A 54514-nucleotide genomic window follows, 5' to 3' on the forward strand; every position below is an offset into this window, starting at 1 on the left:
GCCACGGGGCGAGCAGGTCCGCGAGGCGCGGGTCCGGGGTGTCGTCGCCCAGCAGGTGGGCGGTGACCCGGTCGGGGACCCGCAGCGCCCGGCTGAGGAACGGCCGGTCCAGGTCCTCGACGAGCAGCAGGCGGCCCTCGCGGAGCGGTCCGCGGGCCGCGAGCCGGCCGCGCGCCTCCTGGTCGGCGGGGGACAGCCCGCACAGGCCGAGGGCGAGGCCGATGGAGGGGCGGCGGCGGGTGACGTCGTCGTTGAGGTAGCCGTAGAACGCCTCGAAGCGGTCGTCGAGATCCGGTACGAGCGTGATGAGCAGGATCTCGACGTCGAGATCGGTCAGGCCGAACTCGGCGGCCAGCGAGGTCAGCCTGGACTCCGGCCCCGTCCCCGGCCCGGACCCGTCGCCCGGCCCCACCCCCACCCCGTCGCCCGCTTCGTGCACGGGCACCGGGTCCGGGAATGCGCGGGCTCCGGACTCGTCCAGCAGCCGGGCGATGCTCTCGTCCGTGAGGTAGAGGCCGCGGAAGGCGTCGTCCGGCTCCGGATCGGTGAGCTGCCGGGCCTCGACCGCCCGCCGGATGCGCTGTTCCACGGCCACCGCGCGGGCGAGGAGATGGCGCAGGTTCGGATCACCCACGGTGGTCATTCAGCACTGTCCTCCGTAGTCCCCGTTCCCGCGGCCTCCGCCCCGGCCCCCGCGCGTCCGTTGCCCGCCCTCCGGGTCTCCGTGATGCGGAGGGACAGCCCGCGCCGTCGCTCCCCGTCGGGGACCCGCCCGGCGGGCGTTCCGGACGGCCGCCCCGGGCGCCCTCCGTACACCGGGAGCCTGCCGCGCCCCGGCATCGGTTCCGAGACGGGTTCGGCGCGCTCGGGCATGTCCCCGAACCGGGCCTCCAGCCCCTCGTCGCCCACCGGCGGCCCGACCGCGTAGCTCGGCGACGCGGTCACGGGCACGCTGACGACCAGGTCGAGCGAGGGTTTCAGCTCCCCGCCCAGCGCACTCCACACGTCCGCGAACGAGCGGTCCTCGGGCGGCGGCAGCGCGATCGACATCGGCACCGGTGCCCCGATCTCCGCCAGGGTGCCCGCCATCCGGTCCGGCGGCAGCGCCTCGTACCGCAGCAGGCAGCCCAGCAGGGACGAGAGCAGCCGGTGTTCGTCCTCCGGGCGCTTGGTCCACGCCGTGATCAGGTACGACAGCTTGAAGAACCGGGGCGGGCGGCGCCGCGCGACGATCGTGCCCCGTTCGTCGTAGTCGTTGTGCAGACCACGCTCGCGTCTGCGCATGTCCTCACGGATGTCGTACAGGTACAGATTGACCATCGGCGCGTTGACCTTCGCCGCCCACTCCCGGGTCGGGGCGTCGAAGACGACCGCGATCTGGCCGCCGCCAAGCACTTCCGCCCTGATCAGGGCGCGCAGCACGTCATCGACTTCGTGGATCACCCGGTCACCCCCGTGCGGTCGGCGGCGCTCATGCGCGGCCCGCGAAGTCCGGCGGCTGGAGGTTCCGCTGCACCACCAGGACCGGTTTCTGGAGCCGGGCCAGGTCGCGCGAGTCCACTCGCAGGACGCGCGGCCCCAGCTTGTCCTTGCGCAGGACCAGGACCTGCACCTCGAAGGTGCCGTCACGGCCCACCACGGCCGTGGTTCCACCGGGTGTGATGCCGATGTTCCACGTGAAACGTACCGTCGCCCCCGGCGGATAGTCCTTGCCCCGGGCCAGCACCGGCTGCCCCGGTTTGGCGACCTGCGGGGTGACGGTCAGCGAGGGCTTCAGGACGCGGAGCCGGTCGGTGTCCTGGTTGTTGGTCGTACGGCGGTCCGGCAGCGTGCCGCGCACAGTGGCCCGTACGTCCCCGGTGACCGCCGCGCGGTACGTGGCGTTCTGGGTCACCTCGATACGGCCGCCGGACGGCACCGTGCAGGGCTTCGCCGCCGTGCAGCGGGTCAGCGCGGGCAGAGTACGGTCCTCCGCCTTGGCGGTCTTCGGCCAGGTGGTGCCGAGGACCACGCCCGTCGCCGGGTCCGGACCCGCGTTGGTGATGGTGAAGCGGGCATGGGCCTGGCGCCCGGTGTACGTCCGGTCGGGGCTGACGTCGGCCTTCACCGCCAGGTCCGCCGAGGGCGGGACGGGGGGTTCCAGGACCTCGATCCGGGCACTGTCCGTGCCCGTGTTGCCCGCCGAGTCGGTCGCCGTGCAGGTCACCGTCGTGACGCCGACCGGGAAGAGCGAACCGGAGGCGGGCTCGCAGGTCACCGGGAGCGCGCCGTCGGTGGCGTCCTCGGCGGTCGCGGTGTACGTGACGTGGGCGCCGCCCTTGTCCTCGGCGCGGACGGTCAGGTCGTCGACGGTGACGACGGGGGCGGCGATGTCGTTCACGTCGATGTTGATCTGCTCCTGGAAGTCCGGGTCGGCGGCCGCGGCCGGCCCGATCGCCTCCGCTCCCGGGGCCTGCGTCCCCATCAGGAACTGCACGGTGCAGCTCAGTCTGGTGCCCTGGGGCGCGTCGGCGGAGACGTCGATGTTCTCCGCGAAGTGCGCGGTCTCGCCGCTGGTGAGCTGCCGGGTCGGCGGATCGAGGCTGACGGAGAGGTGCGGGTCGCAGTTGTCGAGGCGGTAGCCGACGCTGGTGGGGAGGTTGCGGAAACCCTCGATGATGGCGTCGACGGTGTCGTCGCCCTCGATGCCATCCACCATTCGCCCGTTGGTGGCGGCCGCCATCCGCCGTGCCTGGTCCGGCTCGTGCTTCTTGTCTTTCTCATAACCGGGTATCTGGCCATTGCCGTTGAGGCCGTCGCCGAGAACGCTGTTCAGCCCCACCGCGATCAACCGCGCCCCGGCGTCCTGAAGGGCGAACTGCGCGTCGCTGAAGCTCACCTTGTAGTTGCTGGGGTCATGGCTGGAGGCATCACCGACCAGCACGACGACCGGGCTGGAGTCGGGGCGGAACACGGTCTTCCCATCGCCTCCGTTGGCCAGCTTCCACAGGGCGTACAGCCAGTCCTCGGGCGGGCCCAAGCTGTAGCCACCCATGTCCGACGTGAGCTGGTTGACGCCGGTCTGCACCTCTCCCAGGTCGTACGTCAGCCCTTGGAGCACCTTGAAGCCCGCGTCGGGGTCGACCTGCTGGTCACCGAAGGTGGCCACGGCGAAGCGGGACTCGGGCTGTTCGTCACGGATCGCCTTGGTGATCTCGGGGATACGCTCCTTCACCCGCTGGATCGGCGTATCCATGCTGCCGGTGCCGTCCACCAACAGCACCACGTCCGGCCTCGGCGGGATCACCGGCGTACGCACCTGCTTGTCCACACCGGTGGAGCCGCCCGGGTCGACCGCGTCGGTGAACTCGGCCGGTGTGACCCAGGGTTCGGGCACGTCGACCGACGGCGCCCCGGCGGTGACGGCCGAACCGGGCGCGATGCCGGTGGCCACGAGCAGCAGCGCGAGCGCCGGGACCCGGAGCGCGGCGAGTGTCCGGCGCCGCCCGGACGCCCGCCCGCCCGGCCACCGCCTACCCGCCCGTGACCGCGACGTCCGCCGAAGCGGCTGTAACCAGCGCACGGAAGCCTCCCCGTCCTCGCCCGACCCGACGCACCGGACGCCGGTCGGCACACCGGGCGTCAGGGTCCCGCGCGGACGGGCGAGGCGCAGCGGTCCGGAAGTCACACCCCCGGGAAGCCCCCACTGCCCGAAAGGGCACAGAGCCCCGGAGGAACACCGCCGGGCCGGGTCGAGCCAGGCCGAGCCAGGCCGGGCCAGGCCGAATCAGGCCGAATCAGGCCTAAGGGCTGTCCAAGTCAGTCCGGGCCGGGTCGGCTCAGATCAGCCCCTGCCGCATCGCGTACGCCACCGCGTGCGAGCGGTTCCGCAGTTGCAGCCGGGTCATCACCGAGTGCAGCACGTTCTTGATGGTGCGTTCGGAGTACGAGAGCTTCGTGGCGATGTCCGCGGTGTCGTACCCCTCCGCGACCAGCCTCAGCACATCCACCTCGCGGGCCGCGAGCCCCGTGAAGTGCAGCCCGCGCGGGCCGAGCACCTGTCCCTGGAGGCGTCCGACCTCCTCCAGCAGCCGCCCCAGCAGGTCGGACGGGAGATGCCCCTCGCCCCGCGCCACCGTGCCGATCACCTGCACCAGATGCTCCGGCGTCGATTCGGAACGCCTGACCACTCCGGCGACACCGCACTCCGCGGCGCTCACCAGCTTCTGTTCGTCGATGTCCGTGGTCACCAGAACGGTGCGCGAGGTGCTGGTGCGCTGAATATGCCGCAGCATCGTCAGCACCGCTTCGTCGACCGCGTCCACGACGACGATCACAATCTGCGGAGAGGACTCCCCTTCCCCCCACTCCACCACGCTGACCTCGGGACGCGTACGTAATTGACTGGCCACGCCCGCCTGCGAGATCGGGTCCTGGGCTCTTAACGCGACAGTGGTGCGATCCATGGCAATGCTCCCCCTGGGCAACAGCCGATGGCATCACGTCGAACACAACCAACACGGCTGTTTCGTCTGCCTCATTCGCCTGAGGCGGTCAAAAGATGCCCGCCTTTCCTTAGAGGGAAACAAGAAAGCCGATCCGGGCACGGAATCTGCCCGAATGTGTTCCTTCACAGCCGATGCCGACGACCGGAACCGAACCTACGGTGCGCCCTATGAGTCTCACGGCAAGCCTCGACGAGGCATCCGTCACGGCCGCACCGGGCGAGGAGACCACTCTCCCCCTGCGGATCCTCAACTCCGGCAGCACCGTGGAGGAGTACCGCTTCGAGGTGCTCGGTGCCTGTGCCGCCTGGTCGACGGTGGAGCCGGCCACGCTCTCGCTGTACCCGGGCGACTCCCGGACCGTCTCCCTCAAGCTGCGACCGCCCAGGGACTCGACCGTGCCCGCGGGGGAGACGACCTTCGGCATCCGGGTGGTCCCCACCAGCGAACAGGGCGACGCGGTGGTGCCCGAGGGGCGGGTCACCGTGCTCCCCTTCGTCGAGACGACCGCCGAACTCGTACCGCGCAGCTCGCACGGCGCCTGGGGCGGACGGCATCAGCTCGCCGTCGACAACCGGGGCAACGCCCCGCTCACCGTCCGGCTGGGAGCCCAGTCCGGCACCGAGCGGGCCCGGGTCTCGTTCACGGCGGAGTCCCTGCTGATCGAGCCCGGCCGGGCGGACTTCGGCAGGGTACGGATACGCCCCGCCAAGCGCGTATGGCGCGGCATCCCGGTCACGCACCCCTTCCAGCTGGTCGCCACCCCGGAGGTCGGCGAGGACCAGGCCCCGGTCGCACCGGTCGTCGTGGACGGCGTCTACCAGCAGGAACCCATCCTGCCGCGCTGGCTGCCCCGGGCCCTGATCCTGGCCGCCGTGCTGCTGATCGCGCTGGCGGGACTCTGGTACGCGCTGCTGCGCCCGGCCGTGAAGTCGGCGGCCCGGGAGGCGGTCACCCCGGAGGCGGTACGGTCCGCCGCCGCGGCCGACAAGAGCAAGGCCCCCGAGAAGGGCGGATCGGCGGGTGCCTCGGGCGGCGGCGACTCCTCCGGGGCGAACGGCGGCTCGCCGAAGCCGAGCCCCTCACCGAGCTCCGGCGCCTCGTCCGGCGCCGGAGCCACCACCCCGACCAGCGCCCAGGTGCAGGTCAGGGACTCGGTGGGCGGCGGCCCGAACACCGGGACCGCGCTCCAGGTGCCCAGCGGGCACACCTTCGAGCTGACCGACATCGTGGTCCAGAACCCGCAGGGCGACGCGGGGACGCTGGAGATCTCGGCGGGCCGGGGCGCGCCCCTGTTCCGGCTGGCGATGGAGAACTTCCGGGACTCCGACTACCACTTCGTCACGCCGATCATGGTGCCCGCCGGCGGCAAGGTCACCATGACCGTCGACTGCCACAAGATCGGAAAGCCGGTGAACGCGCCCACGCCCTCGCGGTGTTCGGAGTCGCTCCTCCTCGGCGGGACGATGAAGACGAACGCGGCGGACTGAGACCGGCCGGCCCCACCAGCTCCTCCGAGCGACCGGCGACAAGGAGCAAGGGGCCAGAGGCCAGGGGCACGGAAGCAAGCGGCAAGGAACCAAGGGACAAGAGGCTCCGGCTCACTCGGCCGGGGCCTCTTCCTCCTCCTCGCCGCCCTCCTTCGCCCGCTGCACGAAGGAGCCCTGCACGTCGGCAGGCTGCTCGTCCTCGTCCTCCGTCGCGGCCCGCTGCACGGCCGCCGGACCCGCGGCGGAAGCCGGTGCGGGCGCGGGGGTCTCCGTGGCGGGCGCCGGGGCCGGGTCCGCCAGCACCCGGTCCGCGTTGGCGACGGCCTCCCGCTCGAACCGGTCGGACGGGTCGCTGACCCGGATGCCGCCCGCCGTCTCCGTACCGTCCACCGGGCCGTTGCGCTGCTGGATCACATGGGTCAGCTCATGGGCCAGGGTGGTGCGCCCCTGCGGCGAGGCGGGGTCGTAGGCGTCCCGCTGGAAGACCACGTTGTTGCCGACCGTGTACGCGTGTGCCCCGACGCCCTTCGCGGAGTCGTGGGCGGCGGAGTCGGTGTGGACGCGTACGTCGGAGAAGTCCGCGCCCATCCTGGCCTCCATGTCGGCCCTGGTGTCGGTGTCCAGCGGCGCCCCGCCGCCCGAGGAGACCACGTCGTGCACGGGGGAGCGCTCCTCCGCCCCGGGCTCCTCCCCGGCCGCCTTCTTGCGCTGGAGCATCGCCCCCACGGCGCTGTTGCCGACCGACCGCTGGAGCACACCCATGCCGCCGGCACCGACCACGTCGGCCCGTCCGGCCGCCGCCGCGCGGTAGAGCCGCCCGGTGTCCGCGGCCTCCCGCACCTCGGGGGTCCGCGCGGCAGGCACGGACTCGTCGTGCCCGTGGTCGTGCCCCGCGTGGTCGTGGTCGTGCTCCTGGTCCCATTCCTGTGCGTGCATCGTCATCTCCCCTGCCCGCGCCCCGGCCGGGAGCGCGTCATGATGGCCTCACCGCTCCACCATCACGACGCCGCCCGTGCCCCGTCCAGCCCGGACCCCGCCGGCCGGGGGCAGCCGGTCCTGCCCGTTCGGGCACCCGTCCGGGCCGTGCCCGGCCCGCCCGTACGGCGAACGGGCGCACCGGCCACCGGTGAAGTGGCCGGGCCGCACCGTCGTCGCGATGATCGGAGCATGACCCGGAGCGACAAGGACCGGCCGCCGCACGCCACCCTGCGGATCGCCCAGGAGCCGGAGGCCGACGCACTCCTCTCCCGCAGCCCGCTCGCCGCACTGGTGGGCATGTTGCTGGACCAGCAGGTGCCGATGGAGTGGGCATTCAGCGGCCCGTACTCCCTGGCCCAACGGATGGGCCGGGACGATCTGGACGCCCATGAGATCGCCGCCCGGGACCCCGAGGCGTTCGCCGAACTCTTCACCACCAAGCCCGCCCTGCACCGCTACCCCGGCTCCATGGCCAAGCGGGTCCAGCAGCTGTGCCAGTACCTGGTCGCGGAGTACGACGGCGACGCGAGCGCGGTGTGAACGGGCGCGTCCGACGGGGCCGACCTGCTCGAGCGGCTGAACGCGCTGCCCGGCTTCGGCACCCAGAAGGCGCAGATCTTCCTGGCCCTCCTCGGCAAGCAGTTCGGCGTACGGCCCAAGGGCTGGCGCGAGGCGGCGGGCCCGTACGGGGAGGCCGGCTCGCACCGCTCGGTCGCCGACATCACCGGCCCGGAGTCGCTCGCCGAGGTGCGCGCCTACAAGCAGCACCTCAAGCAGGCGGCCAAGACCGCCAAACGCGCCGCCGGGAAGTGAGGGCCGCCGCTACCGCCTGCGCCGGGCCGTACCGAAGAGCGACCGCGAGATCTCCCGCCCGAGCTGCGTCCCCACGGAGCGGGCCAGCGACCGGAACATCCCGCTCGACACCACCTGCTCGACCAGCGAGGTGTCCTCCTCTGCGGCCCTCCCCCGCGCCGCCGTCCCGGCCTCCCGCCGCTCGGCCTCCCTGCCCTCCCGGCCGTCCCCCGCGGGAGGAGCGCTCAGCCTCTCGTACGCCGACTCCCGGTCCACCGCCTGCGCGTACCGCCCGTACAGCGGCGAGGCCCGCACCGCCGCGTCCAGCTCGGCCGCCGGGTACGGCCCCATCAGGGAGCCCGGCGCCCGCAGCCGGACGGCGGCGACCGGCGTCGGCGCGCCGCTCTCGCTCAGCACCGTCACCACGGCCTCGCCGGTGCCCAGCCCGGTCAGCACCTCCTCCAGGTCGTACGGCGACTTCGGGAAGGTCTTCACCGTCGCCCGCAGCGCCTTCGCGTCGTCCGGGGTGAAGGCGCGCAGCGCGTGCTGCACCCGGTTCCCGAGCTGCCCGAGCACCTCCGGAGGCACGTCGCGCGGTGTCTGCGTGACGAAGAAGACGCCCACGCCCTTGGAACGGATCAGCCGCACGGTCCGGGTGATCGATTCCAGAAAGGCCGCCGAGGCCCCGTCGAAGAGCAGATGCGCCTCGTCGAAGAAGAAGACCAGCTTCGGCCGGTCGAGATCGCCGACCTCCGGAAGATCATGGAAGAGATCGGCAAGCAGCCACATCAGAAAGGTGGAGAAGAGCTGCGGCCGGTCCTGCACCGCCGCCAATTCCAGTACGGAGACGATCCCGCGCCCGTCCGGTGCCTGCCGCAGGAACTCCGTCGTATCGAATTCCGGTTCCCCGAAAAAATCACCGGCGCCCTGCTGTTCGAGTGCGGTCAACGCTCGGAGGATCACTCCTGCGGTGGACGGGGAAAGTCCGCCGATCTCCTTGAGTTCCGCCTTTCCGGTGTCCGACACGAGAAACGCGACCACCGCCCGGAGATCCTTCAGATCCACCAACTCCAGCCCCTTGGCGTCGGCGTAATGGAAGATCAGGCCCAGCGACTCCTCCTGCGTCCGGTTGAGCCGCAGCACCTTGGCGAGGAGTACGGGGCCGAAGCTGGTGACCGTGGCCCGGAGCGGAATGCCGGGGCCGATGCCGCCGAGCGCGTAGAACGCGCAGGGGAAGCCCTCCGGCCGCCACTCCTGTCCCACCTGGGCCGCCCGTTGTCCGACCTTCTCGCCCGGTGTGCCCGGGGCGGCGATGCCCGAGAGGTCGCCCTTCATGTCGGCGAGGAAGACGGGCACGCCCTCGGCCGAGAGCTGCTCGGCGATCAGCTGGAGCGTCTTGGTCTTGCCGGTCCCCGTGGCGCCCGCGACGAGTCCGTGCCGGTTGAGCATCGCCAGCGGAATCCGGATCCGCGCGGCGGGCAGACAGTCCCCGTCCCAGAGCAGCGCGCCCAGGTCGAGCCCGGCCCCGGCGACGGCGTACCCCGCGACGATCCCCCGCACCGGCTCCGGCAGCACTGCACTCCCGTCCCCGCCACCACTCCCGTCACCGCCGCCGCTTCCGCCCCCGTCCCCCGCGCCCGTACCGGCCCCGGATCCGGCGCCCGCATCCCGTACGCCCGCGCCCGTGGGCCGCGGCGCGCCCGGGCCCGCACGTTCACCCACCCGTTCGCCCGTATCTCCCCCGGCGCCCCCGGCCCCGTCCGGCGGCACGCCGTCGGACGCGCCCCGGCCGGGCCCCGGACCAGCCCCAGAACCGGCGTCCGGCCCCGGACCGTTGCCCGTACCGCCGTTCGCGCCATCGCTGTCACTCATCAGGGCCCCATTCCGGAATGCCTGCATTTGTGGCGTTCTCGCCAGCATCGCAGTCCGGGCCCATGGCTGCGCCCGGAGGCTCTTGCCCGGTAGGCTTTCCGTGTGATCTTCAAGCGCATCGGAAATGGGCGGCCTTATCCCGACCACGGCCGGGAAAGCACCCGGCAGTGGGCGGACGTCGCGCCGCGCCCGGTCCGCCTCGATCAGCTGGTGACCACCAAGGGCAACCTGGACCTCGAAACCCTCCTCGCCGAGGACTCGACGTTCTACGGCGACCTGTTCGCGCACGTCGTGAAGTGGCAGGGCGACCTCTACCTGGAGGACGGGCTGCACCGCGCGGTCCGCGCCGCGCTTCAGCAGCGTCAGGTCCTGCACGCCCGGGTGCTCGAACTCGGCTGACCGAAGCGGCCCCGCCCCCGCGGCCCGGGAGCGGGCGAGCCCCTGTACGGCCCGCAGGCCGCCCCGGGGTTCGTTCGGGTGCATTCACACCCGGACGGGTGCGATCCGTTGATCATTTAGTAGGCATCATCACCGAGCCGCACTACGCTGCGCCCATGAGCATGCTCACTCCCCCCGGCATGGGCGGAAAGTACCGCATCACCGGAAACACCTACCCACGGATGCGCCGCCCCCGAGGCCGCGGCAGACTGATCCTGGCCGCCACCGCCTCCGTGGCCGCCCTCGGGCTGGCCGGCTGGGGCACGATGCAGCTCATCGACGTCTTCACCGGCGGCGACCGGAAGGCCGACGCCGCGGACCACAAGACGGACTGCCCGACCGCCCGGCCGTCCACCTCCACCGCCCACGCGAAGGCACTGCCGAAGCCCTCGAAGATCACCGTCAACGTCTACAACGCGACGACCCGCAGCGGGCTCGCGAAGCAGGCCGCCGACGAGCTGAAGAAGCGCGGTTTCGCCATCGGCAAGGTGGGCAACGCCCCGGCCGAGTACGACAAGAAGGTCCCCGGTCCCGGTGTGCTGCTGGGCGCCCCCTCGGCCACCAACGACTCGTTCCCGGTGCTCGGAACGCAGCTGCACGGTGCCACACCGAAGACCGACGCCCGCAAGACGGCGGACGTCGATCTGATCCTCGGCAAGAAGTTCACGGCGTTCGACACGCCGAAGGCGGCGGCCGCGGCCCTCGCCGAGCTGGCGAAGCCGGCCCCCGCCCCGTCCTGCTGACGGCTGCCGGGCCGGTCCCGGCAGCCGCACACGTCGCAGGAGTCTCCAGGGGATGTCTGACACATGCCTGCGGCGTCACCCGCACTCATTCATCAGACACCCCCTAGTCGACCGTGCCGTACATCCGGTCGCCCGCGTCACCGAGGCCCGGCACGATGTAGCCGTTCTCGTTGAGCCGCTCGTCGATCGAGGCGGTCACCACCGTCACCGGCGTACCGGCCAGCTCGCGCTCCATGACCTCGACACCCTCCGGCGCCGCGAGGAGCACGACCGCGGTGACGTCGTCCGCACCGCGCTCGATCAGCTCGCGGATGGCCGCGACCAGCGTGCCGCCGGTGGCCAGCATCGGGTCCAGGACGTACACCTGGCGGCCCGAGAGGTCCTCCGGCATCCGGGTGGCGTACGTCTCGGCCTTGAGCGTCTCCTCGTTGCGGATCATGCCCAGGAAGCCGACCTCGGCGGTGGGCAGCAGCCGCACCATGCCGTCGAGCATGCCCAGACCGGCCCGCAGGATCGGCACGACCAGGGGTCGCGGGTACGAGAGCTTCACGCCGGTCGTGGTCGTGACCGGGGTCTCGATGTCGACCTGTTCGGTACGCACGTCCCGGGTGGCTTCGTAGGCGAGCAGGGTGACCAGCTCGTCGGCGAGGCGCCGGAACGTCGGCGAGTCGGTGCGCCTGTCGCGCAGGGTGGTGAGTTTGTGCGCGACCAGTGGATGGTCGACGACGTGGATCCGCATGGACTCAACAGTAACCGGGCCTCTCGCACCCGTGCGCTGGCATCAACCGCATGTTCGGGGGGAAGGTGGGGGCATACGGACCCAGCCTTGGGGTGATGGATCGATGCCGGACGGCGACAAGCGGAAGCGAAGGCGGACCCAGCCGGACGCGCAGGACCCGCCGGGCTCGCGGGAGCTTCCGGGTCCCGAGGCCCCCAGGGACCCCGACGACGCCGACGGCCCCGAGGAGAGCGCCGCGGCCCGGCGTCGGCGCCGCGCCCAGTTCCTGCGCGAGCTCCACGAGGCGAAGGCGCTCCGCGACCGCGTCCAGCCCCGGCGCGCGCGGGCGGCCCGGATGCGCCAGGCGATGCGCATGCGTACCTTCCGCTGGTAGCCGCGCGGCGTCGCACCGGTGGCCGCACGGTGCCCCACCGGTGACCGTACGGTGCCCGGCGTCCCTCTGCTGGCCGCGTCCAGGAGAACTGATGGCCGACGCAACGGCCGAACTCCTCTCCCGAACGCCTAGTTTCTGCCACGATTCCGATTGGGCGGGACTCAGGACAGCCGGGCCACCGGATGCCCTCCCGCCGGACCGACGCCCCTATGACCAGTGGGAGAGTCACGGTGTACTTCGCCGCACTGCTCGCGCGCACCGAAGACGGGTGGGAAGCGAGCGACACGGAACTCGACGATGTGGAAACCCTGTCCGACCTGACTGATCTGGCCCGTGACGCCTCGGTGGACGAGGACACGGTGCTCGTCTTCATCGAGCAGGAGGACGCCTGGTTCGGCGTCGTCCGGGTGGATGGCGAGGACGACCCCCGGATCTTCGTCTCGGACGCCACCGCCGCCGCCCGTTCCTCGTACGGGGAGATCCTGCTCACCGACGAACTGCTCGGCCGCGAACCCGGGGCCGAGGACACGATCGCCGCCCTCGAAGAGCTCGTCGGCCTCGACGGCACGGAGGACGGCGAACCGGACACGAACCCCGACAACAACTCCGACACCGATACCGACACCGGCTCCGACACCGACACCGACTCGGACGACCCGGACGACCCGGACGACGGATACGGCGCCGACGCCGACGCCGTACCGGCGGGCCCGCTCGGCGACACCCTCGTCCTGGCCGACCTCGGGCTCCCCGAGGCCGAGCTCCTGATGCTGCGCACGGACGTCCTGGCGGAGATCGCGGAAGCGCTGGGCGCGGCCGAGGTCCTGGAGACCGTCCGTTAAGGTCCGCGGGTGAGTGAACCACCGCACCCGCACCACCCGCACCACCCGCACGAAGCGCGCGAACCGTACGACCCCGTGAGAGACCCGTGGCGGGCGCACATGCGCCGCGCCCTGGCCGAGGCCGATCTGGCGGCGCGGGCCGGCGATGTGCCGGTCGGCGCCGTCGTCCTCGGACCGGACGGCGCCCTGCTCGCCACGGGCCACAACGAACGCGAGGCCACCGGCGACCCGACCGCGCACGCCGAGGTCCTCGCCCTGCGCCGGGCCGCCGCGTCCCTCGGCGAGTGGCGCCTCACCGGATGCACCCTGGTGGTCACCCTGGAACCCTGCACGATGTGCGCGGGCGCCCTGGTCCAGTCCCGGGTGGACCGGGTGGTCTACGGGGCCCGCGACGAGAAGGCGGGCGCGGCCGGCTCCCTCTGGGACCTCGTACGCGACCGCCGTCTCAACCACCGGCCCGAAGTGATCCAGGGCGTGCTGGAAGCGGAGTGCGCGAGCCTGCTGACGGCCTTCTTCCGCACCCGCTGAGAACCGATTTCTTTTACCGGCCCGCGATGGTCTAAGCTCTCTCTCGGTAGCGTGTCCGAGCGGCCGAAGGAGCTCGCCTCGAAAGCGAGTGTGGGGAAACTCACCGAGGGTTCAAATCCCTCCGCTACCGCTCTTGATGAAGGGCCCGACGCATCGCGTCGGGCCCTTCGAGTTTCCCTCCCCGCACCCCCGGCCCGCTCCGGACGGAGGGCTCGGGTCAGGGCTCGTCCGGCGGATCGAAGTAGGTCTGGAGCGCCGGACCCAACTCGGCCGCGATCTCGTCCACCGAGGCGGAGGCCACCGGCTCCAACTCCAGTACGAAGCGGGCCATGGCCAGCCCCATGAGGCTGGAGGAGATCAGCACGACCCGCAGCCCGGCGGTCTCCCCGGTGACCACGTCGGCCAGCGCAGCGCGCATGGATTCGGCCGCGAACTCCCGCAGCACTTCGCCCGCCTGCGAGTTGATGGCGGCCGAGCGGAGCATGATCAGCATCTGCGGGCTCACGGAGAGGTCCGCCCACAGCCCGAGGTGCGCCCGCACGACGCGCTCGCCGAGGCCGGCCCGGTCTCCCGGCACCGCCCCGGCGATGGCGTCGGGCATCTTGACGGGCACCTCGAGAGCGCTGAGGAACAGGTTCTCCTTGGTCTTGTAGAAGTGGTGGACGAGCGACTGGTCCACTCCCGCCGCGTCCGCGATGCGGCGCACGCTCGTCGCGTCGTACCCCCGTTCCGCGAAGCAGGTACGGGCTGCGGCCAGGATCTCCGCCCGGGTGGTGTTCTCCCCGGGGCGTCGCCCACCGGCGTGCCGTTGATCAGGGGCGGTGACGGGCTCTGCGGTCATGGCCCCCAGCATACAACTCAGCAAACGATTAACTAATCGCTTGCTGAGTTGTATGGTGAGCCGGGACGGCCGGAGCTCGCCTCCGCCTCCGTACCCCTGCCGTGCCGCGTCCCGCGCACCGCGCCTCGCACGCCGTCTCCCGCGAAGGCCCAGCCGCTACGGACCCGCCGTTCCGCGTTCCCCCGCACCGAAATGGAATCCGCCATGCCCACTTCCCCGCCCACGGACAGCCGTCCCGTCGGCACCGGAGCCTCCGGAGCCACTGAGCCGGACGGCGCCACCCCGTCGAACCGGACGGTGCTGAAGAAACTGGCGGTGGTGATCGTCGGTCTCACGGCGGTCCTGACCGTGATGTTCCTGGCCTTCGGGCTGCCCGCCATCAACAGCGGCCCCCACCACGTGCCCATCGGCGTCACCGGCCCGAAGGCCGCCACCGACGCCCTGCGGAGCTCGATCGGCGAGCACGGCGACGGGGCCTGGGACGTCACCGCGTACCCCGACGCGAAGACCCTGACCCGGGCGGTCGAGGAACGCGAGATCTCCGGCGGCTTCGCGCTGGGCCAGGGCTCGGTGACCGTCTACAGCGCCAGCGCCGCAGGGGCCCAGACCGCCGCCGCCATCAACAGCATGGGCAGCGTGCTCGCCACCGGCCAGCACGCCCGGGTCACCGTCCATGACGTGGTCCCGTTCCCGGAGGACGATTCCCGGGGCGCCGGGCTGACCGCCGCCGCCCTGCCGATGATCATCGGCGGCAGCATGCCCGCCATCGCCCTGCTCAAGCTGTTCCCCGGCCACTCCGGCCTGCGCACCCGCGTCACCGGCGCCCTGCTCTTCGCCCTGGCCGCCGGGTTCGCGATGACCGCCGTCCTCCAGTTCGGCTTCGGCACCGTCGACGGCTCCTACTGGCTCACCGCCCTCGGCATGTCGCTGAGCATGGCGGCCCTGGCCATACCCCTTCTCGGCCTGGAGTCCCTGTTCGGCTTCGCCGGCCTCGGGGCGGGCATGGCCCTCGTGATGATCGTGGGCAACCCGCTCTCCGGCATGGCCACCGGCGCCCACTGGCTGCCCGACGGCTGGAGCACGGTCGGCCAGCTCCTGCCCCCGGGCGCCTCCGGCAGCCTCCTGCGCGCCAACGCCTACTTCGACGGCACCGGAGCCGCCGGCCCGATCGCGGTCCTCGCCTGCTGGGTGCTGGCCGGGCTCGTACTCGTCCTCGCCGCCGACCGCCGCGCCAGGAAGTCCGCGACGACCCCGGAGAGCACCACCGCCCCCGCCCTCGGAACCGCCTGACTCCTCCTCACGACGGCCCGGCCGCGCGCGTCCCGGCGCGGCCGGTGCCCGTGGGTACGGACCGGCGGGCCGCCCGACCGGATGACGTACCGCCCGGCCGCCCCAGGTGCTGGAATGGCCCCATGCCCTCCCCGCGCCACGCCTTCGACACCGACCTCCTCGTCGTCGGCGGAGGACCGGCCGGCTGCGCGGCGGCCCGTACGGCGGCGGGCGTGGGCATGCGGTCGATCCTGGTCGAGCCGGACGCGCTCTGCCGCAACCTGTACCGGATCCCGGCCCTGAACAACGTCCTGGGCGGGCACACCGACGGCGTCTCCCTGGCCACCGCCATCACCGACGAGCTGCTGACCGGCACCCCGCTCTGCCGGACCGAACTCGGCAGCCGGGTGACCGAGTTGCACGCGTACGACGACCACGCGGCCGCCACCCTCGACGACGGCCGCCGCCTGACCGCCCCGTACGCCGTCGTCGCCACCGGGGTGGGCCCGGTCCAGCCGCACGACACCCCCTGGATCACCGTCGCCCCACCGGCAACGCCTCCGCTGCCCCCGCTCTGGCGCGCCGGAGCGGCGGACGCCGAGGGCCGCACCCTCCTGGTCCTCGGCGGCGACCGCCTGATCGGTACGTTCCTGCGCGCCCACCCGCGTACGCGGACCCGCCTCCTGGTCGCGTACCCGGCGAGCGACGACTACAAGGTCGAGGAGATCCGCGACGACCCCCGCGTCGCCCTGCACCCCGTGGCCCACCTCACCCTGCGCCTCCCGGCAACGGCCGAGACCCTGGACCGGAACGGAAACCCCCACCGCCTCACGGCCGACGCCACCTACCTGAGCATCGGCAACGCCCCCGCACCCCCGCCCGGCGACCTCCGCCCCGCCCCCACCGGCTACTGCCCGCCGACCGCCCAGCACCCCCGCCTCATCGTCGCCGGCGACCTCCGCTCCCCCCGCTACCAGCGCATCCAGACCGCCCTCGGCTCCGGCGCCGAAGCCGCCCTCCGCGCGTACTACGCGAGCCGGGACGTGCCGCCGCCGGACCACCAAGTCCCCCCGCAGTGACGTGAGTTGACGCGTACGGCTAGCCTCCCGCCATGTCATCCCAAGGGCGCAGCGCCGGATCCGTCTTCTGTATCGTCCTGGCCATGCTCAGCGTCGCGACGGCAGTGATCCTGTCGGCGGTCGCGCTGAGCGCGGCCTCCCAGGTCTCCGGTCAACCGCTGGACGAGTTCAGCAACGAGGTGAAACTCCTTGAGGACGCCGACTGCGAGACCAAGGCGGAAACCGCACCCGACCAGCTCTTCATGAGCTGCTACTTCAAGCACCAGTCGACCATGCAGAAGGACACGGTCACCTGGGAACGGGAGATCGCGGCCCGCCAGTCGTCCGTCCAGGCCAAGGGCAACCTGGCCGTCGTCTTCGGCCTGCTCGGAGTGACCTTCGCGGTCTGCGCGGTGGCCGCCGACAGGACCGTCCGCCGGGCGTTGCCCGACTCGGACCCGTCGAATGACATCAGGCCCTCCGCGACGTAGACGCCCAGGTCGGGAAGTGTCGTCCCCGCGCGTGCGGGGATCTTCCGGATCGGATGCCGTCGCGACCGGCGATCCGTGGCGTGCCCGATCGCTCGCGCGGGCTCGCGCAGGGCCGGTGCGGGACGGGAGGTGCAGGTCGGGGGAAGCGGCATCGGGGGGACAAGCCGCTTCCCCCGGTGGGAACGGGGCCTCAAGCCCTCGGCGCGGTACGGGGGGGGTGGACCGCGGGAGGGCCCCACAGTGAGGGGCCGTTCCTGCGCCCTTTGGATTCCTGCCTCATCCGCCGGGCTCACCGTCCATCCTGCTCCTCCGCGGGGGCCGGGTGGGCGGGCGAAGGGCCTTGATCGGTGGGTCCTTGGTCCTTAAAAGTGCCGTGAGAGGTCACGGTGCCCCAAGGGATCCGGCCATACGTGCGGATAGACTCACCGACTGCGCAGGAGATCGACGGACGGCCGAAGGGGAGGCAGGGGCTGATGGCGCAAGCGAGAAAGATAGCTCTCTACATCATAGTCATCTTTGTCCTGTACACGATCATCACTGCCCCTGAGCGTGCGGCGGACCTCGTGCAGGTAGGGTTCGAGGGCATTGCGAGCGCCGCGAAGGGCGTCGGTTCCTTCATGTCGGAGCTCGTGAAGTAGAGAAGCAGCGCAGCGGGAGAAGGAGTAGGCCGTGATCCGCCATCTGGTCCTGTTCAAGCTGAACGACGGCGTCGAGCGGGACGACCCGCGGGTCGTGGCCGGGGCCAAGGCCTTCCAGGAGCTGGAGGGGAAGATCCCGGAGCTGGAGTTCTGGGAGTGCGCCTGGAACATCACGGACCGGCCGATCGCCTACGACTTCGCCATCAACTCCGCGGTCGCCGACCAGGACGCGCTGAAGCGCTACATCGAGCACCCCGCCCACCAGGCCGCCGCCGGCCAGTGGCGCGAATTCGCCACCTGGGTGATCGCCGACTACCCGTTCTGATTCATTCGGACCGGTTTCCCCTTTCGGTCCGGACCGCCTTCGAGCCCCTCACCACCATGGTGAGGGGCTTTTTCGGTTTTTTAAACCATGTTGAACCCAACACGACGCTATACGGTGCTTGCACACAGTGGACATGTCTTGTGATGCTATGACCGCTTTTGATGGATGAATTGATGGAGTTGACCGCAAAGGGGTGGCGTCATCGTGCCGGCCAGTGCAGCGCCTCAAGTGCCTCCCCAGTCAGGCCAACCCGGTCAGGAGTCCGGTCAGCCGAGCCCTGCCGGCCAGCCGAATCCCGCCGCCCCGGCGGGGCAGCCCGGTCCGGCTGAATCCGGCGGTTCGGCGGGGCCCGCGCAGGCCGCCCGGAGCCGGGGGGCGGACACCCGGGCGCTCACCCAGGTCCTCTTCGGCGAGCTCAAGAACCTCGAACCGGGAACCCCCGAGCACGGCCGGGTGCGGGCGGCGCTGATCGAGGCGAACCTGCCGCTGGTGCGGTACGCCGCCGCGCGGTTCCGCAGCCGCAACGAGCCGATGGAGGACGTCGTCCAGGTCGGCACGATCGGGTTGATCAACGCGATCGACCGGTTCGACCCCGAGCGCGGTGTCCAGTTTCCGACCTTCGCGATGCCGACCGTCGTCGGGGAGATCAAACGATACTTCCGGGACAACGTACGGACCGTCCACGTCCCCCGGCGGCTGCACGAACTCTGGGTCCAGGTCACCGGAGCCACCGAGGACCTGACGACCGCTCACGGCCGTTCGCCCACCACCGCCGAGATCGCCGAGCGGCTGAGGATCTCCGAGGACGAGGTGCTGGCCTGCATCGAGGCGGGGCGCTCGTACCACGCGACCTCACTGGAGGCCGCCCAGGAGGGCGACGGGCTGCCCGGACTGCTCGACCGGCTCGGGTACGAGGACCCGGCGCTCGCCGGGGTCGAGCACCGCGACCTCGTCCGGCATCTGCTCGTACAGTTGCCCGAACGCGAACAGCGCATCCTGCTGCTGCGCTACTACAGCAACCTGACGCAGTCCCAGATCAGTGCCGAACTGGGCGTCTCCCAGATGCACGTGTCCCGACTGCTCGCCCGCAGCTTCGCCCGGCTCAGGTCCGCAAACAGGATCGACGCGTAACCGGATCGGGTACAGCACGCGAAGTCCGTTTTCCGGGGCCCGAATGGCCTACACCCCTCGTTAACTGCGCTTATGTCACAAAGACTTGTCGACATGTCACTACAGCGTGTTGCCGACATGTGACATTCTGCGGAAACCGCGTTTGCCGTGGCCCCGCCTCCGGTATTCAGGTGGAGGCTGCGTTCCTCCGATGGTCGCGGCTCGACGCGACCGTCCGCGACCTCAAGGGGGTGGCATGTCCGCAGAACAGGGCAGCTCGAAGGTGCTCACGCTCACGAAGAGCGAACCGGCACCCGCAGTGCTCACCAGCTCGCCGGAAGCCATCGACACCCGCACGCTGTCCCGCTCCCTGTTCCTGCGGCTCGCCGCCCTCGGACCGTCCCCGGACGGCACGGACAGCCCGGAGCGCGCCTACGTACGGGACACACTCATCGAGCTGAACCTCCCGCTGGTGCGGTACGCGGCGGCCCGGTTCCGCAGCCGCAACGAGCCGATGGAGGACATCGTCCAGGTCGGCACGATCGGCCTGATCAAGGCCATCGACCGGTTCGACTGCGAGCGGGGCGTGGAGTTCCCGACCTTCGCGATGCCGACCGTCGTCGGGGAGATCAAGAGATTCTTCCGCGACACCTCCTGGTCGGTGCGGGTGCCGCGCCGGCTCCAGGAGCTGCGGTTGGCGCTGACGAAGGCCAGCGACGAGCTCGCGCAGAAGCTGGACCGGTCGCCGACCGTCCCCGAGCTGGCGAAGGCGCTCGGCGTCTCCGAGGAGGACGTGGTCGACGGGCTCGCCGTCGGCAACGCGTACACCGCCTCCTCGCTGGACTCGCCCTCCCCCGAGGACGACGGCGGCGAGGGCTCCCTCGCGGACCGGCTCGGGTACGAGGACTCGGCCCTGGAGGGCGTCGAGTACCGCGAGTCGCTCAAGCCGCTGCTGGCCAAGCTGCCGCCGCGCGAGCGCCAGATCATCATGCTGCGCTTCTTCGCCAACATGACCCAGTCCCAGATCGGCGAGGAGGTCGGCATCTCGCAGATGCACGTCTCGCGCCTGCTGACCCGTACGCTCGCCCAGTTGCGGGAAGGACTCATCGCCGACTGACGCCGTGGATTTCCGTACCGGAGCGCGACCCTTCCGATTTGACGGACCGTCAGCCACACTGACGCGATGCGACGTCGGATTCTCGGATCGAACGGCCGCCGGGGCACCCTGATCGCCGCCTCGGCGGCCGTGCTGTGTCTGGGCGGGGTGCTGGCCGCCTGCGGCGGCGGTGCGGCGGAGACGGGCCACGCGGCGCTCGGGGCGGCCGGGACGGACCCGGGGGCGGGTGCGGGGGACGCGCCGGGCAAGGTCACCCTGGTCCCGCTCGACCCGGACGGCAGAAGCCCGGGAACCGGGAACGGAGCCGGCACCGGGGGAAGAGCGGACGGGAGCGGCAGCGGGGAGAAGGCGGGCGGCCGGGACCGAAACGGGTCCGGCGGCTCCTCGGGGGGCGCGTCCGGTGGCGCCTCGCGGTCGCCCTCCGGCGTTCCCGGACGCGGTACGGGAGCGACGCCCCGTCCCACCGCGCCCTCGGCCCCGTCGACGCCCTCCGGGCCCTCGACGCCGTCCACCCCCGGTACGCCCTCCGGGCCCGCCGAGCTGAGCGTGGGCGACCCCGTACGGGAGGCGGCGGACGAGCGCTGGTGCGAGAAGGTGACCGTCGAGTTCCGGAACACCGGGGGATCACCGGTGCGCGCGGGAACGGTCACGTTCGCCACGCACGTGATCGGTTCGCTGGGGGTCGACTGGGCGACCGTGGAGTCGACCGGGCCGCTCCCCGCGCCGATCGACGCGGGAGCGGCGCGGACGGCGACGTACACCGTCTGCGTGGACGCCTGGCGGGTGCCCCTGGGTATGCATGTCGAGACCCGGGACGTCACCGCCGTATCGAAGTGACAGGGGACGTGTGTGCCGGCCGGCGGCCGGTGCGGCCGCCGGGACGGTCAGCCGAGCGCGAGCCAGGCCACCGCGGCGAGGACGGCGATCACCACGACGACGCCGACGATCACCCCGGTCCTCGGTCCTCCGGACGAGGCGGCCGGCTGCTGCCGGCGCTGCGGCTCGCCCTCGTCGACGAAGGCGCGGAACATCTGAGTGCTGCCGGCCGGGTCGTGGTTGCCCTCGGGGCCCTGCGGGGCGTGGGGGTTGTGTGCCATGGGCCAGGACCCTAGCGAACTCGGCCCTGCCGCCCAACCCCCGGGTCGGGGAAGGGGGAAGAGGGGTGACGGGAGGAAGGGGCCAGGTCGGGGGCACGGGGCGGGTGCGGGGGAGCGCGTGGAGGGGGTGCGGGGGCTCGGGGCGTCCATGGGTAAGGAGGGGGAGGGGCGGCCGCCGCCCGGGGCCGGGTACGGGGTACGCCTTCGGCCCGGGCGGGTGCGGGCGCACGCGGGCGGTACGGGCGTACGCGGACGCCCCCGGGCGGGCAGCGTCCCCGGCAGAACATGACCCGGACGGACCCGCGCCGCCGGCAGGACCTGGCCCGGCCCCTGCTAGGCGGGGCGGGGCGAGGCGGGGCGAGGCGGGGCGGGGCGGGGCGGGGCGGGGCGGGGCGGGGCGGGGCGGGGCGACAGCGCGGATCAGGGCGGGTGCCATCGGGGGCTCTGCTGTGGCATGACACACACCGCGCCCCACGCACCACCCCTGTACTGCGGGCTTGACTTCGCCCCTACGCAGCCTTTTGCGTTCCTTTACTTCTGCAAGTCCACTTTCGTTTGCCTGCAGCAACCAACGGCTTCTATGGTTGCCCTAAGCAACAAGATGCGCCGGTGAGATGAGATGTCTGGGGGTCCCGTGGCGGCACGGAGTCGGTACGAAGAACTGGCCCGGCAACTCAGCGCCGTCGGGGCCGTCAAGCGCGGTCTCGCCCGCATCCTCCCCGCCGAATGCCCGGCCGGGTCCGCCGCCGTGCTGGCCCTGCTCCGGCAGCACGGCGAGATGCGGATCAGCCGGCTCGCCGAGCTGCTGGACGTCGACATGTCGGTGACAAGCCGTCATGTCGCCCATGTGGCGGAGCGCGGCTGGATCGAACGGTCCCCGGATCCGGCGGACAAGCGGTCCCGCATCCTGCGGCTGACCCCCGAGGGACGTGACGTACTCGGCGACCTGAACCGGCGGACCACCGAGATGTTCGCCCACAACCTCTCCGACTGGTCGGACGAGGAGGTCGGGCAGCTCAACACGCTGCTGGCCCGGCTGCGCGACAGCTTCGCCTGCCGCGGGCCCGGCGGGTGCGGCCCCGGAAAGCACAGCGGCGACTGCCGCTCCCGACCGGTCGGCAGCGACCACGACCACGACGTACACACCCGTACACCTGTGTAACAGAAGCAAAGACAAGGACTTAAATGGCTACGACCACACCTACCGGTGTGCGGGGCGGCCACGCCAAGCACGGGGGGTCGCCGGACTCCGCGTCCGGCGCGCCGATGACACACCGGCAGATCATGGAGGCACTGGCCGGGCTGATGCTCGGCATGTTCGTCGCGATCCTGTCGTCGACGGTCGTCTCCAACGCCCTGCCCGAGATCATCTCCGACCTCGGCGGCGGCCAGAGCGCCTACACCTGGGTCGTCACGGCCTCGCTGCTGGCGATGACCGCCACCACCCCGCTCTGGGGCAAGCTCTCCGACCTGTTCAGCAAGAAGCTGCTGGTCCAGATATCCCTGGTGATCTACGTCGCGGGCTCGGTCGTCGCCGGTCTGTCGACCAGCAGCGGCATGCTGATCGCCTGCCGTGTCGTCCAGGGCATCGGCGTCGGCGGTCTCTCCGCCCTCGCGCAGATCGTGATGGCCGCGATGATCGCCCCGCGCGAGCGCGGCCGCTACAGCGGTTACATCGGCGCGGTCTTCGCCGTCGCCACCGTCGGCGGTCCGCTGCTCGGCGGTGTCATCACGGACACCAGCTGGATGGGCTGGCGCTGGTGCTTCTACGTCGGTGTGCCGTTCGCCGTCATCGCGCTGATCGTGCTCCAGAAGACGCTGAAGCTCCCGGTCGTGAAGCGCGAGGTCAAGGTCGACTGGTGGGGCGCGTTCTTCATCAGCGCCGCCGTGTCGCTGCTGCTGGTCTGGGTGACCTTCGCGGGCGACAAGTACGACTGGCTGTCCTGGCAGACCGCCGTGATGGTCGTCGGTTCCGTCCTCCTCGGCGCGATCTTCGTCGCCATCGAGTCCAAGGCCAGCGAGCCGATCATCCCGCTGCGCCTCTTCGGCAACCGCACCATCGCGCTGGCCTCGCTGGCCTCGCTGTTCGTCGGTATCGCGATGTTCGCGGGCACCGTCTTCTTCAGCCAGTACTTCCAGCTGGCGCGCGGCAAGTCGCCGACGATGTCGGGCGTCATGACGATCCCGATGATCGCGGGCCTGTTCATCTCCTCCACGGTCTCCGGCCAGATCATCACCAAGACCGGCCGCTGGAAGGCCTGGCTGGTCAGCGGTGGCTTCCTGGTCACCGCCGGACTGGGCCTGCTGGGCACCCTGCGCTACGACACCGAGTACTGGCACATCGCGGTCTTCATGGCCGTCATGGGTCTCGGCATCGGCATGATGATGCAGAACCTGGTGCTCGCCACGCAGAACCAGGTCGCCCCGTCCGACCTCGGCGCGGCCAGCTCCGTCGTCACCTTCTTCCGTTCCCTCGGTGGTGCGATCGGCGTCTCGGCGCTGGGCGCCGTCATGGCGAACCGCGTCACCCACTACGTGAAGGAAGGGCTCGCGGAGCTCGGTCCCAAGGGCGCGGCCATGGGCCACGGCGGCACCGGCGGCGGGGGCATCCCCAACGTCCGTGAGCTGCCCGAGCCGTTCCGTTCGGTCGTGGAGAGCGCCTACGGGCACGGCGTCGGCGACGTCTTCCTGTACGCCGCCCCGGCCGCGCTGATCGCCTTCCTGATCACGATCTTCATCAAGGAGGTCGCGCTCAAGACCAACGCGTCGAGCGAGGCCCCGGCCGCCGCCGAGACCCCGGCCGAGGTTCCGGCCGATGCCCTGGCCAAGGCTCCGGTCGCGGTCGCGGCCGTCCCGGCCCCCGCCGCTCCGGTCGCCACCGCGACGGCCGTCGAGGACGCGGCCCCGGCCGCCGCCCCGGCGTCCGCCCTCCGGGGCACGGCCGTGCACGGTGTGGTGCGCGGTGCGGAGAGCGCGCCGGTGGCCGGTGCCGCCGTCACGCTGATCTCGCTGGCCGGCCGCCAGCTGGGGCGCTCCGTCGCCCAGGCCGACGGCACGTACGAGCTGGACGCCCCGGGCTCCGGCAGCTACGTCCTGATCGCCTCCGCCGACGGTTTCCAGCCGCAGGCGTCCACCGTGGTCGTGGGTGACGAGCCGCTCGCGTTCGACATCCTGCTCTCGGGTACGAGCGGGCTCGCCGGTCTCGTACGGTCGGCGGAATCCTCCGATCCGGTCGAGGGCGCCATGGTCGTCGTGACCGATGTGCGCGGCGAGGTCCTGGCCACCGGGGCGTCCGACGGGGCGGGCGAGTTCGCCTTCGGCGAGCTGGTGCCCGGCACCGTGACCGTCGCGGTCAACGCCCTCGGCTTCCGGCCGCTGGCGCTGCCGGTGGAGGTCGGCGGCCAGGGGATCACCCGGGTCGAGGCCGTGCTCCAGGCCGGTGCGCTGGTCCAGGGTGTCGTGCGGGCGGGTACCGCGCGTCGTCCGCTGCCGGACGCCCGGGTCACACTGGTCGACGCGGCGGGCAATGTGGTCGCCACCTCGACGACCGGGGAGGACGGGGCGTACGCCTTCACCGACCTGGACGCGGGCGAGTACTCGGTCGTCGCGACCGGCTACCCGCCGGTGGCGAGCGCGCTGACCGTGGCAGGCCGCGGGGCCGACGGCCACGACATCGAGCTCGCCCACCCCGGCGAGTAACAGACCCCCGGCCGGCCGGTGCTTCGAGCGGAGGCACCGGCCGGCAGGTGGAAATGGGCCCCGGCGTGGGGACGACAGGCAGGGGACGGCCTGCCGTCCCCGCCCGGGGCCCGACTCTTTGAACGAGTCATGGAGCTAGGAGAGAGAACCGGATGGGACTTCGCGCACAGGTACGGACCCGGGACGGCTGGGCGGTCCAGCACGCGGTCGTGACGGTCACCGACATGACCGGAACGCAGGTGCTGCGCGCCGCCGCCGACGAGGACGGGGCGGTACGGACCGAAGGCAGCCTGGACGCCGGGGCGTACACGGTGATCGTCACGGCGGTCGGGTACGCCCCCGCCGCCTCGACCGCCATGGTCACGGCGAGCGGGCGGGTCGAGGCGGGCACGGTGGTGCTGAGCCGGCAGGGCGGGGTGGAGCTGCCGCCGCCGGGGGCCTGGTCGCTGGATCCGGCGCACTGCTCGGTCGCCGCGGTCGCCCAGCACCTGGGGATCTCCAGCGTGCGCGGCCGGTTCACCGAGTTCAGCGGCCGCATCGAGATCGCGGAGGACGTCCAGCTCTCCCGGGTCGAGGCCGTCATCGCCGCGTCGAGCATCGAGACCGGCAACAGCATGCGCGACAAGCACCTGCGCTCGCCCGACTTCCTGGACGCGGAGCGCTTCCCGGAGATCACCTACCGCTCGAACGGGCTGACCCCGACCGGCCCCGACCGCTGGCTGGTCCACGGCGAGCTGTCGATGCACGGCGTGGTCCGCCCGGTCGACCTGGACCTGAGCTACCTGGGCACCGGCCCCGACCCGTGGGGCGGGGTGCGCGCCGCCTTCAGCGCCACGGCCGAGCTGCACCGCGAGGACTTCGCGATGAACTACAACCAGGTGGTGCAGGCGGGCATCGCGGCGATCGGCACGACGCTGCGGGTGGAGCTCGACATCCAGGCCGTGCAGGGCGAGACGCTGCCGTCGTAACCGGGCGGAACACCACGACGGGACGGTGGAGTTCCGTCGTGGCCGGTGGGGTGCCGCCGTAGTCTGCGGACATGGCACCCCACATCGCGACGAACACCTCCGTGGACCTCGACGAGCTGCTGGCCTTCGTGCGCCCCCGGCACCGGGCGGTCCTGCTCACCGCCCGGGCCGACGGCCGCCCCCAGGGCTCCCCGCTGACCTGCGGGGTCGACGACGCCGGGCGGATCGTGGTCTCCACGTACCCCGAACGGGCCAAGACCCGGAACGCGAAGCGGAACGAGCAGGTCAGCATCATCGTGCTGTCGGACGACTGGAACGGGCCCTGGGTGCAGGTCGACGGTTCGGCCGAGGTGATCGACGCACCGGACTCGGTCGAGCCGCTCGTCGAGTACTACCGGAACATCTCGGGCGAGCACCCGGACTGGGACGAGTACCGGGCCGCGATGCTGAAGCAGGGCAAGTCGATCATCCGGATCACCCCGGAGCGGTGGAGTCCGGTGGCGACGGGCGGTTTCCCGGCCCGGCTCGCCTCCGACGGCTGACCCGTCTCCCCGCACGAGGGGGAACGGCCCGTGACCGGGCTCAGCGGTCCCGCATCGCCTCGATGCCCGCGATCAGCAGGTCCAGGGCGACCTCGAAGTCCCGGTCGCGCATCTCCTCGACCGTGCCGCCGCCCCGGGCGTCCATGACCTCCTGCGTGGACTCGATGATCCGGCTGTGCTGCGGCTGGGAGCGGATCGTGCTCATCGCCTGTTGGTAGTACTCGTCCTGGCTGAGCCCGGCCGCCGTGCTGCGCTCCGCGAAGTGCCCCTCGACGGTGCCGAATCCGAACACGAACTGGAAGACCGCGGAGAGCGCGCCGGTCTGGTGGTGGGCCGGCAGGCCGGTCGCCCGGATGACGTCCTGGACGGCGTACGACATCAGCATCGCGTGCGGGCCGATGTTGAGGAAGTGCCCGGCGAGCGTCGACACCCAGACGTGCCGGACGAGCAGCGCGCGGTACTCGGCGGCCAGTCCGCGCAGCCGCTCGTGCCAGTGGGCGTCCTCGGGGGGCACCACGAACTCGCCGTAGATCGTGTCGAGGGCCAGTTCCAGCAGGTCGTCCTTGGTGTCCACGTACCAGTACAGGGACATCGCGGTGACGTCGAGCTCGGCGGCCAGCCTGCGCATGGAGAACTTGGCCAGCCCCTCGGCGTCCAGGAGCCGGACCGAGGTCGTGGTGATCCTCTCCCGGTCCAGCCCGGCCGCCTGGTCCGGCCTGCGGGCGCGCGAGGGGGCCCGCTGCTCCAGCCAGACGCTCGTCCTGGCGGGCTTCTTCACCCGGTCGGCCGCGGACACCATGACGCACCCTCCTCGTCTCCCCCGTCCCTGATGCTATGCCGCCGCCGCACCACCGGCCGAGTCCGCCCGTACCGGCTCCGGGCGGCCGGCGCGGTGCAGCAGCACGGCGGCGAGCACCCCGCCCGCCAGTACGGCGACCGCCCCGAAGAGCTGGCTGGTCTCCAGCCCGGAGGCGAAGGCGTCGGTGATCCGCGCCCGCTCCCCGGCACCGGTGGCCGAGGCGAGCGCGGCGGGCAGCGACGCGGCCCCCACCGCCGCCGGCACCAGCGCCGAGAACCGCGAGCCCAGCACCGCGCCGAGCACCGCGACCCCCAGCCCGTTGCCGAACTCGGCGAGCGTGCCGTTGACCCCGGCGCCCACGCCCGCCTTCTCCGGCGGAATGGCGCCCATGATCGCGTTGGCCATGGCGGGCATGGCGATCGCGATGCCCGCGCCCATCACGACGAGCCCGAGCAGCATGCCCCCGTACCCGCCCCCGCCGAGCAGGGCGATCGCGGCGAGGCCCGCGGCCAGCAGGCTCATCCCGGAGACGATGGTGCCCGGCGTCCCCAGCCGGGGCACCAGCCGCGCGCCGAGCCCGGTGAGGTTGAGCGCGACGACGGTCAGCGCCAGCGGCGCCGTGCGCAGCCCGGCCTCCAACGGCCCGTAGCCGAGGACGAACTGGAGCTGCTGGGTGAGCAGGAAGAGCGAGCCGCCCATCCCGAAGGCGACCAGGATCGCGCCCGCCACCGCCCCGACGAACCGCTGGTTCCGGAAGAAGTGCATGTCCAGCATCGGATACGGGATGTGCAGCTCCCACAGCACGAACCCGGTGAGGACGGCGGCCCCGGCGAAGGCGGTCAGCAGTACCCGGCCGGAGGTCCAGCCGTGCTCCGGGCCGGAGATGATCGCGTACACGACGCAGGTCATGCCGACCGTGGAGAGCAGCGCGCCGAACAGGTCGGGGCGCTCGCCCGCGGGGTTCTTCGACTCGGGGACGAGCCGGACCACGGCGACCAGCCCGAGGGCCGCGACCGGGATGTTGATCAGGAAGATCGCGCCCCACCAGAAGTGGTCCAGCATCACCCCGCCGATCAGCGGTCCGACGGCGAAGCCGAGCGAGCTGACGGTCGACCAGATGCCGATCGCCTTGACCCGATCGCCCTCGTCGAAGATCTGCACGATGACGGCGAGGGTCGTGGTCATCAGCAGCGCGCCGCCGACGCCCATGCCCGCGCGGGCGGCGATCAGCTGCCCGGACGACTGGGCCACCCCGGCCACCAGCGAGCCGATGCCGAACAGCGCGAGCCCGGCGATCAGCATCTTCTTGCGGCCGTAGCGGTCGGCGGAGCTGCCGGCCGTCAGCAGCAGGCCCGACTGGACCAGCGAGTAGGCGTTGATCATCCACTGCACGTCGGCGGTGGAGGCGTGCAGCTCCCGGGTGAGGGAGGGGATCGCCACGTTGAGAACGGTGTTGTCGAGCAGCACGGTGAGCTGGGCGAGGCAGATGACGCCGAGGATCAGCCAGCGCTGCGGGTGGCCGGGGGACGCGAGGTTCTTCTGTCCGGCGACGGTCGCCGTCATGCGGTCTCCATTCCTTCTTGTTCCTATACGGTGTACGAGTAGCGCGCGCTGTACACCGTATAGCTCACCCGTACGGTGTACAACCCGTTTCCGCGCGGTACCGTGCTCGGCGCTGATCGACAGGACTTCCCAGGGTTGGAGTGGCATGTCAGTGCGTCGTCGTACGGTGCAAGTGCTCGTGGCGGCAGGGCTGTTGGCGGCGGCGCTCGCGCCGCCCGCGGCGGCGGCCGGGGAGGGGCACGGGCCCGCCGTCCCGCTCCGGGTGGCCACGTACAACATCCATGCGGGCGCGGGCATGGACAACGTCTTCGATCTCGACCGGCAGGCCGGGGCGCTGCGCGCGCTGGACGCCGATGTGATCGGCCTTCAGGAGGTCGACGTGCGCTGGGGCGCCCGCAGCGAGTGGCGGGACCTGGCGGCGGAGCTGGCCGGGCGGCTGGGCATGCGGGTGTCGTTCGCACCGGTCTACAGCCTCGATCCGGCCGTACCGGGTGAGCCCCGGCGGGAGTTCGGGGTCGCGGTGCTGTCGCGGTATCCGATCGTGAGCGCCGAGAACCACGACCTCACCCGGCTCTCCACCCAGGACCCGGACCCGGTTCCGGCGCCCGCGCCCGGCTTCGGCGAGGTGGTCGTGCGGGTGAAGGGGCTGCCGGTGCACGTCTACGCGACCCACCTGGACTACCGCGCGGACCCGTCCGTGCGGATCGCCCAGGTCGCCGACACCCGCCGGATCATGGCGGAGGACCGGACCTCGGAGCGCGGGCCGGTGCGCCAGGTGCTGCTCGGCGACTTCAACGCGGCGCCCGGCGCCCCCGAACTCGCCCCGCTGTGGCAGGAGTTGACGGACGTCGAGCCGGGCGGTCCCACGTTCCCGGCGGAGAATCCGGTGGAGCGGATCGACTACGTGGCGGTGTCGAAGGACACGGTACGGGCGCGCGGCGCGGCGGTGGCCGAGTCGCTCGCCTCGGACCACCGCCCCGTCGTCGCCGATCTGCTGCTGCGGCGTTAGAACCGGTCAGGAGCCGCTCTTCGGGCTGGTCAGGTCGTAGAAGGTGGCGTTGCCGACGGTGACCTTCTCGAAGTTCTTCTCCACCCAGGAGGAGATCTGCGAGGCGGTTCCCTCGCCGCTGCCGCCCATGCCGCCCGCGATGAAGTAGTGGATGCGGCCGTCCTCGACGTACTGCTCGAACTGGGCGAGCGTCGGGGACGGGTCGCTTCCGTTGAAGCCGCCGATCGCCATCACGGGTTCCTCGGTGGCGAGTTGGTAGCTGGCGGCGTTCTGGGAGCCGATGGCGGCGGCGGCCCAGGTGTAGGTCCCGGCGTCCTTCGCCAGGAGCCGTTCGGCCTCGGCGTCGACGGAGGCGCCGTTGAGCAGCCCGCCCATGCCGCCGCCTCCCCTGCCGCCGCCCATGCCTTCGCCACCGGGACCGTTGCCGCCGGGGAAGCCGGGCATCCGGCCGTTCTGGCCGCCCGGGGTGCCCGGGGTGCCCGGGGTGCCCGGGGTGCCCGGGGTGCCCTGGCCGTTCTGGCCGTTCTGGCCGTTCGACGGGGTGGCCCCGCCGGGCGGCGTACCCCCGGGCGGCATGCCCTGCGCACCGCCCGGGGCGCCACCGCCCTGCGCACCGCCGCCCTGCGCACCGCCGCCCTGGCCGGGGAAGCCCGTCCCGTACCCCGCTCCGCCGAAGCCGCCCCGGCCACCGCGACCGCCGCCCCCGCCCGGTCCGCCGCCGCCGAACATCCCGCCGCCGGACGGGCCCGCCGTGACGATCGAGCCCTGGTGGCCGGTGTTCAGCGTGCTCACGGCGTACGCGGCCGGCCCCGCCAGCGACGCGGCGAGCCCCAGCCCCACGGCGAGGTACGCCACCCGGCGCCCCAGCAGCGGGACGAGCAGCAGCCCGAGCGCCGCCGCGATCCCCGCGACGAGCACCGCCCACCGCAGCCACGGCAGGTAGTCCGGGGTCCGACCCAGCAGCGCGTACGCCCAGCAGGCCGTCACGGCGACGGTCCCCGCCAGCACCGTCCGCGCCCGCCACCGGGCCCGCTCCTCCCACAGCACCGTGGCGCCCATCCCGGCCAGCGCCGCCACGTACGGGGCGAGGGCCACCGTGTAGTACTGGTGGAAGATGCCCGCCATGAAGCTGAACACGGCCGCGGTCGTCAGCAGCGCCCCGCCCCAGGCGAGGAAGGCCGCGCGGGCGGTGTCCGTCCGCGCCGTGCGCCGGGTCAGCCAGACCCCCGCGGCCAGCAGGATCAGCGCGGCGGGCAGCAGCCAGGAGATCTGGCCGCCGACCTCGGAGTTGAACATCCGGCCGATGCCGGTCTCGCCCCACTGACCGCCGCCCCCACCGCCGCCCGGCCCGCCCCCGCCGCCGACGCTGCCGGTCTCGTCGCCGTTGATCCGGCCCAGACCGTTGTAGCCGAAGGTCAGCTCCAGGAAGGAGTTGTGCTGAGAGCCGCCGACGTACGGGCGCGAGGAGGCCGGCCAGAGTTCGACGACCGCCACCCACCAGCCGCCCGCGACGACCATGACCAGGGCCGACAGCCCGAGCTGGCCGAGCCGCCGGCGCACCGGTACGGGCGCGCACACCGCGTACAGCACGGCCAGCGGCGGCAGGATCAGGAACGCCTGGAGGGTCTTGGCCAGGAACGCGAGACCGACCGCGGCCCCCGCCCACAGCAGCCACTTCGTACGGCCCTGCTCCAGCGCGCGCAGCACGCAGTAGACCGTGACGGTCATCAGCAGGGCGAGCAGCGCGTCCGGGTTGTTGAAGCGGAACATCAGCGCCGCGACCGGGGTGAGCGCGAGGACGGCCATGGCGATCAGCCCGGCCACCGCGTTGAACCGGCGCCGCACGGCCGCGTACAGCACCCCGGCGGTGGCGACGCCCATCAGGACCTGCGGGGCCAGGATCGCCCAGGAGTTGAGGCCGAGGACCCGCACCGACAGGGCCATCGGCCAGAGGGCGGCCGGGGGTTTGTCGACGGTGATGGCGTTGGCCGCGTCCAGCGAGCCGAAGAAGAACGCCTTCCAGCTGCGGCTGCCGGCCTGCGCGGCGGCGGAGTAGAAGGAGTTGGCGTATCCGGAGGCGCTGAGGTTCCACAGGTAGGCCGCCGCGATGAGCAGCAGCAGGACGAGGAAGGCCGGGCGCGCCCAGCGCGGGTCCTCGGGCCTGCCCCGCCAGACCCGTGCGGCCCGGCGGCGGTCGGGGTGCGGCGTGCTCATCGGTGGTTCTCCCGTTCGTGGTGGAGGGCGTCGGCGGGTTCCTGGCCCCGGGGCTCGGCCCGCTCGGGGAAGACCCAGGCGCACAGCAGCAGGAAGCGCAGCACCGTCGCCGCGAGGTTGGCCGCGATCAGCACGGCGAGCTCCGTCGTGTGCGAGGGCGAGCCGGACGCCGCCCCCAGCGCCGCCAGCGAACCGCTGGTCAGCGCGAGGCCGATGGCGAACACCACCAGCCCCTGCGCCTGGTGGCGGACGGCCCCGCGCCGCCCCCGTACGCCGAAGGTGAGCCGCCGGTTGGCCGCCGTGTTGGCGACGGCCGACACCAGCAGCGCACCGGCGTTGGCGAGCTGCGGGCCCGTGCCGAGCCGGAAGAGCGAGTACAGGGCGAGGTAGCAGAGCGTGGAGAGCGCGCCGACGACGCAGAAGCCGACGAGCTGCCGGGCCAGTGAGCCGGGCACCCCGCCGACCGACCGGTCGCGCGGGTCGTCGCCGAAGGGGCGGGCCAGCCGGTCCAGCGGCAGCGTGCCGACCGCCAGCGCCCGCCCCACCCGCCACACGCCTTTCAGGTCCTCTACGGCCGTCCGCACGATGTGGACGGTGGAGTCGGGGTCGTCGACCCAGTCGACCGGCACCTCGTGGATGCGCAGCCCGGCGCGTTCGGCGAGCACCAGCATCTCGGTGTCGAAGAACCAGCCCGGGTCCTCCACCATCGGCAGCAGCCGTTTCGCGACATCGCGGCGGATGGCCTTGAACCCGCACTGGGCGTCGCTGAACCGGGCGGCCAGCGAGGAGCGCAGGATCAGGTTGTAGGAGCGCGAGACGAACTCCCGCTTCGACCCACGCACCACCCGGGAGCCGCGCGACAGCCGGGAGCCGATCGCCAGGTCCGAGTGGCCCGAGATCAGCGGGGCGACCAGCGGCAGCAGCGCGTTGAGGTCGGTGGACAGGTCGACGTCCATGTAGGCGAGGACCGGGGCGTCCGAGTCGGACCAGACGGTGCGCAGCGCCCGCCCCCGCCCCTTCTGCTCCAGCCGGTACGAGCGGACCCGGGGCAGCTCGGCCGCGAGCCGGGCCGCCACCTGAGGTGTCCGGTCGGTGCTGGCGTTGTCGGCGACGGTGATCCGGAAGCCGTACGGGAAGGTGTGCGTCAGATGGTCGTGCAGGCGGCGCACACAGGGTTCGAGGTCCTTCTCCTCGTTGTAGACGGGGATCACCACGTCGAGCACGGCCGCCCCCGCGGGAGCGGCCGGCCCGGCGGCCGTTTCTACGGGGAGGTGGTCCCGGGGCGGCAGGGTGGCGGCGCTCCAAGGCGCTTCGGTCGGCATACGGACGACCCTCGCCGCCCCCGCTGTCACACCGGTGTGCCGAGCCTGTCCCGGGGCTGTGAGTGCGGGGGGGTCCGGGTGAACCGCGGGCAGATCGACGGCGAACACCGTGCGCCCCGGCACCGATTCCACCGCGACCCGCCCGCCGTGCGCGGCGACGACGGCCTGCACGATGGCCAGCCCGAGCCCGGTGGAGCCCGCGCCGCGCGAGCGCGAGGCGTCCCCGCGCGCGAACCGCTCGAAGACGTGCGGCAGCAGCCCGGCCGGGATGCCCGGCCCGTCGTCCTCGACCTCCAGGACCACCCGCGCCCCTCCGGCGTCCGGCCGCACCCGGGTGGTCACGGTCGTCCCCGGCGGGGTGTGGGTACGGGCGTTCGCCAGCAGGTTGACCAGCACCTGGTGGAGCCGGGTGGGATCGCCGTGCACGGTGACGGGCTCGTCCGGAAGACCGAGCCGCCAGTGATGGCCGCCGGGCTGTTCTTCTCCGTTCCGGCCGGGCCGGCCGGTCCCGCCGGGCCTGCGGGCCCCGGTGCGGGCCCCGGTGTCGGCGGCGCGGGCGTCGCTCACCGCGTCGACGACCAGCGACGACAGATCGGTGCGCTCCCGGCCCAGCGGACGCCCGGAGTCCAGCCGGGCGAGCAGCAGCAGGTCCTCCACCATGCCCGTCATCCGCTCCGCCTCGGACTCGATCCGCCCCAGCGCGTGCCGGGTGTCGGGGCCGATCTCCTCGCCGCCGCGCCGGGTCAGTTCGGCGTAGCCGCGGATCGAGGCGAGCGGGGTGCGCAGTTCGTGGCTGGCGTCCGCGACGAACTGGCGCACCCGGGTCTCGCTCTGCTGCCGTGCCGCCAGGGCCGAACCGACGTGGCCCAGCATCCGGTTGAGCGCGGCGCCCACCTGCCCGACCTCGGTGCGCGGGTCGGCCTGGGCCTGCGGGACCCGTTCCAGGGGGGCCACCTCGCCGCTGTGCAGCGGGAGTTCGGAGACCAGGGTGGCGGTGGCGGCGATCCGGCGGAGCGGGCGCAGGGCGACCCCGACGATCGCGGCGCCCGCGAGTCCGGCCGCGATCAGCCCGGCGGCGGTGACGCAGACCTCGACGACGATCAGGGTGGTCAGCGCGGAACCCACCTCGGCAGCGGGGAGGCCGACGAGCAGGGTGTTGCCCAGCGGGTCCACGACCGCCTCGACCCGGTTGGCGCCGAGCCCCGGCAGATCGACGTCCCGCGCCTTGTCCCCGGCCCCGATTCCCGCCGCCGCGAGGGCGCTCAGCTGGGCCCCGGTCATCGGCCGGCCGCCGCTCCCGTACCCGGTCCCGGACTCCGTCCCCGTACCGCTCTCCTCGACGACCCGCGAGGCGGTGACCGAGCCGTCCCCGGCCAGCACCGCCCCGAAGGCGCCGACCGGCAGCCCGCGCACATCGACGAAGGCCAGCGGGTCGTGGGGCTCCGGGATGCCGCCGCCGGGCCCCGGTCCCCCGCCCCCGGGCGGCTTCGCGGCCCGTACGGCGACGGCGTGCAGCTGGTCGTCGAGCTTGCCGTACAGATAGCTGCGGTACGCGATCGTGGTCACCGAGCCGATGACCGAGGCGACGACGGCGATCAGCGTGACCGCCGAGACCACCAGCCGGGTCCGCAGCGTCCACGGCCCCCGCAACCGGCGCCCGCGCCCGTGGCCGTGGCCGTTACCGCTGTTACTCACCGGGCTTGATGAGGTACCCGGCCCCGCGCCGGGTGTGGATCATCGGCGACCGGCCCGCGTCGATCTTCTTGCGCAGGTACGAGATGTACAGCTCGACGACGTTGGCCTGGCCGCCGAAGTCGTAGTTCCACACCCGGTCCAGGATCTGGGCCTTGCTGAGCACCCGGCGCGGATTGCGCATCAGGTAGCGCAGCAGCTCGAACTCGGTCGCGGTGAGGTGGATGGAGACCCCGCCCCGGCTCACCTCGTGGCTGTCCTCGTCGAGGACCAGATCGCCGACGACGAGCGTCGACTCGCCGCGTACCGCCGCCGTGCCGGAGCGCCGGATCAGCCCGCGCAGCCGTGCCACGACCTCCTCCAGGCTGAACGGCTTGGTCACGTAGTCGTCGCCGCCCGCCGTGAGCCCGGCGATCCGGTCCTCCACCGCGTCCCGCGCCGTCAGGAACAGCACCGGCACCTCGGCGATCTCCCGCCGCAGCCGGCCGAGCACCGCGAGCCCGTCGGTGTCCGGCAGCATCACGTCGAGGATCACCACGTCGGGCCGGAAGTCCCGCGCCGCGCGGACGGCCCCGGCCCCGTCCCCGGCGCTGCGCACCTCCCAGCCCTCGTAGCGCAGGGCCATGGACAGCAGCTCGGCGAGCGGCGCCTCGTCGTCCACCACCAGCACGCGGACGGGGGTGCGGTCCGCCCTGAGCAGTTCGGTACGCCCCTGGGGCGAGGTCGTCGTCGTCATGGACCCGAGCCTGTGCGGCTCCTCTGAAAGCGCCCTTACCCGTTCCTGTGAATTCCCTGAGAAAACGTTCCGCGCCGGAGCCGTCCGGCCCGCTCACCCCACCCCGAACAGCTCCCGCGCGTTCCCGTGGCAGACCGCCCGCAGCCAGTCGTCCCCCAGCCCCAGCCGTTCCAGCGCGTGGAGCTGATGCGCGTACGGGTACGGGATGTTCGGGAAGTCCGTACCCAGCAGGATCCGGTCCCCGAGCGCCGCGAGCCGCCCCCGCCCGGCCACCGGGAAGGGGCTGAACTCCTCGGTGAAGTCGGTGAACGCCATCGTCGTGTCGAGCCGCACCTCCGGGTACGTCTCCGCGAGCGCCAGGAACTCCTCGTACTCCGGCATCCCCATGTGCGCCACGACCAGCGGCAGCCGGGGGTGCCGGGCGAGCAGCCGGGCGACCGGTTCGGGGCCGGTGTGCCTGCCGGGCGCCGGGCCCGAGCCGCAGTGGATCACCACCGGGATCCCGGCCTCGGCAAGGAGGCCCCAGACCGGGTCGAGGAGCGGGTCGTTGGGGTCGTACCCGCCGACCTGGACATGCGCCTTGAAGACCCGCGCCCCCGCCTCGACGGCCTCGCGCACGTACTGGTCGACGCCCTCCTCCGGGAAGAAGGTCGCGGTGTGCAGGCAGTCCGGCGTCCGGCGGGCGAAGTCGGCGGCCCAGCCGTTCAGCCAGGCGGCCATCCCGGCCTTGTGCGGGTAGAGCATCGAGGTGAACCGGAGCACGCCGAACGACCGGAGCAGCGCGAGCCGTTCCTCCTCGTCGCGCCGGTAGGCGATCGGCCACTCCATCCCGGTCAGCGGCCCGGCCGAGTCGAAGTACGCCCAGACCTTCCGCAGCACCTGCTCCGGCATGAAATGCGTATGTACGTCGATGATCCCCGGCAGCCCCAACCGCTCCCAGAACCGCACGACGTCACGGGCGTCCTCACCCACCGCGCACCACCCTTCCCTCCGGTCGCTCGAACCGCTCCGACGATCTCAGAACAGACCACACCGCACCCCACCGCCCCTCGAAGCCCCCCGCACCACATCCCACCGCCCCTCAGAACAGCCCGTCCTGCACCCCACCGCCCCCGAGGTCCACGACCGGCACGTCCACCCCGCCCCGCGCGTCCGCCGCCACCAGCTCCCACCCGGTCATCAGCCGGGTGTCCAGCACCACCACCCCGTCCGGCACCGCCCCAACCGGCACCGCCCCGTCCGGCACCGCCAGATGGAGGTCCGGCCCGGCCACCGCCACCAGCCGCCCGCCGACCGCACCCCCGGCCACCAGCTCGGTCACGGCCCACCGCACCCCGCCCGCCGCCTCCACCCCGTCGAGCCCGAACAGCGCCACCTGGTCGACCGCTTCGAACGGCAACCGCTCCAGCGACTCCGGCCACGCCCCGGTCTCCGTCAGCGCCACCGCCCGCCGGTAGAGCCCGGCGACCTCCTCGTCACGCCCCTCCATCCCCGGCAGCACCCCCCGCACCGCCCGCTTCCGCGCGTACGGAATCCGGTCCGGCACTCCGAACGCCGCCCGCAGCACCTCCTCCGTACGGCGGCACGCCATCAACGGCCCGCGCCCCAGCCAGCCGAACACCACGGCCCCCTGCTCCCGCAGCCGCGCCGCACCCCGCTCCTCCGCGGTGATCCCGACCTTCACCATCCCGGGCCCGAACCAGGCCAGGTACACCCGGTACGTCCTCGGATCGTCCGCGATCGTGTCGGCGGCCACCGAGTGCGCCCGGTCCAACCGCGCGCACTCCGGACACCGCGCCCCCGTACTGCGCCCCGGCACCACGGCCCCCACCGGGCACACGTTCCCCCGCGCCCCGACACACCCCCGCTTCCCCACAGCACGGAACCCCAGCTCAGCCCCGTACGCCAGCACACTCCCCCGCGCCGCCCCACCCCTGCGCCACCCGAGTACGGGCCCCTCGTCCCCCCACCGCAACCCGGTGCACCGCCACGCCACAGTCCCTACCTCCAGCCCCACCAGCCCCTGCCAGAGCCACCCGCCATCATGACCCCATGAGCACCCCCGCCCCGGCCCCCGCCGTCTGGCACCTCCACCACGGCGACCGCACCATCGCCCGGCTGACCGTGACCGGCTCGGACATGCCATGGACGCACGCCGACATGGAAACGCTGCCCGGCTTCGAGGAGTTCCGCCCCCTCTTCGCCGAACAGGACCAGGCCGTCGACGCGGAGGACTGGGAACGCGCCGAGTCCTGCTACGACCGCATACGCGCCGCCCTCACCCTGACCTTCCCCGACGGCACCCCCGTCCCCGAGTTCCTGCTCAACGTGCACCCCGACGGAACCGCCGACTGGCGCTGGCACCACGAACCCTTCACCACCCCCTGAGAAGGGCCCGTCGCCACGAACCCTTCAGAACCCGGCCATGGGCTTGTCGAGCACCCCGCCCAGCGCGCCGTAAGCGCCGCACCGGACCGAGTGCCTCACCCTGCGCCGGAGCACGGACCCCACGACGAACAGCAACGCGAAGAGCCCGTCGAGGACCATCACCACGACCGTCCCGAACCCGATCCGCTCCGCCCGCAGCAGATCGTGCGTCGCCATGGCGGCACTCCACGCGGTCGCCGCACTCCACAGCTGTACAGCACGACGGTCACCAGTCACGCCGACGGCCCGTGGCCTCCGGCCAGTCGATTCCCCGCTCGCCCCCTGGCGGCCACGTCCACGCCCCATCCCCGTAGGAGCGCATGCCTCCGAGTCATTCGAACGTTGCGATGACGAGGCCGGCGAGCGCGACCACGGGTGAGCCGAGAAAGACGATGCCGCCCATGAGCCGAAAGAACCAGGCACCGAATCGCGACGGCTCCGCAAGCCCCATGTTCAGCGTCCGCGCTGCGGTCACAGCCCTGACGGCGTTTCGCCGCGCGACTGCCTTGTCCGCCGCGCCCCGCAGGTTGAAGAGGAACATGGCTCCCCATGCCATGCCCGCCAGCCCCAGTACGAACAGCCCGATACCCACAACCACAGCCAATCCCCATCCCCTGAGCACCGCCGTGGCCGACGGTCGTCCGAGGATGATGCCGGCCTGCCCGTGGCGAGAACGTTCGGTCCTGGTCAGGGTTTCCAGTCCTCGGTGAGCCCTGCGACTACGAGCTGATCCGGACCTCGTAGACGATGTCGCAGAGGGCTGCGGGCACGACGATGTCGGCCGTTTCCACTGGACGTCCGTCGTCGCTGGCCGCACCGCCGCATCCTCCCCGCACGGGTCGATGAGTACGTCGAGCGCGTCGCCACAAAGAAGAGCCCGGCGCCCACCGGGCACCGCAGCCTCGCCGTGTTCCTCGACACCGGCTGACACAACTGCCAGCAGTCAGGGCGGTTGCCGTACCCCACAGCTGCACGGACACACAACGCAAGAGGCCCGGACTCTCGTCCGGGCCTCTTACTAGCTGTGCACTCGGCAGGATTCGAACCTGCAACCTTCTGATCCGTAGGCGCGTGCACCACCGGGTTACGCGCTTACGATCACCCGAGCCACTCCCCTGTCTCCGGCGATACGAGACAAAAGCGGCCCGCGATTGTGCGTCGATGTACGGGGGCGTTGATGTCAGTTGTTGATGTCAGCACGCCGCGCGCCCCTCTCGGCCTCACCACTGGCAGAATGCGACGGCGGCATCGTCGCCAGACTTGTATCGCGGCCACCGGCGACCGGTCGGGTCTGTCGCCTCGACTTTGCGCACGGTGTCGATCAGCGCTCGCGGTCCCCCCGCACGAAGCGTCGCGAATACATCAGGCCAGTCCGCCATCTCGTATTCGGTGACGAGCCTTGAGACCCCGTCGGACATGACGGCGGCAGAGGTTGCTTCCCCGAGTGGAATGCAACCAGTCAAGGCGTGTTCGGCCGCTTCGGGGCTTGCTGAAGCGACCCAGTATCCGTCATGTGTGTTGCGCACCTGGCGCTGCGCGAGCACCAGGCTTTGCAGGGCCTCTCTGTGCCCAGGCGTATGCGTCTCATGCCGCTCCACCTCTGCCCGCATCTCAGGAAGGATGCTATCGACACGGAGATCAGAGATCACCGTGTAGTCATGAGGCCCTTCAATGACAATCGGTGAGTCCGCGAGCACCAGATGCTCAAGCACCCCATGCCGCTGCCGCAGGATCGCGACCGTGGCCGACGGCGTTCCGGGGTTACTCAGGTCGCACTCACGGTGCAGCGCGGCAACCTGCTCAAGCGCCTCCGCAAGCGCGCTTGAGAGTGGTCGCTCTGGCTCTGCCAGGACTGCGGCCAAGTGGCCGCCGAGCTGAGCCACATACCACGGCACCCCGTGACGGCACCCCGTCGCCAAGCCCGCAGTGCTGAGTCCGTCCAGCACGATGGCAAGCGTGGGCGTGCCGGCCACCCAATCTTCGTTGGGATTTGCTCCCCCGGGAAGTGTGTCAATGGAGACTCGCATGATCACGCCTCGTGTCGGTACAACGGGGTGACACGTCGACTTTCCAGCACGTCGAGTGTCTTGGGGTCATAGCGGCATGAGATGAGCGTCGAGAACCGCCGCGTACGGACTTCTCGGTACAGCTCAGCCAGGTTGTTCTCCAGGAAGTGCACGACTCCGTTCGCGCCAATGGAGTGGACTCCAGCGATGTACAGAAAGGTCCCGCGACCGTCCAAGCGGGGGAGTCGCCCGAGATAGCCATAGTCGCCAGCCGTGCCGTCCTCGTCCATCGGGGACCGATATTTCTGCCCGGTCTTCCGATCCACTAGGTGCCAGGCCTGGTCCTTCTCGAACCCCAGGTTGTCGTCACCTTCGAGCACTTGGGCCACGATGGGGGAAAGCCGGGGGCCGCAGACGACAACGTGATTGTCACGATTCAGGTTGATGATCCCTGTCGGCGGGACTACCTCGTACTTGGCATCAAGCTTCATGCCTCCGAGCAACGTGCGCAGGTGCTCGAAGTTGCTGATGTCTTCCCTCGTGACGACCTCGCTGGACTCCTCGGGGGTCTTGCCGGCCTCGTACTTGCCGCCGAGCGACACCGTCACCGTGTCTGTGCCGAAGAAGGCGCGCTCCGGAGGCGGACCCGCAGACGCGAGTTGCCCAACCCGTCCTCGACTCACTCCAAGTCGCTTGGCGATCTCCGCTTGAGTCATGCCAGATCCCTGCGCCTCTTCGATGGCCTCGCGGCGCACGCGGGAGAGCTCTAGCACCCACCCCTGATACGTCGCCATCAGGTCGATTGCGGCTTTGGCCCGCTCGACGGGGTCAACGATCCCGGAGACCTGCTCCATGTCTGCCTGCACGACTCTCCATTCGTTGCTTAGGGGGGCTACCAAACTGTACCGCGAGAGGGGGTTGCACGCAGCCTCCGAGTTGCCTATGGTCTCTAACAAGCAAGACGGCAAGCCCCCCTAAGCAAGATGAGGGAGGCAACCCTGCCCCTGTTTGACCTGCAAGAACGCACGACCGCAGAGCGCCAGGCAGAGAGATGGCGCACACCGCCCCGGACCCGGCGTGAGCTGCCGGATCGAATCCGGCCCGGGGCACGAGCCGCCCGCAGCAGCGGGCGGCCGGGCGAGAGGAACCGCTGTGCAGAGTTACGAGGACCTCCGCGACGAGATTGCCGCCGAGCGGGCGGCCGAGGAAAGGGCGGCCCAGGCCGCGTGGGAGGCCGCCCACGGGCCCACGAACCACCAGGACTTCGTCTACGGCTGTCACGGCAGCCACGGCAACCGCCACTAGCCCGCAGCACCCGCCCCGAAACGGCGAGCGGTCCCCAGGGTGCCACCTGGGGACCGCGACGGGCCGTCTGACTGTCTAAGGAGAGAACAACCCATGGAATCCATCGCCGCACCTCAGGCTGCCGTTACGGCCGCCTTGCCCGACACCGGGCCGAGCGTGGCCGACCTGGACGCGATCGAGCGGGAGATGCCGCTGATCCTGGCCGAGGTCGAGTTGCTGGACGTACAGATCATGGTCATGGACCGGGCCCCGTCCGAGCTGGACGAGCGCCGTATCCGCCGCGCCCGCAACCGGGTCCTGGCGGCCCGCCGGGACCTGACCAACCGCACCGCCCCGGCGCTGACGGGTGATGCCGCATGATGACGACGGCCCCCGCCCCGGAACTGCTGCTCGACCACCGGGGTACCCCCCGGCGTGTCAACAAGACCTCGCTCAGCTACGACGACTCCCGGCTCGGCACCGCGTTCCACGAGGCCGGTCACGCCGTGGTCGCCATGTCCTACGGCCTTCATGTGGTCACCAGCGAGATCATCGCCTGGTCCCCGGAACCGGGGCAGTGGCGCACGACTGGGAACACCGCGCTCGAATTCCGGCCCAGCATGCCGTGGCAGTTCGCCACGCAGTCCGCGGCCTCGACACTCGCCGAGGTCCGCTACCTGATGGTGTACGGGCTGTGGACGCCCGGTGTGGCACTCGGCTGTGCTGCCGAACACGACCGCGAGCAGGCGATCGACGTACTCGCCGCGAACGGCCACCGCATTGGCCGCGACCGCGTCCCGGCGGGCGGGAAGTCCTGGGGACAGGTCCGAGGCATCGCCTTGCGCAAGGTCGACCGCCTGTGGCCCGAGATCCAGATCGTGGCCCACGCCATGAACGAGAACACCAAGCTCACCGGCGACCAGATCGCCGCGATGACCGGCCTCACCAACTTCCCGCTGGGCGGTGCGGCATGAACCTGATCGTGTTCTGGGCGCTGTCGCTGGTGTGCATCGGCGTGGAGACGCTGGGGCTGGTCATCGGCCGTCAGGACGTCCACTACGCCGGGGCCCTCGCGACGGCCGGTGTCGTCGCCGTGCACCTCATCCTGACCCGGGCGGAGGGCCGCCATGAGTGACCGCCCCGCCCTCGACGCCCCGGTCCGGGAGCTGCTGGCCGCCGTGGTCGCCGCGCTCGACCTGCCCCTCCCGTCCATCGACCGGGCCGACGAGCGGGCCCACCACCACCTTCTTGAGGCGCGGGCCCTGGACGTGCGCGTCGTGCTCGACGTGCTGACCCCCTCGTCGTCCTACCCGGGCGTCGTCGAGAACGGCGCGGCGGACATCCGGCGCCGGATCGCGAGTACCCCCATCGACTACACCCCGTTCGTGTTCCGTGAGGAGGGGGCGTCGTGACGTCGTGGAAGACGACCTTGCCGGCGGTCGCGATGACGGCGGTGTCGATGATGCTGACATTGGCCGTGGTGATGCTGTGGCTGGGCCCGGTGATGCCGTGGCCGGTCGCGCTGGTCGTCGGTCTCGGGATCGACGGCGGGTGGCTGGCCACCCTCGCCTACGACCGCCGCCTCGCCGCCCAGGGCGACCACAACTCGACCGTGACTGTGATCGGGTGGGGGTTCGGGCTGGTCGCCACCGGGGTCCTGGTCGCGCACGCCCTGACCGCCGACACCTCCACCGGCGCGTGGCTGGCCGTGGCCTGGCTCCCGATCGCGGCCAAGGCCCTCTGGCTGGTCCACGGGTTGTGGGAGCGGACCGCGCTCACCGTCGGGGCCCTGACCCAGATCCGGGGCATCCAGCAGGAGGCCCGTGACGACGCGGCCGTGGCCCGTGCCCGGCTGCGGGCCCAGGCGGGCACCGAGGAGACCCGGCTGACGGCCGTGACCGAGGCCGGGGCCCGCGTCGCACGCGTCCAGGCCGAGACCGCCCGGACCCTCTCCGACGCCTGGTCGACCCTGGAAACGGCACGCGGCGGCGAGGGCACCAGCCGGGCCCTGACCTGCGTGACTGCCCCCGTCACACCCGACGTCACACCCGGCACGACACCCCGGTGGGAACTCCCCGTCTGGGGCCCCTCCGAACCGGTCCAGGGCCGGGCCCTGGAGTCCGGGCCCGCGCTCACCGACGACGCCCTGGACGCGCTCGTCGACGAGATCCGCCTCTCCGCCGACCCCGCCCTGTCCTACCGCGAGGTCGCGCTCCGCTTCCGCGCCGCCGGGCACTCCGCCTCGGAGACCCGGCTCCGCGCCTCCTGGAAACGCGTCGCCTGATGGCCACGCTCCCCACATACCGGTGGCGCCTGGCCCCCGAGGGCTACGCGACCCGCCGGCAGCTCCGCGCGATGGGACTGCGGCCCGGCGGACAGGACGTCGCCGCCCGGCTCGAACGCCCCCGCCGCAGCCGCGGCCCGCTGGTCGCCTACCTCTACCGGGTCGACCACGCCGTGCCGGTCCGGCCCATGACCCCGGCACGGCGGGCGGCCCTCGCCAAGGCCATGACCGCCCGCCGCACCTGCCCCACCTGCCACCGCGACGCCGGGTACTGCATCCCGTCCTCGCTCGGCATGTGCGTGACCTGCGCCTACCCCGACAACCAGCGCACCCCCTGACACCCAACCCACCTGAAAAGGACGCCACATCATGCGGATCCGCATCGGCAACATGACCATCGACACCACCGACGACAACGCCGTCACCGGCCTGAACGAGAACGCCGCACAGATCGAGGGCGGCACCGTCGTCGGCGGTCACTTCGGCGGCGAGAACCACGGCATCACCGGCGGCACCATCCACGGCAACGTCACCTTCGGCAGCGACGACCGGTAGACGGCCCCACCCCTCAGCCCCGCACCGCCACACCACACCGAGGAGAACCCATGTTCGGCAGGAAGACCGACCGGGAATGCGCCGCGATCGCCGTCGCCGCCGCGATCGTCGCCCCCGGCGAGAAGACGAAGGACCAGCTCAGGCAGACCCTCACCCGCGACGAGATGGAGCGGGCCAGGGACTACCTCGCGTCCGGCAAGCCCATCGGCCGCCGCTGACCCCACCCCGCACACCGCCCCGGACCCGCCGCGACGGCGCCGGATCGAATCCGGCCCGGGGCACTCCCCACCAGCACTGCCGACGCCCGTCGGCGGATCACCCCTGCCCTCTGACCGGAGGAGATCCCGTGTCCCACGACGGCGAGTTCATCGCCTACATGGCTGCGTTCGAGGCGTCCACGACGCACCTCGGCGCCTGCCCCACCTGCCAGAACGACCAGCCCTGCGAGACCGGGGCCCCGATCCACAAGGAGTTCATCGCCCGCCAGGACGCATGGACCGGAAGGAAGCGGCCGTGACCACCCACTTGCCCGAGCCCGTCCAGGTCGTCCGCCTCCCGGACGGCACCCACGCCTACATCAGCGGCGCCCCCGCCCCGCAGGCGCCCCCGCCGCCGGTCGTGCAGCACATCCACCAGGCCCCGCCCGACCGCACGGTCCAGCGGGTCGCGCTCGGCTCCGGCGTCGGCGCCGGCGCGGTCGCGGCCGGTGTCTACTTCGGGCCGCTGCTGGTCGGCGCCCTGACCGCCATCGCCGCCAACCTCACGATCCTCGCCGTCCTGGCCGTGGTCCTGACCTGGGGCGTCGTCACCGTCGTCCGCTCCGTCGGCGGACCCGACGGACAGGCCGCCGCCAAGACCCTCACCAGGAAAAACCGCTGACGGGAGGACCCCCGCATGTTCAAGGCAGGAGACAAGGTGCGGATCGTCCGCTGCGAGGACGATCCGCGTGCGGCCGGCCGGACCGGCCGCGTCCTCGACGAGATCCCGCCCGGCCCGCTCACCGGGGGCCGGTGGACGGTGGACCGGATCGGCGCCTTCATCGCCCCGGTGCTCTGCCACACCCACGAGCTGCGCCGCGTCTGACGGCCCCCTGTCCGCCCGGTCCCGTACCGGGCGGGCGGAGGACCGGACAGCCCGGCCCACCCCGCGAGGAGGACACCGTGGAGAGCTACACCCGAGCCGAGAAGCGTGAGCGCAGCCGCCTGTTCCGCAAGGGGTTCCGGCAGGCCCTCGCCGACTGCGTCGACCCGAAGGTCGAGAAGGCGATCGAGCGGATCGACCAGCGGGCCGCCGAGCGCGGAGCCCAGGAGCTGGCCGCCCTGCACAAGGTGCAGGCCGACGCCCGCCAGACCCTCGCCAACGCCAAGGCCACCGAACGCACCGCCCCCCGCACCGACCGGGCCACCGCCCGTGAGGCCCGCAAGCAGGCCGAGGACGCCGTACGCCGCGCCGAGCGGGCCGTGCGCCGCGCCGAGAGCTGAAACACCCCCACCCCACCCCCTTTTGCCCAGGCAGGAGCACCCGTCATGACCGAACTCGCCGCTGTGGGGGCCGACATGGGCACCCTGCACCACCTCGACGACCACCGGCCCGCGCCCACGGGTGAGAGCAAGGCCGACCTGACCAAACCCGCCGCCCCCGGCGCCAGCCCCTCCGCAGAGGGGACTGCGGCCCGGGTGCAGCCGTGGGTGCGTTTCGGCCGCGTCATACGGGGCGCCGCCACGCACGAGCGCACCCGGGCCGCAGTCCGGCACTCCCTCTACGTCGTCGGTGGGGCGGGTGTGGTCGCCCGGCGGACGTGGCAGGGCCGGACGGTGGCGGTCCACCACCAGATGAGGGCCGCCGCCGTGGCTGCGGGCAACCAGGAGCTGGCCGCCGAGTGGCAGGAGAAGGCGGACCGCTTCCGTGCCGACCGGCACCGCCGCCGGATGGAGCTGATCAGCGGTGTTCCGCAGATGGCCAGGTCGGCGGTGATCGGTGTCGCCGGCACGGAGGGTGCGTTGCTGCTGATCGGTGCCTGTATGGCCATCCACGACCGCGACGTGCACGACGTGATCGCGCCGACGCTGGCCGCCGTCGACGCGGTCCGGGCCCTGTGCTGGTTCGTCGGTGTCGCCTGGGGGCCCGCGCTCGCGCTCGCGGTGCTGGCCGGACTGTCCCACCTGTGGCGGACCGGCCAGCAGCAGCAGACCGCACCCGCCTGGGCCCGCCCCGCCGCCAGCGGGGCGGACGATGTCCCGGTCACTCCCTCGGTGGTCGTCAAGGCCCTGTCCGACCTGGGGATCTCCTCGCTGCGCAAGGCCATCAAGGAGATGGCCGACGGTGCGGCCGGCATGCTCGGCCCCATCACCCTGGCCGGGTGCGGCGTCGAAGTCGACGTCACCCTCCCGTCCGGAGTGAGCACCGAGGAGGTGCTGGGCAAGCGGCGCAAGCTCGCGGAGAACCTGAGCCGCCACGAACACGAGCTGCACATGACGCTCCCGCCGGCCGCACGGACCGTACGCATGTGGATCGCCGACTCCGGCGCCCTGGACCAGCCCATCGGCCCCTCTCCGCTCCTCACCGACCCGGACGCCACCGCCGACATGCACCGCGGGCGGGCCCCGTGGGGCGTCGACCTGCGCGGGGACGCGGTGCTGGTCTCTCTGTGGCAGAAGCACATGCTCATCACCGGCCTGTCCAACCAGGGCAAAACCGCCTCGCTGCGGGCGCTGGCGCTGTGGCTCGCGCTCGACCCCCGCGTCGAGTTCCGTATCGCCGACCTCAAGGGTGTCGGGGACTGGCAGATGTTCGACGGCATCGCCACCGTCCTCATCCAGGGCCCCACCGACGACCACGTCATCGAAGCCACCGAGATGATCGAGGGCGGTGTCACGGAGATGGGCGAGCGCATCGCGCTGATGCGGGAGCTGACCGCCAAGGGCTGGAGCCAGGACAAGATCCTGGCCGACCCGCGCTTCAACCCCCTTGTCCTCGTGGTCGATGAGGCACAGGTGGCCTACGGCTCCGGCGCCCAGGAGACGTTCGTCACCGAGAAGGGCGCCGTCCGCAAGGGTGCCCCGTTCGGGGGGTCGAAGGCGGACAGCCGCTACTTCCAGGCCGTGAAGAAGGTCCACGACCAGGGACGCGCGGTGAACGTCACCACCTGGGAGGGCACCCAGGACCCGACCAACGAGAACCTGCCCAAGCGCAGCAGGGAGGGCAACCACATCCGGGCCTCCCTCGTCCTGGGCACCGAGTCCCAGGCCCGCATGGCGGTGGGTGACTCCGCAGTCGACGCCGGGGCGGCCCCGCACAAGCTGCGCCAGGGGCTGGACAAGGGCACCCTCGTGGTGGCCGGCGACGGGGTCAAACTCGCCCCCGGACAGCCCTCCGTCACGGCCCGGACCCACTACATCGGCCCGGAGGACGCCGAAGCCATCGCGGAAAGGGCCAAGGCCCTGCGCGCCGGTACGAAGGCGTCTGCGGGGCTGGAGGCGGTGCCGCAGAAGGTCGACCACCTCGCCGACGTCGCCGCAGTCCTCGGCAACGAGGAGCGGATGAAGTCCGACGAGATCCGCCAGCACCTGGCCCAGCGGTGGCCGGAGGTCTACAAGTCGTGGTCCGCCTCCGACCTGGTGCAGGCCCTCAAGCCGTTCGGTGCCGAGCCGCGCAAGTACAACGGCAACCAGATGATCTCCCGCGCCCGTCTCCTCGCCGCCATCGAGACCCGCGCCGACGAGACCGCGGACATCGAGAACGCCGGATAAGGCGACGCACGGTGACGGGGAAGGCGTTGGGGAGGCGGGCACATCCTGGGGAGTTCTCCCCAACTCCCTCCCCAACCCACCTCACCCACGCTGATCAGCGACAACACCCCAGTTGGGGAGCATGGGGAGGCTGGGGAGGCGGCACTTCCCGCACCCCGGGAACCCCCGGAAACAGCCTCTCCATAGCCACTCCCCAACCCGCCCGTCAACTACACAGAGCGATCGCCCCGCAGACGCCGAGGGCGGCCCCCTCTCACGCCAATGAAGTCGGGGCCGCCCTCGTCTGCCAGCACGTCTCACAGAACTGGAGACACCCAGCATGACTCAACCCACCCTGGTCCGGCGAGACGGCCACCGGCCGCGTCTCCTGGATCTTTTCTCCTGCGCCGGCGGCGCGGCCATGGGCTACAACCGGGCCGGGTTCGAGGTGACCGGCATCGACATCGCCGACCGCCCGAACTACCCCTTCGCCTTCCACCAGGCCGATGCCCTCGCATACCTTGTCGCCCTCATCGCCACCGGGGAGATCCGCCGGTACGCGGCCGTGCACGCGTCCCCGCCGTGCCAGGCCGGATGCGCCCTCACCGTCGGCACCAACGCCTCACGCGGCTGGGGCCGCGACCATGTCCAACTCATCCCCGAACTCCGCGCTCTCCTCGACGAGACGGGCCTGCCCTACGTCATCGGGCGGCCCAACGGGAAAGCCCCCGTCCGCGCCGATCTGCGGCTGTGCGGGGAGATGTTCGGGCTCGACGTCCTGCGCCACCGTGTCTTCGAACTCGGCGGTGGCTGGACCGTCCCGCAGCCCGCGCACCCGAAGCACCGAGGGTACGTGCGTGGCTACCGGCACGGCGTCTACCGCGACGGCCCCTACGTCGCCGCGTACGGCGCCGGCGGAGGCAAGGCCACCATCCCCGAGATGCAGGCCGCGATGGGCATCACCTGGACCGACGTCCGCGAGGAGCTGACCGAGGCCATCCCACCCGCGTACACCGAACTGATCGGCGCCGCCCGGATCGTGGCCATGCGGGCGGTGGCCGCATGAACACCCTTCTCCTGGCCGCCGCCCTGGACGCGGCCGAGCGCGGCTGGCACGTCTTCCCCCTCCGCCCCGGAGGCAAGCGACCCGCCCTCCACGCCGAGACCGTCTGCCCCCGGACGGGGCCCTGCACCGGTGGGCACCTGAAGTGGGAGGACCGCGCCACCACCGACCCCGACCGCATCCGCCGGGCATGGGCCTCGGGCCCCTACAACATCGGTATCGCGACGGGCCGTTCGCACCTGGTCGTCGTGGACCTCGACAAGCCCAAGGACGGCACGGACGCGCCCGACGGCGTGGCGAACCTTGCCGCGCTCGCGGAGCGCGCCGGGCAGGCCGTCCCCGCCACCCGCACGGTCCGGACCCCGTCCGGCGGTCTCCACCTGTACTTCAGCGCGCCCGCCGCCGCCCGCCTCCGCAACACCGCAGGCAGCGTCGCCCCGCTCGTCGACACCCGGGCGTGGGGCGGCTACGTGGCCGCCGCAGGCAGCACCATCGACGGCCACCGGTACGAGACCGTGGGCCCCGCCCTCATCCGGCCCCTGCCCGCCTGGCTCCTCCAGCTCCTCGTACCGCCCCACCCCTCAACCACCCCCACTCTCGGCCGCGCACCGGCCCCTCCGCGCTCCTGCCGGTACGCCGGGAGCGCGCTCCAGCGGGAGACCGAGACCGTCCGGCACGCGGCCGAGGGCACACGCAACACCGCACTCCTCCGGGCCGCCCGCGCCATCGGGAGGTTCATCGCGTGGGGCGACCTCGGACGCCCGCAGGTCGAAGCGGCCTTTCAAGAGGCGGGCGAGGCCGCCGGACTCCCCGCGGCCGAGTGCCGCGCCACGATCCGCAGCGCCCTCGACTGGTCCATCCGCACCTGCCGGCCGAGGGAGACCGCCGCATGAACACCCCCCGCCCCCACCTGAAAAGCCTCCCCCCGCCGCCCACCGGCCCCCACCCCGCCGAACCGGCCCCCGCCCCGACCGGCAGTGGAGCGCCGAAAGACGTCGGCCGTCAGGCCGTCCCCGTTGCTGTTCGCTCTGACCCGCACACGGTCACCGTGACCGGCATCCAGCCCGGTCTCACCGTGCGCGGACTGGGCCGCCACCAGATCCCCACCGCCGACTGGCTCTGCGGCTGTGGCCGGCACGAGCGGGCCCGGGGCGGCAACGCCGTCACCAACCTCACCGCCCGTGCCCGCATCGGGCACTGCCCCCACACCGAGCCCGCAGCGAACAGGAGCGCGGCATGAGCGCCACGGAGGAGCTGCCCCCGCCGTCCAACCCCCTGGCCGTGGCACGCCGGATCGTCCCGGACTGGACCACCGAGGACGGGCACCTGCGACTGCGCCGCTGGCGCGGATCCTGGATGCGCTGGACCGGAACATGCTGGCGGGAGTACGACGAGCAGCAGATGCGCGCCGGGCTCTACAAGCGCCTGGAGCACTGCGTCCACATCGCCCTGGACAAGAAGGGCGAGCCCGAGGAACACGCGTGGGCACCGACGAAAACGAAGATCAGCAACCTCCTCGACGCCATGTCCGCGATCACCCTGCTGCCCGCCGACACCGACGCCCCGTCCTGGATCGACCACGAGCACGGCCGGCACGACGACAGCCCGATCGTCGCGTGCCGCAACGGGCTCCTGCGTATCCGGGACCGGGCTCTGCTGCCCCACGGGCCGGGCTTCTTCAACATCGTCTCCGTCCCCTACGACTTCGACCCCGACGCCACCGCCCCCACCTGGGAAAACTTCCTGGCAGGCATCTGGCCCGACGATCCCGACTCCGTCAAAGCTCTTCAGGAGTGGTTCGGGTACGTTCTGTCCGGCCGCACCGACCAGCAGAAGATCCTTCTCATGAAGGGGCCCTCACGGTCCGGGAAGGGAACCATCGCCCGGATCCTGAAGGAACTGGTCGGCAAGGAGAACCTCGCCGGCCCCACCCTCGCCGGACTCGGTACGAACTTCGGGCTCTCCACCCTGGTCGGCAAGCCCCTGGCCGTCATCTCCGATGCCCGGCTGTCCGGGGACGGCGGGCAGGTCGTCGAACGGCTCCTGACCATCTCCGGTGAGGACACCATCGACATCGATCGCAAGTACCGCGAGGTCTGGACCGGGAAGCTCCCCACCCGGCTCATGGTCCTCACCAACGAGCTGCCCAACTTCGGCGACAGCAGCGGCGTCATCGCCCGCCGCTTCATTGCCCTCAACATGACCGTGTCCTGGCTCGGACGCGAGGACACCGCACTCACCACCAAGCTCGCCGCCGAAATGCCCGGCATCATCAACTGGGCCCTGGACGGCCTCGCACGCCTCGAACGCAACGGCCGCATCACCGAGCCCGCATCCTCCCAGGACGCCATCACGATGATGCAGGACACCGCCTCACCCACCAGCGCATTCGTCCGCGAACGCTGCACCACCGGCCCCACCCGAAACGTCCCCGTCGACGCCCTCTGGGCCGCCTGGCGCGAATGGGCCGAAGACAACGGCGTCCGCGCCATCGGCACCAAACAAGTCTTCGGCCGCAACCTGCTCTCCGTCGTCCCCCAGCTCGCCCTCACCCGGCCCCGCGAAGGCGAGACGCGAGTACGCACGTACACCGGAATCGGACTCCGCACCACCAACGGAAGCTAGTTCCACAATCCGCTGGGTCGCGGACCATCGCGGACCACCCCTCGTGACCTGCGGATTACGTCACGGCGCTATGCGGACCACCGAGGCCCACCCAGAGAGCCATGGTCCGCGACGGTCCGCATAACCACCCCATCAAAACCGCAGGCCAAGAGGGGTGGTCCGCGATGGTCCGCGACCCACAGCATTGTCCACCGACTAGCGCCACGCACGCGCCCCGCCCCGCACCTCTGGAGGACCACCAGCATGAGCACCGTCGTGCCCACACCGCCCGAGGCCCTAACCGTTCCCGAGGTCATGACCGCCCTGCGGATCAGCCGGTTCAAGGTCTACGACCTCATCCGCTCGAACGAACTCCCCAGCATCAAGATCGGGCGCGCCCGCCGCGTCCCGGTCGACAGCGTTCGCGCCTACCTGCGCGATCGATTGGAGGAAGCTGCCTGATGGCCAAGCGTCGCGCCAACGGCGAAGGAACGATCACGAAGCGGAAGGACGGCCGCTATCAGGCGGCCTCCTACGTCTACCGCCCGGACGGCACCCGGACCCGAAAGTTCGTCTACGGCAAGACCCGAGACGAGGTGGCCGGCAAGCTCACGGAGTTGCAGGAGAAGACGCGGCAGGGCATCCCCGCGGCGTCCTCCACGATGGCGTTCGGCGACTACCTCACCTACTGGCTGGCCGCTATCGCGCCGGAACGGCTCAAGCCAGCGACCCTGAGCAGTTACGAGGGACTGTCACGCCTCTACATCCGCCCCGCACTCGGCAAGAAGAAACTCAACCGGCTGTCTCCGGCGGACGTGCGGCGGTTCCTCACGGAGTTCAAGGTCTCCTGCCTGTGCTGCCTCCGTGGAGCCGACAAGGAAAGGCCGGAGGGCAAGCGCAACTGCTGCGCGGTCGGCCGCTGCTGCAAGCGCCGGCCGTCTGCCCGAACGGTGCAGTACATCCATGCGGTTCTTCGGTCCGCGTTGCAGCAGGCGATGCGTGAAGAGCTGATCGCCCGCAACGTCGCACGGATCGTGGAAACCCCCACGGTCGATGCCAAGGAGGTACGCCCGCTGGACCCGGCGGAAGTCCGCATGCTGCTCAAGACCGCCGAGCCCCACCGCCTGTACGCGTTGTGGCTGCTGCTCATCTCCACCGGCCTCCGCCGAGGAGAGGCCCTTGGACTCACCTGGTCCGATGTCGACCTGACCGCCGGCCAGCTCCGTGTCCGGCGGAACGTGCAGCGCATCAGGCGTGAGCTGATCTTCGGCACCCCGAAAACCGCGAGGTCCGTGCGCACGGTGGCTCTGTCGAAGGGGTGCGTGCAGGCGCTCACCGTGCACCGCGAGCAGCAGGACCGGGAGCGCAAGGTGGCGGGCCCGAAGTGGAAGCCGGTACCCGAGCACCCGACTGGGCTCATCTTCACCACGACAACGGGCCGAGTCACGGACCCCCGCAGCCTCAACAGGATGCTCACCATCCTGTGCCGGGACGCCAAGGTGCGGCGGGTGCGCGTGCACGACCTGCGGCACACCTGCGCTTCGCTGCTGCTGGCACAGGGGGTCGACGCTCGCACGATCATGGAGACGCTTGGCCACAGCACCATCACCATGACGCTGGACACCTACGCGCACGTGATGGACACGACGCTGCGGGCAGCGGCAGAGCGCATGGACGAGGCCCTGGAGTTCGGCAGCAAAGAAGGTGAGGAGACCGAGCCCGATGCCGACGCATGATCCCGGATTCCGGGCGCGTTGATGTCACCCGCTGATGTCAGAGGCCCCCTGGACATCGTCCAGGGGGCCTCTGAGCTGTGTGCACTCGGCAGGATTCGAACCTGCAACCTTCTGATCCGTAGTCAGATGCTCTATCCGTTAAGCTACGAGTGCTTGTGCTTCCCGGTTTTTTCTTCCCGGTCGGCGTTGCGAGAACAACATTACATGACCTGCGCCGTAGCGCGAAATCCATTAGCCAGACCCTCCCTGACCTGCATAAATGCCGCGATTCGCGTCCACGCGACCGAGGTGCGGGGCGACCGTTGACGACGGGGAGCGGGCGTCAACTTCGATGGCGAGAGTTTCACTCTGCGCAAGGGTGGGGTGCCGGGGCAGAGCGGGGACTTCCGGCCATGACGGGGTGGGCGGGAGAGGGCCAGGGGGCCCGTGCGGTGCGTGTGGTGCGGGCGGGGCGGGGCGAAGGGGGCGGCGACGGGGGCCCGCCCGGGACGCGAGGGGGCAAACCCGGTGGGGCGGGTTGGCCGAACGTCGATGTTCGTCACTTTACGTAACCATGTCGGATGCGGTGCGCTACGGGACGTATCGGGTCCGCCGCGGCGCACGAAGGTGCGGCCGGTACGGCGGCGTGTTCCAGCAGCGTCGACGTGAGGGGAAGAACCATGTCCACACCTCCTGCTCCGCTCCGGGTCGCCCTGGCCAACGGCGGCTTCGAACAGCCCGTCGTCACCGGCGTGGAGATCCTGCCGGACGCCTCGCAGACCCAGGCACCCAAACGCGTCCCGGGCTGGCTCACCACCGCCACCGACCACCGGATCGAGTTGTGGCACTCGGGCTTCAACGGGGTCCCGTCGGCCGAGGGCACCCAGTTCGCCGAGCTCAACGCCAACCAGGTCTCCACGCTCTACCAGGACCTGCCCACCACACCCGGCACGAAGCTGTACTGGCGGCTCTACCACCGCGGCCGCCAGGGCGACGACACCATGGCGCTGGACATCGGCGCGCCCGGAGCCACGGTGCAGCAGCGGCGCTTCACCGACGGCACCACCGCCTGGGGCTAC

61 protein-coding genes, 2 tRNA genes and 3 pseudogenes (2 of these 66 running past the window's edge) are annotated in these 54514 nt (G+C 71.8%); 43 read left to right on the plus strand and 23 right to left on the minus strand.

Annotated elements, in window-relative coordinates:
* From ACIQGQ_RS08185 to ACIQGQ_RS08200, 4 genes are all read right to left on the minus strand, one after another.
* Positions 1-643: the start of an ATP-binding protein gene (locus ACIQGQ_RS08185; protein WP_402392227.1), read on the minus strand. Its footprint begins 1433 nt before the window's first position; only the first 643 of its 2076 coding nucleotides appear in the window; the start codon lies at positions 641-643; the stop codon falls past the left edge of the window.
* Entirely contained in the window at positions 640-1443 is an 804-nt protein-coding gene (locus tag ACIQGQ_RS08190; protein WP_402392229.1) for a DUF4255 domain-containing protein, read from the minus strand. The genes ACIQGQ_RS08185 and ACIQGQ_RS08190 overlap by 4 nt, the downstream gene beginning before the upstream one ends.
* 28 nt (positions 1444-1471) lie before the next feature.
* Entirely contained in the window at positions 1472-3562 is a 2091-nt protein-coding gene (locus tag ACIQGQ_RS08195) for a VWA domain-containing protein (protein WP_402392232.1), read from the minus strand.
* Between the two features lie 256 nt (positions 3563-3818).
* Positions 3819-4445, minus strand: a complete 627-nt coding sequence (locus ACIQGQ_RS08200) for a response regulator transcription factor (RefSeq protein WP_352273936.1) — start codon at positions 4443-4445, stop codon at positions 3819-3821.
* A gap of 209 nt (positions 4446-4654) precedes the next feature.
* Between ACIQGQ_RS08200 and ACIQGQ_RS08205 the strand changes: the two genes are divergently transcribed.
* Positions 4655-5974: a hypothetical protein gene (locus ACIQGQ_RS08205; RefSeq protein ID WP_402392234.1), complete on the plus strand. Its 1320-nt coding sequence runs from the start codon at positions 4655-4657 to the stop codon at positions 5972-5974.
* Positions 5975-6085: 111 nt separating this feature from the next.
* Here the strand turns inward: ACIQGQ_RS08205 and ACIQGQ_RS08210 are convergent, their stop codons facing one another.
* Positions 6086-6910, minus strand: coding sequence for a DUF4157 domain-containing protein (locus ACIQGQ_RS08210; protein ID WP_402392236.1), 825 nt, complete (start codon positions 6908-6910; stop codon positions 6086-6088).
* A gap of 231 nt (positions 6911-7141) precedes the next feature.
* On the opposite strand from ACIQGQ_RS08210, the pseudogene ACIQGQ_RS08215 reads away from it, so the two are divergent.
* A pseudogene (locus ACIQGQ_RS08215) lies at positions 7142-7765 on the plus strand (HhH-GPD-type base excision DNA repair protein).
* Positions 7766-7774: 9 nt separating this feature from the next.
* On the opposite strand, the gene ACIQGQ_RS08220 reads toward ACIQGQ_RS08215, so the two are convergent.
* The gene (locus tag ACIQGQ_RS08220; protein ID WP_402392239.1) at positions 7775-9319 is read right to left on the minus strand and encodes a helicase HerA-like domain-containing protein; all 1545 of its coding nucleotides are present in this window, start codon (positions 9317-9319) and stop codon (positions 7775-7777) included.
* A gap of 399 nt (positions 9320-9718) precedes the next feature.
* Here ACIQGQ_RS08220 and ACIQGQ_RS08225 point away from each other — a divergent pair, with 399 nt between their 5' ends.
* Positions 9719-10015 carry a type II toxin-antitoxin system VapB family antitoxin gene (locus tag ACIQGQ_RS08225; protein ID WP_072488263.1) on the plus strand — a complete coding sequence of 99 codons (297 nt, stop codon included), beginning with the start codon at positions 9719-9721 and terminating at the stop codon, positions 10013-10015.
* Positions 10016-10194: 179 nt separating this feature from the next.
* Positions 10195-10797, plus strand: a complete 603-nt coding sequence (locus ACIQGQ_RS08230) for a LytR C-terminal domain-containing protein (RefSeq protein WP_402393383.1) — start codon at positions 10195-10197, stop codon at positions 10795-10797.
* A 103-nt stretch (positions 10798-10900) separates the two neighbouring features.
* Here ACIQGQ_RS08230 and upp read toward each other — a convergent pair whose 3' ends face one another.
* A complete protein-coding gene (upp, locus tag ACIQGQ_RS08235; protein ID WP_366288271.1) occupies positions 10901-11536 on the minus strand; it encodes a uracil phosphoribosyltransferase in 636 nt (211 codons plus the stop codon).
* A 103-nt stretch (positions 11537-11639) separates the two neighbouring features.
* Here upp and ACIQGQ_RS08240 point away from each other — a divergent pair, with 103 nt between their 5' ends.
* The 4 genes from ACIQGQ_RS08240 (at position 11640) to ACIQGQ_RS08255 (ending at position 13409) form a co-directional block, all read left to right on the plus strand.
* Complete coding sequence (locus tag ACIQGQ_RS08240) at positions 11640-11909, plus strand: hypothetical protein (protein WP_402392242.1); 270 nt, start codon at positions 11640-11642, stop codon at positions 11907-11909.
* Between the two features lie 230 nt (positions 11910-12139).
* Positions 12140-12751 (plus strand): hypothetical protein, encoded by a 612-nt coding sequence (locus ACIQGQ_RS08245; RefSeq protein WP_402393386.1) that lies wholly within the window; start codon positions 12140-12142, stop codon positions 12749-12751.
* Between the two features lie 99 nt (positions 12752-12850).
* Entirely contained in the window at positions 12851-13279 is a 429-nt protein-coding gene (tadA, locus tag ACIQGQ_RS08250; protein WP_402393388.1) for a tRNA adenosine(34) deaminase TadA, read from the plus strand.
* A gap of 45 nt (positions 13280-13324) precedes the next feature.
* Positions 13325-13409: transfer RNA gene (locus ACIQGQ_RS08255), tRNA-Ser, on the plus strand.
* Between the two features lie 87 nt (positions 13410-13496).
* Here ACIQGQ_RS08255 and ACIQGQ_RS08260 read toward each other — a convergent pair.
* The gene (locus tag ACIQGQ_RS08260; protein WP_402392245.1) at positions 13497-14120 is read right to left on the minus strand and encodes a TetR family transcriptional regulator; all 624 of its coding nucleotides are present in this window, start codon (positions 14118-14120) and stop codon (positions 13497-13499) included.
* Positions 14121-14324: 204 nt separating this feature from the next.
* On the opposite strand from ACIQGQ_RS08260, the gene ACIQGQ_RS08265 reads away from it, so the two are divergent.
* The 8 genes from ACIQGQ_RS08265 (at position 14325) to ACIQGQ_RS08300 (ending at position 20965) form a co-directional block, all read left to right on the plus strand.
* Positions 14325-15410, plus strand: a complete 1086-nt coding sequence (locus ACIQGQ_RS08265) for a hypothetical protein (protein ID WP_402392248.1) — start codon at positions 14325-14327, stop codon at positions 15408-15410.
* Positions 15411-15532: 122 nt separating this feature from the next.
* A complete protein-coding gene (locus ACIQGQ_RS08270) occupies positions 15533-16468 on the plus strand; it encodes an FAD-dependent oxidoreductase (protein ID WP_402392249.1) in 936 nt (311 codons plus the stop codon).
* 32 nt (positions 16469-16500) lie between these two features.
* Positions 16501-16938 (plus strand): hypothetical protein, encoded by a 438-nt coding sequence (locus ACIQGQ_RS08275; protein WP_402392251.1) that lies wholly within the window; start codon positions 16501-16503, stop codon positions 16936-16938.
* Between the two features lie 410 nt (positions 16939-17348).
* Positions 17349-17576: a hypothetical protein gene (locus ACIQGQ_RS08280; protein WP_402393467.1), complete on the plus strand. Its 228-nt coding sequence runs from the start codon at positions 17349-17351 to the stop codon at positions 17574-17576.
* Positions 17577-17607: 31 nt separating this feature from the next.
* Positions 17608-17901, plus strand: a complete 294-nt coding sequence (locus tag ACIQGQ_RS08285; RefSeq protein WP_402392254.1) for a Dabb family protein — start codon at positions 17608-17610, stop codon at positions 17899-17901.
* A gap of 204 nt (positions 17902-18105) precedes the next feature.
* A complete protein-coding gene (locus ACIQGQ_RS08290; protein ID WP_402392256.1) occupies positions 18106-19032 on the plus strand; it encodes a SigB/SigF/SigG family RNA polymerase sigma factor in 927 nt (308 codons plus the stop codon).
* A gap of 235 nt (positions 19033-19267) precedes the next feature.
* Positions 19268-20128 (plus strand): RNA polymerase sigma factor SigF, encoded by an 861-nt coding sequence (locus tag ACIQGQ_RS08295; RefSeq protein WP_376683013.1) that lies wholly within the window; start codon positions 19268-19270, stop codon positions 20126-20128.
* A gap of 66 nt (positions 20129-20194) precedes the next feature.
* Entirely contained in the window at positions 20195-20965 is a 771-nt protein-coding gene (locus ACIQGQ_RS08300) for a hypothetical protein (RefSeq protein WP_402392258.1), read from the plus strand.
* Between the two features lie 47 nt (positions 20966-21012).
* Here the strand turns inward: ACIQGQ_RS08300 and ACIQGQ_RS08305 are convergent, their stop codons facing one another.
* Positions 21013-21225 carry a hypothetical protein gene (locus ACIQGQ_RS08305; RefSeq protein ID WP_352273949.1) on the minus strand — a complete coding sequence of 71 codons (213 nt, stop codon included), beginning with the start codon at positions 21223-21225 and terminating at the stop codon, positions 21013-21015.
* 634 nt (positions 21226-21859) lie between these two features.
* Here ACIQGQ_RS08305 and ACIQGQ_RS08310 point away from each other — a divergent pair.
* The 4 genes from ACIQGQ_RS08310 (at position 21860) to ACIQGQ_RS08325 (ending at position 26434) form a co-directional block, all read left to right on the plus strand.
* Positions 21860-22387, plus strand: a complete 528-nt coding sequence (locus ACIQGQ_RS08310; protein WP_402392260.1) for a MarR family winged helix-turn-helix transcriptional regulator — start codon at positions 21860-21862, stop codon at positions 22385-22387.
* A 23-nt stretch (positions 22388-22410) separates the two neighbouring features.
* Positions 22411-24924: an MFS transporter gene (locus ACIQGQ_RS08315; protein WP_402392263.1), complete on the plus strand. Its 2514-nt coding sequence runs from the start codon at positions 22411-22413 to the stop codon at positions 24922-24924.
* Between the two features lie 152 nt (positions 24925-25076).
* Complete coding sequence (locus tag ACIQGQ_RS08320; RefSeq protein ID WP_402392265.1) at positions 25077-25892, plus strand: YceI family protein; 816 nt, start codon at positions 25077-25079, stop codon at positions 25890-25892.
* Between the two features lie 71 nt (positions 25893-25963).
* Entirely contained in the window at positions 25964-26434 is a 471-nt protein-coding gene (locus ACIQGQ_RS08325) for a PPOX class F420-dependent oxidoreductase (RefSeq protein ID WP_402392267.1), read from the plus strand.
* 40 nt (positions 26435-26474) lie between these two features.
* On the opposite strand, the gene ACIQGQ_RS08330 is transcribed toward ACIQGQ_RS08325, so the two are convergent.
* Positions 26475-27233 (minus strand): TetR/AcrR family transcriptional regulator, encoded by a 759-nt coding sequence (locus ACIQGQ_RS08330; protein WP_402392270.1) that lies wholly within the window; start codon positions 27231-27233, stop codon positions 26475-26477.
* A 33-nt stretch (positions 27234-27266) separates the two neighbouring features.
* On the minus strand, positions 27267-28796 hold the full coding sequence (locus ACIQGQ_RS08335) for an MFS transporter (RefSeq protein WP_402392272.1): 1530 nt from the start codon (positions 28794-28796) through the stop codon (positions 27267-27269).
* 145 nt (positions 28797-28941) lie between these two features.
* Here ACIQGQ_RS08335 and ACIQGQ_RS08340 point away from each other — a divergent pair, with 145 nt between their 5' ends.
* Positions 28942-29805 carry an endonuclease/exonuclease/phosphatase family protein gene (locus tag ACIQGQ_RS08340; RefSeq protein WP_402392275.1) on the plus strand — a complete coding sequence of 288 codons (864 nt, stop codon included), beginning with the start codon at positions 28942-28944 and terminating at the stop codon, positions 29803-29805.
* A 6-nt stretch (positions 29806-29811) separates the two neighbouring features.
* Here ACIQGQ_RS08340 and ACIQGQ_RS08345 read toward each other — a convergent pair whose 3' ends face one another.
* From ACIQGQ_RS08345 to ACIQGQ_RS08370, 6 genes and pseudogenes are all read right to left on the minus strand, one after another.
* On the minus strand, positions 29812-32019 hold the full coding sequence (locus ACIQGQ_RS08345) for an ArnT family glycosyltransferase (RefSeq protein ID WP_402392278.1): 2208 nt from the start codon (positions 32017-32019) through the stop codon (positions 29812-29814).
* Positions 32016-33341 (minus strand): glycosyltransferase, encoded by a 1326-nt coding sequence (locus ACIQGQ_RS08350; protein ID WP_402393390.1) that lies wholly within the window; start codon positions 33339-33341, stop codon positions 32016-32018. The genes ACIQGQ_RS08345 and ACIQGQ_RS08350 overlap by 4 nt, the downstream gene beginning before the upstream one ends.
* A gap of 144 nt (positions 33342-33485) precedes the next feature.
* Positions 33486-34622 (minus strand): annotated as a pseudogene (locus ACIQGQ_RS08355) (sensor histidine kinase); the annotation flags it as partial.
* A gap of 406 nt (positions 34623-35028) precedes the next feature.
* A complete protein-coding gene (locus ACIQGQ_RS08360; protein WP_402392281.1) occupies positions 35029-35769 on the minus strand; it encodes a response regulator transcription factor in 741 nt (246 codons plus the stop codon).
* Between the two features lie 93 nt (positions 35770-35862).
* A complete protein-coding gene (locus ACIQGQ_RS08365) occupies positions 35863-36741 on the minus strand; it encodes an amidohydrolase family protein (protein WP_402392284.1) in 879 nt (292 codons plus the stop codon).
* A 109-nt stretch (positions 36742-36850) separates the two neighbouring features.
* The gene (locus ACIQGQ_RS08370) at positions 36851-37765 is read right to left on the minus strand and encodes a DUF2797 domain-containing protein (protein WP_402392286.1); all 915 of its coding nucleotides are present in this window, start codon (positions 37763-37765) and stop codon (positions 36851-36853) included.
* Between the two features lie 56 nt (positions 37766-37821).
* On the opposite strand from ACIQGQ_RS08370, the gene ACIQGQ_RS08375 reads away from it, so the two are divergent.
* Positions 37822-38157 carry a hypothetical protein gene (locus ACIQGQ_RS08375; RefSeq protein WP_402392288.1) on the plus strand — a complete coding sequence of 112 codons (336 nt, stop codon included), beginning with the start codon at positions 37822-37824 and terminating at the stop codon, positions 38155-38157.
* A gap of 24 nt (positions 38158-38181) precedes the next feature.
* Here ACIQGQ_RS08375 and ACIQGQ_RS08380 read toward each other — a convergent pair whose 3' ends face one another.
* The 5 genes and pseudogenes from ACIQGQ_RS08380 to ACIQGQ_RS08400 all read right to left on the minus strand — a co-directional run bounded on the left by ACIQGQ_RS08380 (position 38182) and on the right by ACIQGQ_RS08400 (position 41068).
* Positions 38182-38373, minus strand: coding sequence for a hypothetical protein (locus ACIQGQ_RS08380; RefSeq protein ID WP_402392290.1), 192 nt, complete (start codon positions 38371-38373; stop codon positions 38182-38184).
* 154 nt (positions 38374-38527) lie between these two features.
* Positions 38528-38788 carry a hypothetical protein gene (locus ACIQGQ_RS08385; protein WP_402392293.1) on the minus strand — a complete coding sequence of 87 codons (261 nt, stop codon included), beginning with the start codon at positions 38786-38788 and terminating at the stop codon, positions 38528-38530.
* Between the two features lie 127 nt (positions 38789-38915).
* Positions 38916-39005: pseudogene (locus tag ACIQGQ_RS08390) on the minus strand (GntR family transcriptional regulator); the annotation flags it as partial.
* Positions 39006-39416: 411 nt separating this feature from the next.
* Entirely contained in the window at positions 39417-40223 is an 807-nt protein-coding gene (locus tag ACIQGQ_RS08395) for a protein phosphatase 2C domain-containing protein (RefSeq protein ID WP_402393392.1), read from the minus strand.
* Positions 40224-40225: 2 nt separating this feature from the next.
* Positions 40226-41068 carry a sigma factor-like helix-turn-helix DNA-binding protein gene (locus ACIQGQ_RS08400; RefSeq protein WP_402392296.1) on the minus strand — a complete coding sequence of 281 codons (843 nt, stop codon included), beginning with the start codon at positions 41066-41068 and terminating at the stop codon, positions 40226-40228.
* A 286-nt stretch (positions 41069-41354) separates the two neighbouring features.
* On the opposite strand from ACIQGQ_RS08400, the gene ACIQGQ_RS08405 reads away from it, so the two are divergent.
* The 20 genes from ACIQGQ_RS08405 to ACIQGQ_RS08500 all read left to right on the plus strand — a co-directional run bounded on the left by ACIQGQ_RS08405 (position 41355) and on the right by ACIQGQ_RS08500 (position 53456).
* Positions 41355-41507 (plus strand): hypothetical protein, encoded by a 153-nt coding sequence (locus ACIQGQ_RS08405; protein ID WP_402392298.1) that lies wholly within the window; start codon positions 41355-41357, stop codon positions 41505-41507.
* Between the two features lie 93 nt (positions 41508-41600).
* Positions 41601-41867: a DUF6284 family protein gene (locus ACIQGQ_RS08410; RefSeq protein WP_402392301.1), complete on the plus strand. Its 267-nt coding sequence runs from the start codon at positions 41601-41603 to the stop codon at positions 41865-41867.
* Positions 41864-42460 carry a hypothetical protein gene (locus ACIQGQ_RS08415; RefSeq protein WP_402392303.1) on the plus strand — a complete coding sequence of 199 codons (597 nt, stop codon included), beginning with the start codon at positions 41864-41866 and terminating at the stop codon, positions 42458-42460. Before ACIQGQ_RS08410 ends, ACIQGQ_RS08415 begins: the two co-directional genes overlap by 4 nt.
* Entirely contained in the window at positions 42457-42621 is a 165-nt protein-coding gene (locus ACIQGQ_RS08420) for a hypothetical protein (protein ID WP_402392306.1), read from the plus strand. Before ACIQGQ_RS08415 ends, ACIQGQ_RS08420 begins: the two co-directional genes overlap by 4 nt.
* Complete coding sequence (locus ACIQGQ_RS08425; protein ID WP_402392309.1) at positions 42614-42898, plus strand: hypothetical protein; 285 nt, start codon at positions 42614-42616, stop codon at positions 42896-42898. Before ACIQGQ_RS08420 ends, ACIQGQ_RS08425 begins: the two co-directional genes overlap by 8 nt.
* 32 nt (positions 42899-42930) lie before the next feature.
* A complete protein-coding gene (locus ACIQGQ_RS08430) occupies positions 42931-43770 on the plus strand; it encodes a protein spdB (RefSeq protein ID WP_402393395.1) in 840 nt (279 codons plus the stop codon).
* A complete protein-coding gene (locus tag ACIQGQ_RS08435; protein ID WP_402392312.1) occupies positions 43770-44108 on the plus strand; it encodes an RRQRL motif-containing zinc-binding protein in 339 nt (112 codons plus the stop codon). Before ACIQGQ_RS08430 ends, ACIQGQ_RS08435 begins: the two co-directional genes overlap by 1 nt.
* A 31-nt stretch (positions 44109-44139) precedes the next feature.
* Positions 44140-44325 (plus strand): hypothetical protein, encoded by a 186-nt coding sequence (locus ACIQGQ_RS08440; RefSeq protein WP_402392315.1) that lies wholly within the window; start codon positions 44140-44142, stop codon positions 44323-44325.
* A 50-nt stretch (positions 44326-44375) separates the two neighbouring features.
* The gene (locus tag ACIQGQ_RS08445) at positions 44376-44543 is read left to right on the plus strand and encodes a hypothetical protein (RefSeq protein WP_402392317.1); all 168 of its coding nucleotides are present in this window, start codon (positions 44376-44378) and stop codon (positions 44541-44543) included.
* Positions 44544-44671: 128 nt separating this feature from the next.
* Positions 44672-44842, plus strand: a complete 171-nt coding sequence (locus tag ACIQGQ_RS08450) for a hypothetical protein (RefSeq protein ID WP_402392319.1) — start codon at positions 44672-44674, stop codon at positions 44840-44842.
* Positions 44839-45204 (plus strand): DUF6251 family protein, encoded by a 366-nt coding sequence (locus ACIQGQ_RS08455; protein WP_402392322.1) that lies wholly within the window; start codon positions 44839-44841, stop codon positions 45202-45204. Before ACIQGQ_RS08450 ends, ACIQGQ_RS08455 begins: the two co-directional genes overlap by 4 nt.
* Before the next feature lie 15 nt (positions 45205-45219).
* Positions 45220-45408 carry a hypothetical protein gene (locus ACIQGQ_RS08460; RefSeq protein WP_402392325.1) on the plus strand — a complete coding sequence of 63 codons (189 nt, stop codon included), beginning with the start codon at positions 45220-45222 and terminating at the stop codon, positions 45406-45408.
* A 77-nt stretch (positions 45409-45485) separates the two neighbouring features.
* Positions 45486-45806, plus strand: coding sequence for a hypothetical protein (locus ACIQGQ_RS08465; protein ID WP_402392327.1), 321 nt, complete (start codon positions 45486-45488; stop codon positions 45804-45806).
* A gap of 45 nt (positions 45807-45851) precedes the next feature.
* A complete protein-coding gene (locus tag ACIQGQ_RS08470; RefSeq protein WP_402392330.1) occupies positions 45852-48074 on the plus strand; it encodes an FtsK/SpoIIIE domain-containing protein in 2223 nt (740 codons plus the stop codon).
* 319 nt (positions 48075-48393) lie between these two features.
* The gene (locus ACIQGQ_RS08475) at positions 48394-49119 is read left to right on the plus strand and encodes a DNA methylase (protein WP_402392332.1); all 726 of its coding nucleotides are present in this window, start codon (positions 48394-48396) and stop codon (positions 49117-49119) included.
* A complete protein-coding gene (locus ACIQGQ_RS08480) occupies positions 49116-50009 on the plus strand; it encodes a bifunctional DNA primase/polymerase (RefSeq protein ID WP_402392334.1) in 894 nt (297 codons plus the stop codon). Before ACIQGQ_RS08475 ends, ACIQGQ_RS08480 begins: the two co-directional genes overlap by 4 nt.
* Positions 50006-50356 carry a hypothetical protein gene (locus tag ACIQGQ_RS08485; RefSeq protein ID WP_402392337.1) on the plus strand — a complete coding sequence of 117 codons (351 nt, stop codon included), beginning with the start codon at positions 50006-50008 and terminating at the stop codon, positions 50354-50356. Before ACIQGQ_RS08480 ends, ACIQGQ_RS08485 begins: the two co-directional genes overlap by 4 nt.
* Positions 50353-51741, plus strand: coding sequence for a phage/plasmid primase, P4 family (locus ACIQGQ_RS08490; RefSeq protein WP_402392339.1), 1389 nt, complete (start codon positions 50353-50355; stop codon positions 51739-51741). Before ACIQGQ_RS08485 ends, ACIQGQ_RS08490 begins: the two co-directional genes overlap by 4 nt.
* A 243-nt stretch (positions 51742-51984) precedes the next feature.
* A complete protein-coding gene (locus ACIQGQ_RS08495) occupies positions 51985-52182 on the plus strand; it encodes a helix-turn-helix domain-containing protein (protein WP_402392341.1) in 198 nt (65 codons plus the stop codon).
* A complete protein-coding gene (locus ACIQGQ_RS08500; protein WP_402392344.1) occupies positions 52182-53456 on the plus strand; it encodes a tyrosine-type recombinase/integrase in 1275 nt (424 codons plus the stop codon). Before ACIQGQ_RS08495 ends, ACIQGQ_RS08500 begins: the two co-directional genes overlap by 1 nt.
* A gap of 80 nt (positions 53457-53536) precedes the next feature.
* On the opposite strand, the gene ACIQGQ_RS08505 is transcribed toward ACIQGQ_RS08500, so the two are convergent.
* Positions 53537-53609: transfer RNA gene (locus ACIQGQ_RS08505), tRNA-Arg, on the minus strand.
* Positions 53610-54115: 506 nt separating this feature from the next.
* Here ACIQGQ_RS08505 and ACIQGQ_RS08510 point away from each other — a divergent pair.
* Positions 54116-54514, plus strand: partial view of a hypothetical protein gene (locus ACIQGQ_RS08510; RefSeq protein WP_402392346.1) — the 5' end (the start) only. The gene runs 999 nt beyond the window's last position; the window shows 399 of its 1398 coding nt (coding positions 1-399); its start codon is at positions 54116-54118; its stop codon lies beyond the right edge, outside the window.

Source organism: Streptomyces sp. NPDC092952, assembly GCF_044754785.1.
Lineage (GTDB): Bacteria > Actinomycetota > Actinomycetes > Streptomycetales > Streptomycetaceae > Streptomyces.

Coding starts and splice junctions, on each gene's coding strand:
- ACIQGQ_RS08330 (WP_402392270.1), bottom strand. CDS start 27,233: ATGGTGTCCGCGGCCGACCGGGTGAAGAAGCCCGCCAGGACGAGCGTC.
- ACIQGQ_RS08375 (WP_402392288.1), top strand. CDS start 37,822: ATGAGCACCCCCGCCCCGGCCCCCGCCGTCTGGCACCTCCACCACGGC.
- ACIQGQ_RS08430 (WP_402393395.1), top strand. CDS start 42,931: ATGACGGCGGTGTCGATGATGCTGACATTGGCCGTGGTGATGCTGTGG.
- ACIQGQ_RS08475 (WP_402392332.1), top strand. CDS start 48,394: ATGACTCAACCCACCCTGGTCCGGCGAGACGGCCACCGGCCGCGTCTC.
- ACIQGQ_RS08495 (WP_402392341.1), top strand. CDS start 51,985: ATGAGCACCGTCGTGCCCACACCGCCCGAGGCCCTAACCGTTCCCGAG.
- ACIQGQ_RS08325 (WP_402392267.1), top strand. CDS start 25,964: ATGGCACCCCACATCGCGACGAACACCTCCGTGGACCTCGACGAGCTG.
- ACIQGQ_RS08440 (WP_402392315.1), top strand. CDS start 44,140: ATGCGGATCCGCATCGGCAACATGACCATCGACACCACCGACGACAAC.
- ACIQGQ_RS08445 (WP_402392317.1), top strand. CDS start 44,376: ATGTTCGGCAGGAAGACCGACCGGGAATGCGCCGCGATCGCCGTCGCC.
- ACIQGQ_RS08485 (WP_402392337.1), top strand. CDS start 50,006: ATGAACACCCCCCGCCCCCACCTGAAAAGCCTCCCCCCGCCGCCCACC.
- tadA (WP_402393388.1), top strand. CDS start 12,851: ATGCGCCGCGCCCTGGCCGAGGCCGATCTGGCGGCGCGGGCCGGCGAT.
- ACIQGQ_RS08435 (WP_402392312.1), top strand. CDS start 43,770: ATGGCCACGCTCCCCACATACCGGTGGCGCCTGGCCCCCGAGGGCTAC.
- ACIQGQ_RS08295 (WP_376683013.1), top strand. CDS start 19,268: ATGTCCGCAGAACAGGGCAGCTCGAAGGTGCTCACGCTCACGAAGAGC.
- ACIQGQ_RS08340 (WP_402392275.1), top strand. CDS start 28,942: ATGTCAGTGCGTCGTCGTACGGTGCAAGTGCTCGTGGCGGCAGGGCTG.
- ACIQGQ_RS08395 (WP_402393392.1), bottom strand. CDS start 40,223: ATGCGAGTCTCCATTGACACACTTCCCGGGGGAGCAAATCCCAACGAA.
- ACIQGQ_RS08200 (WP_352273936.1), bottom strand. CDS start 4,445: ATGGATCGCACCACTGTCGCGTTAAGAGCCCAGGACCCGATCTCGCAG.
- ACIQGQ_RS08335 (WP_402392272.1), bottom strand. CDS start 28,796: ATGACGGCGACCGTCGCCGGACAGAAGAACCTCGCGTCCCCCGGCCAC.
- ACIQGQ_RS08305 (WP_352273949.1), bottom strand. CDS start 21,225: ATGGCACACAACCCCCACGCCCCGCAGGGCCCCGAGGGCAACCACGAC.
- ACIQGQ_RS08500 (WP_402392344.1), top strand. CDS start 52,182: ATGGCCAAGCGTCGCGCCAACGGCGAAGGAACGATCACGAAGCGGAAG.
- ACIQGQ_RS08350 (WP_402393390.1), bottom strand. CDS start 33,341: ATGCCGACCGAAGCGCCTTGGAGCGCCGCCACCCTGCCGCCCCGGGAC.
- ACIQGQ_RS08420 (WP_402392306.1), top strand. CDS start 42,457: ATGAACCTGATCGTGTTCTGGGCGCTGTCGCTGGTGTGCATCGGCGTG.
- ACIQGQ_RS08410 (WP_402392301.1), top strand. CDS start 41,601: ATGGAATCCATCGCCGCACCTCAGGCTGCCGTTACGGCCGCCTTGCCC.
- upp (WP_366288271.1), bottom strand. CDS start 11,536: ATGCGGATCCACGTCGTCGACCATCCACTGGTCGCGCACAAACTCACC.
- ACIQGQ_RS08470 (WP_402392330.1), top strand. CDS start 45,852: ATGACCGAACTCGCCGCTGTGGGGGCCGACATGGGCACCCTGCACCAC.
- ACIQGQ_RS08320 (WP_402392265.1), top strand. CDS start 25,077: ATGGGACTTCGCGCACAGGTACGGACCCGGGACGGCTGGGCGGTCCAG.
- ACIQGQ_RS08460 (WP_402392325.1), top strand. CDS start 45,220: ATGTTCAAGGCAGGAGACAAGGTGCGGATCGTCCGCTGCGAGGACGAT.
- ACIQGQ_RS08345 (WP_402392278.1), bottom strand. CDS start 32,019: ATGAGCACGCCGCACCCCGACCGCCGCCGGGCCGCACGGGTCTGGCGG.
- ACIQGQ_RS08210 (WP_402392236.1), bottom strand. CDS start 6,910: ATGCACGCACAGGAATGGGACCAGGAGCACGACCACGACCACGCGGGG.
- ACIQGQ_RS08300 (WP_402392258.1), top strand. CDS start 20,195: ATGCGACGTCGGATTCTCGGATCGAACGGCCGCCGGGGCACCCTGATC.
- ACIQGQ_RS08270 (WP_402392249.1), top strand. CDS start 15,533: ATGCCCTCCCCGCGCCACGCCTTCGACACCGACCTCCTCGTCGTCGGC.
- ACIQGQ_RS08415 (WP_402392303.1), top strand. CDS start 41,864: ATGATGACGACGGCCCCCGCCCCGGAACTGCTGCTCGACCACCGGGGT.
- ACIQGQ_RS08480 (WP_402392334.1), top strand. CDS start 49,116: ATGAACACCCTTCTCCTGGCCGCCGCCCTGGACGCGGCCGAGCGCGGC.
- ACIQGQ_RS08380 (WP_402392290.1), bottom strand. CDS start 38,373: ATGGCGACGCACGATCTGCTGCGGGCGGAGCGGATCGGGTTCGGGACG.
- ACIQGQ_RS08425 (WP_402392309.1), top strand. CDS start 42,614: ATGAGTGACCGCCCCGCCCTCGACGCCCCGGTCCGGGAGCTGCTGGCC.
- ACIQGQ_RS08240 (WP_402392242.1), top strand. CDS start 11,640: ATGCCGGACGGCGACAAGCGGAAGCGAAGGCGGACCCAGCCGGACGCG.
- ACIQGQ_RS08205 (WP_402392234.1), top strand. CDS start 4,655: ATGAGTCTCACGGCAAGCCTCGACGAGGCATCCGTCACGGCCGCACCG.
- ACIQGQ_RS08315 (WP_402392263.1), top strand. CDS start 22,411: ATGGCTACGACCACACCTACCGGTGTGCGGGGCGGCCACGCCAAGCAC.
- ACIQGQ_RS08490 (WP_402392339.1), top strand. CDS start 50,353: ATGAGCGCCACGGAGGAGCTGCCCCCGCCGTCCAACCCCCTGGCCGTG.
- ACIQGQ_RS08230 (WP_402393383.1), top strand. CDS start 10,195: ATGGGCGGAAAGTACCGCATCACCGGAAACACCTACCCACGGATGCGC.
- ACIQGQ_RS08260 (WP_402392245.1), bottom strand. CDS start 14,120: ATGACCGCAGAGCCCGTCACCGCCCCTGATCAACGGCACGCCGGTGGG.
- ACIQGQ_RS08360 (WP_402392281.1), bottom strand. CDS start 35,769: ATGACGACGACGACCTCGCCCCAGGGGCGTACCGAACTGCTCAGGGCG.
- ACIQGQ_RS08265 (WP_402392248.1), top strand. CDS start 14,325: ATGCCCACTTCCCCGCCCACGGACAGCCGTCCCGTCGGCACCGGAGCC.
- ACIQGQ_RS08275 (WP_402392251.1), top strand. CDS start 16,501: ATGTCATCCCAAGGGCGCAGCGCCGGATCCGTCTTCTGTATCGTCCTG.